Annotated in this window: 45 protein-coding genes and 2 pseudogenes (1 of these 47 only partly in view); 13 read left to right on the forward strand and 34 right to left on the reverse strand. The window is 73.5% G+C overall.

Going from position 1 to position 57,291, the window contains the following annotated elements; all coding sequences use genetic code 11:
* The 5 genes and pseudogenes from ACIP5W_RS32760 to tkt all read right to left on the reverse strand — a co-directional run.
* Positions 1-299, reverse strand: a pseudogene (locus ACIP5W_RS32760) (glucose-6-phosphate isomerase); the annotation flags it as partial.
* Positions 292-1,227, reverse strand: coding sequence for a glucose-6-phosphate dehydrogenase assembly protein OpcA (gene opcA / locus ACIP5W_RS32765; RefSeq protein WP_401481197.1), 936 nt, complete (start codon positions 1,225-1,227; stop codon positions 292-294). The gene opcA and the pseudogene ACIP5W_RS32760, both read right to left, overlap by 8 nt.
* A complete protein-coding gene (gene zwf / locus ACIP5W_RS32770) occupies positions 1,224-2,768 on the reverse strand; it encodes a glucose-6-phosphate dehydrogenase (protein ID WP_401481199.1) in 1,545 nt (514 codons plus the stop codon). The genes opcA and zwf overlap by 4 nt, the downstream gene beginning before the upstream one ends.
* The gene (tal, locus tag ACIP5W_RS32775; protein ID WP_401481201.1) at positions 2,765-3,928 is read right to left on the reverse strand and encodes a transaldolase; all 1,164 of its coding nucleotides are present in this window, start codon (positions 3,926-3,928) and stop codon (positions 2,765-2,767) included. The genes zwf and tal overlap by 4 nt, the downstream gene beginning before the upstream one ends.
* A gap of 19 nt (positions 3,929-3,947) precedes the next feature.
* The gene (tkt, locus tag ACIP5W_RS32780) at positions 3,948-6,041 is read right to left on the reverse strand and encodes a transketolase (RefSeq protein WP_401481203.1); all 2,094 of its coding nucleotides are present in this window, start codon (positions 6,039-6,041) and stop codon (positions 3,948-3,950) included.
* Between the two features lie 155 nt (positions 6,042-6,196).
* Between tkt and ACIP5W_RS32785 the strand changes: the two genes are divergently transcribed.
* Positions 6,197-7,084: a helix-turn-helix domain-containing protein gene (locus tag ACIP5W_RS32785; RefSeq protein ID WP_401481205.1), complete on the forward strand. Its 888-nt coding sequence runs from the start codon at positions 6,197-6,199 to the stop codon at positions 7,082-7,084.
* Positions 7,085-7,129: 45 nt separating this feature from the next.
* Here the strand turns inward: ACIP5W_RS32785 and ACIP5W_RS32790 are convergent, their stop codons facing one another.
* Complete coding sequence (locus ACIP5W_RS32790; RefSeq protein WP_401481207.1) at positions 7,130-8,533, reverse strand: glycoside hydrolase family 16 protein; 1,404 nt, start codon at positions 8,531-8,533, stop codon at positions 7,130-7,132.
* Between the two features lie 786 nt (positions 8,534-9,319).
* On the opposite strand from ACIP5W_RS32790, the gene ACIP5W_RS32795 reads away from it, so the two are divergent.
* Entirely contained in the window at positions 9,320-9,586 is a 267-nt protein-coding gene (locus ACIP5W_RS32795) for a metal-sensitive transcriptional regulator (protein WP_401481294.1), read from the forward strand.
* Between the two features lie 466 nt (positions 9,587-10,052).
* Here ACIP5W_RS32795 and ACIP5W_RS32800 read toward each other — a convergent pair whose 3' ends face one another.
* Positions 10,053-10,388, reverse strand: coding sequence for a YnfA family protein (locus ACIP5W_RS32800; RefSeq protein ID WP_401481209.1), 336 nt, complete (start codon positions 10,386-10,388; stop codon positions 10,053-10,055).
* A 103-nt stretch (positions 10,389-10,491) separates the two neighbouring features.
* Positions 10,492-10,643: pseudogene (locus ACIP5W_RS32805) on the reverse strand (IS5/IS1182 family transposase); the annotation flags it as partial.
* A gap of 151 nt (positions 10,644-10,794) precedes the next feature.
* Between ACIP5W_RS32805 and ACIP5W_RS32810 the strand changes: the two are divergent.
* Both ACIP5W_RS32810 and ACIP5W_RS32815 read left to right on the forward strand, forming a co-directional pair.
* Entirely contained in the window at positions 10,795-12,132 is a 1,338-nt protein-coding gene (locus tag ACIP5W_RS32810; protein ID WP_401481211.1) for a 6-phospho-beta-glucosidase, read from the forward strand.
* A 216-nt stretch (positions 12,133-12,348) separates the two neighbouring features.
* Entirely contained in the window at positions 12,349-15,411 is a 3,063-nt protein-coding gene (locus ACIP5W_RS32815; protein ID WP_401481213.1) for an alpha-mannosidase, read from the forward strand.
* Positions 15,412-15,970: 559 nt separating this feature from the next.
* On the opposite strand, the gene ACIP5W_RS32820 is transcribed toward ACIP5W_RS32815, so the two are convergent.
* Positions 15,971-17,101, reverse strand: coding sequence for an ATP-grasp domain-containing protein (locus tag ACIP5W_RS32820; protein ID WP_401481215.1), 1,131 nt, complete (start codon positions 17,099-17,101; stop codon positions 15,971-15,973).
* 271 nt (positions 17,102-17,372) lie between these two features.
* Here ACIP5W_RS32820 and ACIP5W_RS32825 point away from each other — a divergent pair, with 271 nt between their 5' ends.
* Together ACIP5W_RS32825 and ACIP5W_RS32830 are read left to right on the forward strand one after the other, a co-directional pair.
* Complete coding sequence (locus tag ACIP5W_RS32825; protein WP_401481217.1) at positions 17,373-18,233, forward strand: metallophosphoesterase family protein; 861 nt, start codon at positions 17,373-17,375, stop codon at positions 18,231-18,233.
* Complete coding sequence (locus tag ACIP5W_RS32830) at positions 18,230-18,919, forward strand: 4'-phosphopantetheinyl transferase (RefSeq protein ID WP_401481219.1); 690 nt, start codon at positions 18,230-18,232, stop codon at positions 18,917-18,919. The genes ACIP5W_RS32825 and ACIP5W_RS32830 overlap by 4 nt, the downstream gene beginning before the upstream one ends.
* Positions 18,920-18,960: 41 nt before the next feature.
* Here the strand turns inward: ACIP5W_RS32830 and ACIP5W_RS32835 are convergent, their stop codons facing one another.
* The 3 genes from ACIP5W_RS32835 to ACIP5W_RS32845 form a co-directional block, all read right to left on the reverse strand.
* Positions 18,961-19,200: a hypothetical protein gene (locus ACIP5W_RS32835; RefSeq protein ID WP_401481221.1), complete on the reverse strand. Its 240-nt coding sequence runs from the start codon at positions 19,198-19,200 to the stop codon at positions 18,961-18,963.
* A gap of 447 nt (positions 19,201-19,647) precedes the next feature.
* Positions 19,648-20,190 (reverse strand): toxin-antitoxin system, toxin component, encoded by a 543-nt coding sequence (locus ACIP5W_RS32840; RefSeq protein ID WP_401481296.1) that lies wholly within the window; start codon positions 20,188-20,190, stop codon positions 19,648-19,650.
* 41 nt (positions 20,191-20,231) lie between these two features.
* Positions 20,232-20,882, reverse strand: a complete 651-nt coding sequence (locus ACIP5W_RS32845; protein WP_382788671.1) for a helix-turn-helix domain-containing protein — start codon at positions 20,880-20,882, stop codon at positions 20,232-20,234.
* Positions 20,883-21,110: 228 nt separating this feature from the next.
* Here ACIP5W_RS32845 and ACIP5W_RS32850 point away from each other — a divergent pair, with 228 nt between their 5' ends.
* A complete protein-coding gene (locus tag ACIP5W_RS32850) occupies positions 21,111-21,776 on the forward strand; it encodes a hypothetical protein (RefSeq protein WP_401481223.1) in 666 nt (221 codons plus the stop codon).
* Positions 21,777-21,996: 220 nt separating this feature from the next.
* On the opposite strand, the gene ACIP5W_RS32855 is transcribed toward ACIP5W_RS32850, so the two are convergent.
* The 10 genes from ACIP5W_RS32855 to ACIP5W_RS32900 form a co-directional block, all read right to left on the reverse strand.
* Complete coding sequence (locus tag ACIP5W_RS32855) at positions 21,997-23,508, reverse strand: MFS transporter (protein ID WP_401481225.1); 1,512 nt, start codon at positions 23,506-23,508, stop codon at positions 21,997-21,999.
* Positions 23,509-23,730: 222 nt separating this feature from the next.
* Positions 23,731-24,537, reverse strand: coding sequence for an endo alpha-1,4 polygalactosaminidase (locus tag ACIP5W_RS32860; RefSeq protein ID WP_401481227.1), 807 nt, complete (start codon positions 24,535-24,537; stop codon positions 23,731-23,733).
* Positions 24,534-25,196: a spherulation-specific family 4 protein gene (locus ACIP5W_RS32865; protein ID WP_401481229.1), complete on the reverse strand. Its 663-nt coding sequence runs from the start codon at positions 25,194-25,196 to the stop codon at positions 24,534-24,536. Before ACIP5W_RS32865 ends, ACIP5W_RS32860 begins: the two co-directional genes overlap by 4 nt.
* A complete protein-coding gene (locus ACIP5W_RS32870) occupies positions 25,193-26,086 on the reverse strand; it encodes an NAD-dependent epimerase/dehydratase family protein (protein ID WP_401481231.1) in 894 nt (297 codons plus the stop codon). The genes ACIP5W_RS32865 and ACIP5W_RS32870 overlap by 4 nt, the downstream gene beginning before the upstream one ends.
* 7 nt (positions 26,087-26,093) lie before the next feature.
* The gene (locus ACIP5W_RS32875; protein ID WP_401481233.1) at positions 26,094-26,807 is read right to left on the reverse strand and encodes an NDP-sugar synthase; all 714 of its coding nucleotides are present in this window, start codon (positions 26,805-26,807) and stop codon (positions 26,094-26,096) included.
* 42 nt (positions 26,808-26,849) lie between these two features.
* Positions 26,850-27,851, reverse strand: coding sequence for a GDP-mannose 4,6-dehydratase (locus ACIP5W_RS32880; RefSeq protein ID WP_401481235.1), 1,002 nt, complete (start codon positions 27,849-27,851; stop codon positions 26,850-26,852).
* Between the two features lie 103 nt (positions 27,852-27,954).
* Entirely contained in the window at positions 27,955-29,370 is a 1,416-nt protein-coding gene (locus ACIP5W_RS32885; protein WP_401481237.1) for a hypothetical protein, read from the reverse strand.
* The gene (gene pelF / locus ACIP5W_RS32890) at positions 29,367-30,878 is read right to left on the reverse strand and encodes a GT4 family glycosyltransferase PelF (protein ID WP_401481239.1); all 1,512 of its coding nucleotides are present in this window, start codon (positions 30,876-30,878) and stop codon (positions 29,367-29,369) included. Before pelF ends, ACIP5W_RS32885 begins: the two co-directional genes overlap by 4 nt.
* A gap of 133 nt (positions 30,879-31,011) precedes the next feature.
* Positions 31,012-33,147, reverse strand: a complete 2,136-nt coding sequence (locus tag ACIP5W_RS32895; protein WP_401481241.1) for a hypothetical protein — start codon at positions 33,145-33,147, stop codon at positions 31,012-31,014.
* 425 nt (positions 33,148-33,572) lie between these two features.
* Positions 33,573-34,097, reverse strand: coding sequence for a hypothetical protein (locus ACIP5W_RS32900; protein WP_401481243.1), 525 nt, complete (start codon positions 34,095-34,097; stop codon positions 33,573-33,575).
* 551 nt (positions 34,098-34,648) lie between these two features.
* Here ACIP5W_RS32900 and ACIP5W_RS32905 point away from each other — a divergent pair.
* A complete protein-coding gene (locus ACIP5W_RS32905; RefSeq protein ID WP_401481245.1) occupies positions 34,649-36,700 on the forward strand; it encodes a phosphocholine-specific phospholipase C in 2,052 nt (683 codons plus the stop codon).
* Between the two features lie 93 nt (positions 36,701-36,793).
* Complete coding sequence (locus tag ACIP5W_RS32910; protein ID WP_401481247.1) at positions 36,794-37,666, forward strand: phospholipid scramblase-related protein; 873 nt, start codon at positions 36,794-36,796, stop codon at positions 37,664-37,666.
* 6 nt (positions 37,667-37,672) lie between these two features.
* Here the strand turns inward: ACIP5W_RS32910 and ACIP5W_RS32915 are convergent, their stop codons facing one another.
* Together ACIP5W_RS32915 and ACIP5W_RS32920 are read right to left on the reverse strand one after the other, a co-directional pair.
* Positions 37,673-38,770 (reverse strand): hypothetical protein, encoded by a 1,098-nt coding sequence (locus ACIP5W_RS32915; RefSeq protein ID WP_401481249.1) that lies wholly within the window; start codon positions 38,768-38,770, stop codon positions 37,673-37,675.
* Positions 38,767-39,582: a phosphatase PAP2 family protein gene (locus tag ACIP5W_RS32920; RefSeq protein WP_401481251.1), complete on the reverse strand. Its 816-nt coding sequence runs from the start codon at positions 39,580-39,582 to the stop codon at positions 38,767-38,769. Before ACIP5W_RS32920 ends, ACIP5W_RS32915 begins: the two co-directional genes overlap by 4 nt.
* Before the next feature lie 280 nt (positions 39,583-39,862).
* Here ACIP5W_RS32920 and ACIP5W_RS32925 point away from each other — a divergent pair, with 280 nt between their 5' ends.
* Positions 39,863-40,507 (forward strand): TetR/AcrR family transcriptional regulator C-terminal ligand-binding domain-containing protein, encoded by a 645-nt coding sequence (locus ACIP5W_RS32925; RefSeq protein WP_401481253.1) that lies wholly within the window; start codon positions 39,863-39,865, stop codon positions 40,505-40,507.
* Positions 40,508-41,238: 731 nt separating this feature from the next.
* Here the strand turns inward: ACIP5W_RS32925 and ACIP5W_RS32930 are convergent.
* Positions 41,239-42,222 (reverse strand): DUF2510 domain-containing protein, encoded by a 984-nt coding sequence (locus ACIP5W_RS32930; protein ID WP_401481255.1) that lies wholly within the window; start codon positions 42,220-42,222, stop codon positions 41,239-41,241.
* Between the two features lie 299 nt (positions 42,223-42,521).
* Here ACIP5W_RS32930 and ACIP5W_RS32935 point away from each other — a divergent pair, with 299 nt between their 5' ends.
* Complete coding sequence (locus ACIP5W_RS32935; RefSeq protein WP_401481257.1) at positions 42,522-45,236, forward strand: ATP-binding protein; 2,715 nt, start codon at positions 42,522-42,524, stop codon at positions 45,234-45,236.
* Between the two features lie 323 nt (positions 45,237-45,559).
* Here the strand turns inward: ACIP5W_RS32935 and pcaD are convergent, their stop codons facing one another.
* Genes pcaD through ACIP5W_RS32970 form a run of 7 tightly spaced genes read right to left on the reverse strand, consistent with a single transcriptional unit; the run spans position 45,560 to position 52,036 of the window.
* On the reverse strand, positions 45,560-46,684 hold the full coding sequence (gene pcaD / locus ACIP5W_RS32940) for a 3-oxoadipate enol-lactonase (RefSeq protein ID WP_401481259.1): 1,125 nt from the start codon (positions 46,682-46,684) through the stop codon (positions 45,560-45,562).
* Complete coding sequence (gene pcaB, locus ACIP5W_RS32945) at positions 46,681-48,009, reverse strand: 3-carboxy-cis,cis-muconate cycloisomerase (protein WP_401481261.1); 1,329 nt, start codon at positions 48,007-48,009, stop codon at positions 46,681-46,683. The genes pcaD and pcaB overlap by 4 nt, the downstream gene beginning before the upstream one ends.
* Positions 48,006-48,611, reverse strand: a complete 606-nt coding sequence (pcaG, locus tag ACIP5W_RS32950; RefSeq protein WP_401481263.1) for a protocatechuate 3,4-dioxygenase subunit alpha — start codon at positions 48,609-48,611, stop codon at positions 48,006-48,008. Before pcaG ends, pcaB begins: the two co-directional genes overlap by 4 nt.
* A 6-nt stretch (positions 48,612-48,617) precedes the next feature.
* Entirely contained in the window at positions 48,618-49,391 is a 774-nt protein-coding gene (gene pcaH, locus ACIP5W_RS32955; protein ID WP_401481265.1) for a protocatechuate 3,4-dioxygenase subunit beta, read from the reverse strand.
* Positions 49,392-49,404: 13 nt separating this feature from the next.
* Positions 49,405-50,610: a thiolase family protein gene (locus ACIP5W_RS32960; RefSeq protein ID WP_401481267.1), complete on the reverse strand. Its 1,206-nt coding sequence runs from the start codon at positions 50,608-50,610 to the stop codon at positions 49,405-49,407.
* The gene (locus tag ACIP5W_RS32965; protein WP_401481269.1) at positions 50,607-51,254 is read right to left on the reverse strand and encodes a CoA transferase subunit B; all 648 of its coding nucleotides are present in this window, start codon (positions 51,252-51,254) and stop codon (positions 50,607-50,609) included. The genes ACIP5W_RS32960 and ACIP5W_RS32965 overlap by 4 nt, the downstream gene beginning before the upstream one ends.
* The gene (locus ACIP5W_RS32970) at positions 51,254-52,036 is read right to left on the reverse strand and encodes a CoA transferase subunit A (protein ID WP_401481271.1); all 783 of its coding nucleotides are present in this window, start codon (positions 52,034-52,036) and stop codon (positions 51,254-51,256) included. Before ACIP5W_RS32970 ends, ACIP5W_RS32965 begins: the two co-directional genes overlap by 1 nt.
* A gap of 211 nt (positions 52,037-52,247) precedes the next feature.
* On the opposite strand from ACIP5W_RS32970, the gene ACIP5W_RS32975 reads away from it, so the two are divergent.
* Entirely contained in the window at positions 52,248-52,745 is a 498-nt protein-coding gene (locus tag ACIP5W_RS32975) for a MarR family winged helix-turn-helix transcriptional regulator (RefSeq protein WP_401481273.1), read from the forward strand.
* A gap of 15 nt (positions 52,746-52,760) precedes the next feature.
* Here the strand turns inward: ACIP5W_RS32975 and ACIP5W_RS32980 are convergent, their stop codons facing one another.
* Positions 52,761-53,870: a DUF3048 domain-containing protein gene (locus tag ACIP5W_RS32980; RefSeq protein ID WP_401481275.1), complete on the reverse strand. Its 1,110-nt coding sequence runs from the start codon at positions 53,868-53,870 to the stop codon at positions 52,761-52,763.
* Between the two features lie 170 nt (positions 53,871-54,040).
* Here ACIP5W_RS32980 and ACIP5W_RS32985 point away from each other — a divergent pair, with 170 nt between their 5' ends.
* Positions 54,041-55,231: a zinc-dependent alcohol dehydrogenase gene (locus ACIP5W_RS32985; RefSeq protein WP_401481277.1), complete on the forward strand. Its 1,191-nt coding sequence runs from the start codon at positions 54,041-54,043 to the stop codon at positions 55,229-55,231.
* A 68-nt stretch (positions 55,232-55,299) separates the two neighbouring features.
* On the opposite strand, the gene ACIP5W_RS32990 is transcribed toward ACIP5W_RS32985, so the two are convergent.
* Positions 55,300-57,291, reverse strand: the 3' portion of a protein-coding gene (locus tag ACIP5W_RS32990) for an OmpL47-type beta-barrel domain-containing protein (RefSeq protein WP_401481298.1). The gene runs 213 nt beyond the window's last position; 1,992 of the gene's 2,205 nt are visible here — the last part of the coding sequence; its start codon lies off the right edge, out of view; it ends in the stop codon at positions 55,300-55,302.

Genomic DNA, 57,291 nt, shown 5'->3' on the forward strand with positions numbered 1-57,291 from the left:
AACGCGGTGTGCAGCACGGCCCGGTCCTCGGTGATGTTGATCCGCTCACCACGGAACATCGCGTCCCGCAGCCGGAACACACCGGTCGCAGCGGCGAGTTCCTGCAGCAGCGCGAGCGTCTCGTCGGTGATCAGGTGCTTGGAGTAGTCGATGTGCAGGTCACCGACGCGCACGACGTACCGTTCGGCGCGCCCGGGGTCGGCGGCGAACAGTTCGCGCAGCTGCGCGGGCCGGCGGACGCGGTGGTCCTCCAGCGCGGTCCACTCGGGCCGCCGGGTGAGCACGGGGGTGTCAGACATGGGAGGGGGTCTCCTTGGTGGCCTCGCCCCGCAGGGCGATGGCGTACATCTCGTCCGCGTCGAGGCGCCGCAGCTCCTCGGCGATCAGTTCGGAGGTGGGGCGGACCTTCAGCGCGAGGGTCCGCGAGGGCTGGCCGGGCAGGGACATCGTGGCCAGCGGGCCCTCGGGACGGTCGATGACGATCTCGCCGTCGCCGGTGCCGAGCCGGACGGCCGTGACGACCGGACCCGCGGTCTCCACCCGGTCCACGGACACCTTCAGCCGGGCCTCCAGCCAGCGCGCGAGCAGTTCGGCGCTCGGGTTGTCCGCCTCGCTCTCCACGGCCGCCGAGACGATCGGCACCCGCGCCTGGTCCAGCGCCGCCGCCAGCATCGAACGCCACGGCGTCAGCCGGGTCCACGCCAGGTCGGTGTCGCCGGGCGCGTACGACCGCACGCGCATCTCCAGTGCCTGCAGGGGCCGCTCGACGGCGTACATGTCGGTGATCCGGCGCTGGGCCAGCGCGCCCAGCGGGTCCTTGACCGGGTTCTGCGGCGCGTTCACCGGCCACCACACGACGACCGGGGCGTCCGGCAGCAGCAGCGGCAGCACGACGGAGTCGGCGTGCTCGGACACCTCGCCGTAGGTCCGCAGGATCACCGTCTCCCCGGTGCCGGCCTCGGAACCCACCCGCACCTCGGCGTCGAGCCGCGACTGCGTGCGCTCGCGGGGGGTGCGGGCGTGCCGCTTGATGACGACCAGGGTGCGCGAGGGATGCTCGTGCGAGGCCTCCTCGGCCGCCTTGATCGAGTCGTAGGCGTTCTCCTCGTCCGTGACGATCACCATCGTCAGGACCATGCCCACGGCCGGTGTGCCGATGGCGCGGCGGCCCTTCACCAGCGCCTTGTTGATCTTGCTTGCCGTGGTGTCGGTCAGGTCGATCTTCATGGCCTGCGCCAGCTCCGTCCGTCTTGTGCGAGCATCTCGTCGGCTTCCTCGGGTCCCCAGCTGCCCGAGGCGTACTGCGCGGGCCTGCCGTGCCGTGCCCAGTGCTCCTCGATCGGGTCGAGGATCCTCCAGGACTCTTCCACTTCCTGGTGGCGCGGGAACAGGTTGGCGTCGCCGAGCAGCACGTCCAGGATGAGGCGCTCGTACGCCTCCGGGCTGGACTCCGTGAAGGACTCGCCGTACGCGAAGTCCATCGTGACGTCCCGGATCTCCATCGACGTGCCCGGCACCTTGGAGCCGAAGCGGACGGTGACGCCCTCGTCGGGCTGGACCCGGATGACGATCGCGTTGGCGCCGAGTTCCTCGGTGGCGCTGGAGTCGAAGGGGGAGTGCGGCGCCCGCTGGAAGACCACCGCGATCTCGGTGACGCGGCGGCCCAGGCGCTTTCCGGTGCGCAGGTAGAACGGGACGCCCGCCCAGCGGCGGTTGTCGACGTTCAGCCGGACGGCGGCGTAGGTGTCCGTGGTGGACGACGGGTCGATGCCGTCCTCCTCCAGGTAGCCGCGCACCTTCTCGCCGCCCTGCCAGGCGCCCGCGTACTGCGCCCGCACCGTGTGCCGGCCGAGGTCCTCCGGCAGCTTCACGGCGTGGAGGACCTTCAGCTTCTCGGTCAGCAGCGAGGCCGCGTCGAAGGAGGCGGGCTCCTCCATCGCGGTCAGCGCCATCAGCTGCAGGAGGTGGTTCTGGATGACGTCACGCGCCGAGCCGATGCCGTCGTAGTAGCCCGCCCGGCCGCCGATGCCGATGTCCTCGGCCATCGTGATCTGGACGTGGTCGACGTACGACCGGTTCCAGATCGGCTCGAACATCTGGTTGGCGAAGCGCAGCGCCAGGATGTTCTGGACGGTCTCCTTGCCCAGGTAGTGGTCGATGCGGAACACCTGGTCCGGCTCGAACACGTCGTGCACGATCGCGTTCAGCTCCCGCGCGCTCGCCAGGTCGTGCCCGAACGGCTTCTCGATGACCGCCCGCCGCCACGACCCGTCCGGCGCGTTCGCCAGCCCGTGCTTCTTGAGCTGCTCGACGACCTTGGGGAAGAACTTCGGCGGGACCGACAGGTAGAAGGCGAAGTTGCCGCCGGTGCCGCGGGACCGGTCCAGCTCCTCGACGGCGTCGCGCAGCTGCTTGAACGCCGCGTCGTCGTCGAAGTCGCCCGGGATGAACCGCATGCCCTCGGCGAGCTGCTGCCAGACCTCCTCGCGGAACGGCGTCCGCGCGTGCTCGCGCACCGCGTCGTGGACGACCTGCGCGAAGTCCTGGTCCTCCCAGTCGCGGCGCGCGAAGCCGACGAGCGAGAAGCCCGGCGGGAGCAGGCCGCGGTTGGCGAGGTCGTAGACGGCGGGCATCAGCTTCTTGCGGGACAGGTCGCCGGTCACGCCGAAGATGACGAGCCCGGACGGGCCGGCGATACGGGGCAGGCGCCGGTCGCGGGGATCCCGCAGCGGGTTGTCCCAGACGGCGTCGGTGCCGGCGGTGCTCATTCCGCGTCAACTCCTTCGGTGTCGAGTGCCTCGGTGTCCAGCGACTTCGTGACCGCGTCCAGCAGGTCCTGCCACGCCACCGCGAACTTGGCGACGCCCTCCTCCTCCAGCCGGGTGACGACCTCGTCGTAGGAGATGCCGAGCGCCGCCACGGCGGCGAGGTCCGCACGGGCCTGTGCGTAGCCGCCGGTGACCGTGTCGCCGGTGACGGCGCCGTGGTCGGCGGTGGCGTTCAGCGTGGCCTCCGGCATGGTGTTGACGGTGCCGGGCGCCACGAGTTCGTCGACGTACAGCGTGTCCTTGTACGCAGGATCCTTCACACCGGTGGATGCCCACAGCGGACGCTGCTTGTTCGCCCTCGCCCCGGCGAGGGCGGTCCAGCGGTCTCCCGCGAAGACCTCCTCGTACGCCTGGTAGGCCAGCCGCGCGTTGGCGAGCGCCGCCCGTCCCCGCAGCGCGAGGGCCTCGTCGGTGCCGAGGACGGTGAGGCGCTTGTCGATCTCGGCGTCGACGCGGGAGACGAAGAAGGAGGCGACGGAGTGGATCGTGGAGAGGTCGACGCCCCGGGCGGCGGCCTTCTCCAGGCCGGCCAGGTAGGCGTCCATGACCTCGCGGTAGCGCTCCAGGGAGAAGATCAGCGTGACGTTGACGCTGATGCCGAGGCCGATGACCTCGGTGATCGCGGGGAGACCGGCCTTCGTCGCCGGAATCTTGATCATGACGTTGGGGCGGTCCACGAGCCAGGCCAGCTGCTTCGCCTCGGCGATCGTGGCCGCGGTCTCGTGGGCGAGACGCGGGTCGACCTCGATGGAGACCCGGCCGTCACGGCCCCCCGTGGCCGTGTACACGGAACGCAGGACGTCCGCGGCCGCGCGCACGTCCGCGGTCGTCATCATCCGTACCGCCTCGTCGACCGTGACACCCCGTACGGCGAGGTCGGCGAGCTGCTCCTGGTAGCCCTCGCCGGAGCCGATGGCGGCCTGGAAGATCGACGGGTTGGTGGTGACGCCGACGACGTGCCGAGTGGCGACGAGTTCGGCCAGGTTGCCGGACGTGATCCGCTTGCGGGACAGGTCGTCCAGCCAGATCGAGACGCCTTCGTCGGAGAGGCGCCGCAGGGCACCACCCGCGGTGGCGGTTGCTTCGGTCATTGTGATCATCTTCTTTCTGGCGTTCGGATCAACCGCGGGCGGAGGCAAGGCCCGTGATCGAATTCAACGAGGCCCGGGCCGCGGCGGCGACGTTCTCGGGGGTGAAGCCGAACTCGGCGAACAGGGTCGCGGCGTCGGCGGAGGCACCGAAGTGCTCCAGGGAGACGATGCGTCCCGCGTCCCCCACGAAGCGGTGCCAGGTCAGGCCGATGCCCGCCTCGACGGCGACCCGGGCCCGCACCGACGGCGGCAGGACGCTGTCGCGGTACTCGCGCGACTGCTCCTCGAACCACTCCACGGACGGCATCGACACCACCCGGGCGCCGGTCCCCTCGGCCTCCAGCGCCTCCCGCGCGGCGACGGCCAGGTGCACCTCGGAACCGGTGGCGATCAGGATCACGTCCGGGGTGTCCTTCGAGGACTCCCGCAGGACGTAACCGCCCTTCGCCGCGTCCGGGTTCGGCGCGTACACGGGCACGCCCTGCCGGGTGAGGGCCAGTCCGTGCGGCGCCGGGCGGGTGCCGTGCCGGCGCATGATTTCCGCCCAGGCGATCGCGGTCTCGTTGGCGTCGGCGGGGCGGACCACGTTCAGGCCGGGGATCGCGCGCAGCGAGGCCAGGTGCTCGACCGGCTGGTGGGTGGGACCGTCCTCGCCGAGACCGACGGAGTCGTGCGTCCACACGTACGTCACCGGCAGCTGCATCAGCGCCGACATGCGCACGGCGTTGCGCATGTAGTCGGAGAAGACGAGGAACGTGCCGCCGTAGACGCGGGTGTTGCCGTGCAGCGCGATGCCGTTCATCTCCGCGGCCATCGAGAACTCGCGGATGCCGAAGTGGACGGTGCGGCCGTACGGATCGGCCTCGGGCAGCGGGTTGCCCTCGGGCAGGAACGACGACGTCTTGTCGATCGTCGTGTTGTTCGAGCCGGCCAGGTCGGCCGAGCCGCCCCACAGCTCGGGGACGACCGCGCCGAGCGCCTGGAGCACCCTGCCGGAGGCCGCGCGGGTGGCGACCGCCCCGCCCTCCTCGAAGACGGGCAGGTGGTCCTCCCAGCCCTCGGGGAGCCGGCCGGCCAGGACCCGGTCGAGCAGCTTCGCCCGCTCCGGCTGCGCGCCGCGCCACACGTCGAGCCGCTTGTTCCAGGCGGCGTGCGCCTCGGCGCCCCGGTCCAGGGCGGCGCGGGTGTGGGCGAGCACGTCGCCCGGGACCTCGAAGGAGCGCTCCGGGTCGAAGCCCAGGACCCGCTTGGTGGCGGCCACCTCGTCGTCGCCGAGGGCGGAGCCGTGGGAGGCCTCGGTGTTCCGCGCGTTCGGGGCGGGCCAGGCGATGACCGTGCGCATCGCGATGATCGAGGGGCGTGCTGTCTCGGCCCGCGCCGCGGTCAGGGCCGCGTACAGGGCGCGCACGTCGATGTCGCCGTCCTCCTGCGGCTCGATCCGCTGCACGTGCCAGCCGTAGGCCTCGTACCGCTTCAGGACGTCCTCGGAGAAGGCGGTCGCGGTGTCGCCCTCGATGGAGATGTGGTTGTCGTCGTAGAGGAAGACCAGGTTGCCGAGCTTCTGGTGGCCGGCGAGCGAGGAGGCCTCGGCCGAGACGCCCTCCTGGAGGTCGCCGTCGGAGACGATCGCCCAGACGGTGTGGTCGAACGGCGAGTCGCCCTCGGGCGCCCCGGGGTCGAACAGGCCGCGCTCGTAGCGGGCGGCCATGGCCATGCCGACCGCGTTGGCGGCGCCCTGGCCGAGCGGCCCGGTGGTGGTCTCCACGCCGGCGGTGTGCCCGTACTCGGGGTGGCCCGGCGTCTTCGAACCGTGTGTGCGGAACGCCTCGAGGTCGTCCAGTCCCAGCTCGTAGCCGGCCAGGAACAGCTGGGTGTACAGGGTCAGCGAGGTGTGGCCGGGGGAGAGCACGAAGCGGTCACGCCCGGTCCACTCCGGGTCCGCCGGGTCGTGCCGCATCACCTTCTGAAAGATCGTGTACGCGGCCGGTGCGAGACTCATCGCGGTGCCGGGGTGCCCGTTGCCCACCTTCTGCACGGCATCCGCCGCCAGCAGGCGTGCGGTGTCGACGGCACGCCGGTCGAGTTCGGTCCATTCGAAACTGTCCGGTGACTGCGTGCTCATCTTCAAGAAATCCTCGATCCGAGCGGAGTGGCTGGTCTGACGCGTTCAAAAGTAAAAGTCTGACTTTTTCGAGGGAAGGTCGGTGTGTGTCACGCTGTGGTGAAAGTGGGACACCCCGGCGGTGCCGGGCGGGCACGAGGCGGCACGAGACGGACATGGCGGACACCACCGTCGGAGACGGCGACGCGATCAGGACGTTCCCCTTCCCGGCGGGCCTCAGCGTCGGCGGCGTCGGCATGCAGGTCGGCCCCATGGGCGTCGGCCGCACCTGGCACGCCGACGCGCCGCTGGAGCGCGTCCACCGGATCGACTTCCACACCGTCCTGCTGTTCACCGGCGGCCCCGTCCGTCACATGGTCGACTTCGCCGAGTACGAGGCCACGGCCGGCGACGTCCTGTGGATCCGTCCGGGCCAGGTCCACCGCTTCTCGAAGACCAGCGAGTACCGCGGAACCGTCCTGACCATGCAGCCCGGCTTCCTGCCCCGCGCCACCGTCGAGGCCACCGGCCTGTACCGCTACGACCTGCCGCCGCTGCTCCACCCCGACGAGGCCCGGTCGGCCGGCCTGCGCGCCGCCCTGGAGCATCTGCAACGGGAGTACGAGGACACCGAGACCCTGCCCCCCAGCCTGCACACCTCGGTGCTGCGGCACTGCCTGACGGCGTTTCTGCTGCGCCTCGCGCACCTCGCCGCCAGCTCGGCGGAGGCGGCCGGCCGTCAGGCCGACACCACCTTCACCCTCTTCCGGGAGGCCGTGGAGAGGGACTTCGCCACCAACCACAGCGTCAGCGCGTACGCCGACGCGCTCGGTTACTCCCGCCGCACCCTCGTGCGCGCGGTGCGCGCCGCGACCGGCCAGACGCCCAAGGGCTTCATCGACCGGCGGGTCGTCCTGGAGGCGAAGCGGCTCCTGGCCCACACGGAACTGCCGATCGGCCGGGTCGGCGCGGCGGTGGGCTTCCCCGACCCGGCGAACTTCTCCAAGTTCTTCCACCAGCACACGGACATGACACCGGCGGCGTTCCGCGCGGAACTGCGCTGAAACGCCGCCGGGTCGACGGTCCCGCCCCGCGGGCCCTCGGTGGCCTCAGTGGCCGAAGCTGAACCAGTTCACGTTCACGAAGTCGGCGGGCTGCCCGCTGGTGAAGGTCAGGTAGACGTCGTGGGTTCCGGTGACGGAGGCGATGTTCGCCGGGACCGTCCGCCACGACTGCCAGCCGCCCGTGTTGGCCAGCGCGAAACTCCCGATCGGCGCGGCGGTACGGCTGTCCAGGCGCACCTCGACCAGACCGCTGACGCCTCCGGCCGCGCCGCTCGCCACCCGGGCGGTGAACTGCCGGGCCGCCGTGGAGCCGAAGTTCACGCCGCGGAAGAGCGCCCAGTCGCCGTTTGCGAGGGCGCCGATGTTCTGTCCGCCGCCGCTGTCGGTGGTGGTCTCGGTGATCGTGCCGGACTGGGCGTCGTACGACTCGGCCTGGACGGCGGCGTAGGCGTCGCGGTTGCCGGTCGGGGGAGGCGTGGTGCCGCCCCCGCCGCCCGCGGCCTGGAGGACCTGCACGTAGTCGACGACCATCGGCACGCCCGGGCGCGTGTCACCGTCCAGCCCGCCGCCGAACGCGTCCGGGAAGCCGCCGCCCATCGCCACGTTGAGGATGACGAAGAAGCCGTGGTTCGTCGCGTTGTTCCAGGTGGTGGCATCCATCTGGGCGGCCGTCACCGTGTGGTAGTTGACGCCGTCGACGAAGAAGCGGATCGCCTCGGGGGTCACCGAGCGGTCCCACTCCATCGTGTAGGTGTGGAAGCCCGACTGGCACGTGGTGTTGGGACACGCGGTGGAGTTGCCGATACCGGTGGTCTCGTTGCACGGGCCGCCCGGACTGGTCCCGCAGTGCATCGTCGACCAGACCCGGTTCAGCCCCTGGACGTTCTCCATGATGTCCAGCTCGCCGACCGAGGGCCAGTTCTGGTAGTTGCCCCGGTAGGGGGCGCCCAGCGTCCAGAACGCCGGCCAGTAGCCCTCGGCGGCGGTCCCCGTCACGTTCGGCATCTGCAGCCGGGCCTCGACCCGCAGCCTGCCGCCGGACGGCGGCTGGAAGTCGGTGCGCCTGGTCTCGATGCGGCCCGAGGTCCAGCGGCCCGCCGCGTCCCGGAGCGGGGTGATGCGCAGGTTGCCGTTGCCGTCGAGCGAGACGTTGCTCGTGCTGTTCGTCATCGTCTCGACCTCGCCGGTGCCCCAGTTCGCGGGACCGCCCGGATACGAGGTGCCGGTGGCGTACTGCCAGTTGGAGGTGTTCACGCCGGTGCCGGCGGCGCCGTTGAAGTCGTCGAGGAAGACCTGCGACCAGCCCGACGGGGGAGTGGGCGCGGAGGCGTTCGCGGACGGGGAGGCCACCGCGGCGGCCGCCGCGAGGCCGAGGGTGCCGACGGCGGCGACGAGTGCCCGCCGCAGGGAGCGGCGTCTGCGCGCAGGTGTGCCGGAGGGTTCGCTCATGGTGGGGGTGCCTCTCGGGGACGGAGTGGTCGTGCGCGGGTGCCGTCGGCAGCGCCCGATGCATGAGAGCGCTCTCACGGCGTCGCCAATGTGCCCCTCGGCACCCCGGCCGTCAAGAGTCAAAGCAGGGAAAGTCCTTGCCTCCCGGGTGAGTTCACCCTGTGAACGGCGCCACCCCGGACGGCGTCCGCCTCTGCACGGGCCGGCCCCGCGGACGGCGTCCGCCCCCGGACGGGTCGGTCCTGAGGACGGCGTCCGCCTCTGCACGGCCCGGCCCCGCGGACGGCGCCTCACCCGAGGGCGCTGCCGGCCTTCCGCTCCTGCCACGACAGGTTCCACCCGTTGGGGCCGTTGGGTGCGGTGCCGGCCCGCTCGCCCGAGTTCTTCACGACCGGCCACGTCCCCGGGCACCGAACCCTCGTGGAACCGGTGGCCCGCCACCGGGCCACCGGGCCGCCGGCCGCGCCCCCGGCGCCGTGCGGTCCGGTGCGGCCGTGGCCGGTGTCGCGGCCGCCGCACACCGGGGCCGCCGCCCAGTGGTGCGACCCGTGGCCGGAGGGATCCTGCGAACCGGAGGGTGGCGGCTGAGGTTTTCGTGGAGAAGGGGACTGTGGGGGCTGGGAAGCGGTGGATGAGAGGGGCGGCGGCCGGTGCGCCGGGATGCGGGAGGCCACGGGGCCGGTGCCGCCGGGCCTGACGGGGAACAGAAACTCTTCCCGAGGCGTTCTTCCCCATTGGGTACGATACCCGCGGGGGTATATACGAGGAGGAAGCGTGCAACTCGACATGTCGGCCGACGAGCTGAAGTCGGCGCTCAACCGCCTGCGGCGGGCGCAGGGCCAGCTCGCGGGAGTGATCCGGATGATCGAGGAGGGCCGGGACTGCGAGGACGTGGTCACCCAGCTCGCGGCGGTCTCCCGGGCCCTGGACCGGGCCGGCTTCTCGATCATCGCGACCGGGCTGGAACAGTGCATGACCAGCGAGGATCCCGAGGTGCGCGACTCCGCACAGATGCGGGCCCGGCTGGAGAAGCTCTTCCTGTCCCTGGCCTGACCGGGTCGTCCGGCACGGCCGGGACGTTCACCTCCGGCAGCACGAGGGCCGGCAGCGGCGTGCCGCCGGTACCGGGGCGGTCACCGTGGCAGCGTCTGGGTGACGCGCCACAGCCGGCGGGGCAGGGCGCCCTCCTCGAAGGCGTGGACCTCCCGCAGTCGCCAGCCGTCGGCGAGGGAGTCGACCAGGTCGCGGGGGGGGAAAAGAAGTGCACCGCGAAGCCGCCGTGCTCCCAGATGTCGTCACCGTGTCCGGTGCCCGTGCCGTAGTGCGCGTCGCCGGTGTGCCGCACGGCGCGGACGAGGACCCCGCCCGGCCGGTGCCGGGACCCTCTGCGGGCCGGCCTGGATCCACACCGTGCAGCCGCGGCGCGCGCACCTCACCGTCGGCACCGCCGGCCGCGGTCCGCGCGGAGCGGAGGCGGGTCGCGCGGCTCCGCGCGGAGCGGAGGCGGGTCGTACGGTGGTCAGCGGCCGCGGGGCGCGTACATGATCACGGCCATGCCCGCGAGGCACACCAGGGCGCCGACGATGTCGAAGCGGTCGGGGCGGTAGCCGTCTGCGACCACGCCCCAGGCGATCGACCCGGCCACGAAGATCCCGCCGTACGCGGCCAGGATGCGCCCGAAGTCGTCGTCGGACTGGAACGTGGCCACCACGCCGTACAGGCCGAGGGCGACGACACCGGCGCCGATCCAGGTCCAGCCCCTGTGCTCGCGGATGCCCTGCCAGACCAGCCAGGCGCCACCGATCTCGAAGAGGGCGGCGACGACGAACAGGGCGACGGAACGAGCGACGGTCATACCGGCCGACCCTACCGGCGGCCCGCACCGGCGATCTTCCGCGGGTTCCCGGAGGCGCGGCAGCCGCACCCACCCCCACCGGCGCGCTCTCCGGCGCCCGGGAGCCGCCGTCGGCGATCGTGGTGTCGTGCCGACGGCGGCTCCGGCTCCGGATTCCTCCCGGCCCCGGCAGTCGTTACGGTTACCGGGCAGGGGCCGGCCGGCAACGGCGATCAGGCGCGTGCCCGCGTCGACGACCTGGTGGCCGGTTCGATGGCCGGTCCGGTGGTCGGTCCGGTGGTCGGCGGACCTGAGGTCCGCCGGAACCGGATGCGGTGGTGACCAACGCGCCGGGGGATCCGACGGCCCGTTCTCTCTGGAGGAGACCGGCGTCGAGGTGGCCCTGGCCGGCAGGAGAGGTGCGAGCGTGAAACTGACGATTCTGGGCGGCGGCGGATTCCGGGTGCCGCTGGTGTACGGGGCGCTGCTGACGGACCACGCCGAGGGGCGGGTCACGCAGGTCGTACTGCACGACCTGGACGGCAGCCGACTGCGTGCGGTCGCCCGTGTACTGGCCGAACAGGCTTCGACGGTGGCCGACGCCCCCACCGTGACCACGACCACCGACCTCGACGAGGCCCTGCGCGGCGCCGACTTCGTCTTCTCCGCGATCCGCGTCGGCGGCCTGGAGGGCCGGGCGAACGACGAACGGGTGGCCCTGGCGGAGGGCGTCCTCGGCCAGGAGACGGTCGGCGCGGGCGGCATCGCCTACGGTCTGCGCACGCTGCCCGTCGCGTCCGGCATCGCCCGGCGGGTGGCCCGCCTCGCCCCCGACGCCTGGGTCATCAACTTCACCAACCCGGCCGGCCTGGTCACCGAGGCCATGTCCCACCACCTCGGCGACCGCGTCATCGGCATCTGCGACTCGCCGGTCGGCCTCGGCCGTCGTATCGCGCGCGTCCTCGGCGCGGACCCGGGCGAGGCGTTCATCGACTACGTCGGCCTCAACCACCTCGGCTGGGTACGGGGCCTGCGGATCGCCGGCCGCGACGAACTCCCGCGCCTGCTCGCCGACTCCGGCCTGCTCGGCTCCTTCGAGGAGGGCAAGCTGTTCGGCGTCGACTGGCTCCGGTCGCTCGGCGCGATCCCGAACGAGTACCTGCACTACTACTACTTCAACCGCGAGGCCGTGCGCGCCTACCAGCAGGCGGAGAAGACCCGCGGCGCCTTCCTGCGCGACCAGCAGGCCCGGTTCTACGAGGAGGCGCGCCGGCCCGACGCGTCGGCGCTGAGCCTCTGGGAACGCACCCGCGCCGAGCGCGAGGCGACCTACATGGCCGAGAACCGCGAGACGGCCGGCGCCGGCGAACGCGACGCCGACGACCTCTCCGGCGGCTACGAGAAGGTGGCCCTCGCCCTGATGCGGGCCATCGCCCGCGACGAACGCACCACCCTGATCCTCAACGTCCGCAACCAGGGCACGCTCTCGGTGCTCGACAGGGACGCGGTCATCGAGGTGCCCTGCCTCGTCGACGCCAACGGAGCCCATCCGGTGGCGGTGGCCCCGCTGCCGGAGCACGCGACCGGCCTGGTCTGCGCGGTGAAGGGGGTCGAGCGCGAGGTGCTGGCCGCCGCCGAGTCCGGTTCGCGCGCCGGCGCGGTGAAGGCCTTCGCCCTGCACCCGCTGGTCGACTCCGTGAACGTGGCCCGCCGGCTGGTCGAGGGCTACACCGCCGTCCACCCCGGCCTGGCGTACCTCACGTAGGGCACCGCGGGCAGGCCGGCCTCGCGTTGCGCGCGTCGGGCATGCGTACCTCGGGAACGCGCACGCCGGGAACGCGCACGCCGGGAACGCGCACGCCGGGAACGCGCGCCCACCTGCGCGTACCTCCGGCGAGCCACCCTGGGTAAGCGCTTTCCCTCTTCCTCTCCTTGCCGTAGGTTCCAGCCATCCGCCTTCCCGGCTCCCTGGAGACTTCCCATGCACGACGAACGCCGCCGGATCGAGGAGCGCGTCGAACGCGTCCACACCCAGCGCATCAAGCCCGCCGTCTACGCGGCCACCGTGCCCCTCGACGTCGAGGCCTGGCAGGCGCCGGGCGAGCCCGTCCCGTTCGCGGAGGCCGCGGCCGCCCCCTACGAGCCCTTCGTGATGGGCACACCCTGGGGCCCGCCCTGGGGGACCACCTGGTTCCGGATGCGCGGCCGGGTGCCCGCCGAATGGGCCGGGCGGCGGGTCGAGGCGGTCGTCGACCTCGGCTTCACCGAGGACTGGCCCGGCAACCAGGCCGAGGCCCTGGTCCACCTGACCGACGGCACCCCGCTGAAGGCGGTCAACCCGCTCAACCAGTACGTGCCGATCGGCAACCCGGCGACCGGCGGCGAGGTGATCGACTACCTGGTCGAGGCGGCCTCCAACCCCGACATCCTGGCGAACGGCTTCGCGGCCCCGACGCCGCTCGGCGACGTACTGACGGCAGGCGACCGTCCCCTGTACACATTCCGCAGCGCCGACATCGCCGTCCTCGACGAGCAGGTCTGGCACCTCGACCTCGACCTCCAGGTCCTGCGCGAACTCATGGTCCACCTCGGTGAGCACGAGCCACGCCGGCACGAGATCCTGCACGCCCTCGACCGGGCCATGGACGCCCTCGACCTGGACGACGTCTCCGGCAGCGCCGCCGCCGTCCGCGAGGTCCTCGCCCCCGTCCTGGCCAGGCCCGCCCACGCCAGCGCGCACACCGTCTCCGGCGTCGGCCACGCGCACATCGACTCCGCCTGGCTGTGGCCCATCCGCGAGACCAAGCGCAAGACGTCCCGCACCTTCTCCAACGTCACCGCGCTCGCCGACGAGTACGACGACTTCATCTTCGCCTGCTCGCAGGCCCAGCAGTACGAGTGGGTGCGCGACCACTACCCCAAGGTCTGGGCGCGCATCCAGGAGTCGGTGCGCAAGGGGCAGTGGGCGCCGGTCGGCGGCATGTGGGTCGAGTCCGACGGCAACCTGCCCGGCGGCGAGGCCATCGCCCGCCAACTGGTCCACGGCAAGCGGTTCTTCATCGAGCACTTCGGGATCGAGACCAAGGGGGTCTGGCTGCCGGACTCCTTCGGCTACAACGCGGCCTACCCGCAGCTCGCCAAGCTCGCCGGCAACGAGTGGTTCCTCACCCAGAAGATCTCCTGGAACCAGACGAACACCTTCCCCCACCACACCTTCTGGTGGGAGGGCATCGACGGCACCCGCATCTTCACCCACTTCCCCCCGATCGACACCTACAACGCCCGCTTCAGCGGCGTGGAGATGGACCGCGCCGTCCGCAACTACGCGGAGAAGGGCGTCGGCACCCGCTCCCTGGCCCCCTTCGGCTGGGGCGACGGCGGTGGCGGTCCCACCCGCGAGATCATGGAACGCGCCCGCCGGCTCGCCGACCTGGAGGGCTCGCCCAAGGTCGTCGTCGAGCACCCCGACGACTTCTTCGCCAAGGCCCGCGCCGAGTACCCGGACGCCCCGGTGTGGAACGGCGAGCTGTACCTGGAGCTGCACCGCGCCACCTACACCTCCCAGGCCCGCACCAAGCAGGGCAATCGCCGCTCCGAACACCGTCTGCGCGAGGCCGAGTTGTGGGCGACGACGGCCGCGCTGCACGCGCCGGGCTACGCCTACCCCCACGAGAAGCTCGACCGGCTGTGGAAGACGGTCCTGCTCCACCAGTTCCACGACATCCTGCCGGGCTCGTCGATCGCCTGGGTCCACCGCGAGGCGGAGGCCGAGTACGCCCGTGTGGCGGGGGAGCTGGAGGAGCTGACGACGGAGGCCGTCGGCGCGCTGGGCGGCGGCGGGCCCCGGGTGTTCAACACCAGCCCCTACGACCGTGCCGAGGTGGTCCGCACCGGCACGGGCACGCCGGTCTTCGTGAAGGTCCCGGCGGGCGGCAGCGCGCCCCTCACGGACGCCGGACCCCCGCAGCCGGTCCGGGTCCGCGGGCGCGTCCTCGACAACGGGCTGGTGCGGGTGGAGGTCGCCGAGGACGGCACGCTGTCCTCGGTGTTCGACCTGCGGGCGAACCGTGAGGTCCTCGCCGATGCCGGCAACCTGCTGCGCCTGCACACCGACCTCCCGAACAACTGGGACGCCTGGGACATCGACAAGCACTACCGGAACCGGTACACCGACCTCCTGGCGGCGGACTCCGTCGAGGTCGTGGAGGAGGACCCGCTCGTCGGCGCCGTCCGGGTCACCCGTTCCTTCGGCAAGGGCTCGACGATCACCCAGACCGTCACCCTGCGCGCCGGCAGCCCTCGCGTCGACTTCGAGACCGACATCGACTGGCACGAGGCCGAGAAGATCCTCAAGGCCGCGTTCCCGGTGGACGTGCGCGCCCCGCACTCCTGCGCCGAGATCCAGTTCGGCCACGTCCAGCGCCCCACCCACACCAACACCACGTGGGAGGCGGCGAAGTTCGAGGTGTCCTGCCACCGCTGGGTGCACATCGGCGAGCCGGGCTACGGCGTGGCCGTCCTCAACGACTCCACCTACGGCCACGACGTCTCCCGCACGGTCCGCGAGGACGGCGGCACGACCACCACCGTCCGGCTCAGCCTGGTGCGCGCCCCGCGCGTCCCGGACCCCGAGGCCGACCAGGGCAGGCACCGCTTCATCTACGCGCTGCTGCCCGGCGCGAGCGTCGAGGACGCGGTCGCCGAGGGTTACGCCCTCAACCTCCCGCTGCGGGTGGCCGACGCGGCGGGTGCGCCCGCCCCGGTCGTCTCCGTCGACGGCGAGGGCATCACCGTCGAGGCGGTGAAGCTCGCCGACGACGCGTCCGGCGATGTCGTCGTCCGGCTCTACGAGTCGCGCGGCGGCCGGGCCACCGGCACCCTGCGCACCGGTTTCCCGCTCGCCGGCGCGCAGGTCACGGACCTGCTGGAGCGACCGCTGGAGCCGGCCGTCACCGACGGCGGGAACGGCGTCCCCGTGCGGCTGCGGCCCTTCCAGATCCTGACGCTCCGGCTGAGCCGCACCGCCACCGGTCGCCGGCCCTGACCGTCCGGCGGGCCCGGAATCCGACGGGCCCGCCTCTCGCGGCGAAGCCCCTTGCACAGCAGGGGTGTCCGACCGTGGTGCTGCTGACGTGCTCGGGCCGGCCGGTCGCTCCCCGTGACAGCGGCCGGCCGGCCCGATCCCCCGTTTCCCCGGGGATCCCCCGTCGATCCCCGGTTCCCCCGTGGCCCCCCGTGCGGTGGTGCTCGTCGTGCCTTCCTGCTCCCACGAAGGTCCCCCGTGACCCCCGTCGTCCCCCGTCGTTCCTCCGTGGGCCTTCGGTGTTACACCGTCAAGAGCGCGCACTCCGGGCCCTGATACACCCCGGGAGGAAAAAATCCCCCGGACTTTTCGTCCGGGGGACTTCGGCGGATCACGTCGATGACGCTCCGGCCGTTGCCGCCGGTGGGCGTCCGCTGCCGGTCTGCCCGTCCCGGGCCGGATCACAGCCGCCGGAGGACGCCGGATTACAGCCGCCGGAGGACAGGGCGAACGCCAGTGCGTACCGCGCGGCCCCGGTCGCGTTCGTCACCGGGGCCGCGCTCGGCGGTGCGCCCGAGGTCTACAGCGGCAGCGCCTGCGCCGCCTGGCCGACCTCGACCGAGCCGACCGGTGCGGGCACGGCCGGCAGCAGGGGCTCCGTCTCCTCCGTCCGCTGCGGGGCGAGCGGCACGGCGCCCAGCTGACGCGGCCCCGACACCACCGCGTAGTCCTGCCCGAGGAACGGCGGCACGATCTCGCCCGGGTCCTCGCCGAGCGCCAGCTGCACGGCCGCCCACGGCGCGTTGACCCCGCACAGGGACAGCTGGTGCAGACCGCCGGCCGGACGGGTGTTGACGTCCATCAGGACCGGGACGTCACCGAACATCCGGAACTGGATGTTGGACAGGTAGTGCAGCCCGAAGCCCTCGGCGATCCGCCGGGCCGGCTCCAGCCACTGCTCCTGGAGGGTGAAGCCGCGGCGGCGGCCGTTCTTGGTGCGGCCGATCGACAGCCGGATCAGGTTGTCCGGGCCGGTCAGGCAGTCCACCGACACCTCCGGCTGCTCCAGCCGCGGCATCACCAGCCAGTCCACCTGCTCCTCGGCCTGCTCCAGCGCCTCGACGACCATGTCCAGCTGGACGTACGGCGACGGGAAACCGCTGAGCTGCGCCAGCGAGAAGGGGGCACGGGTGATCACCCGGAAGCCCACTCCGCCCGCGCCGGACGCCGGCTTGAAGCACGCCTTGTGGCCGTCGGCCTCCAACGCCTCGACGGCGGCGACGAGTTCGGATGCCGTCCGGACCCGCCACCACGGCGGCACGGGCACGCCGATGGCCTGGACCGCCTCGTAGGCGATCACCTTGTCGTGGAAGACCGCGACGGCCTCCGGCGGCGGGGCGAGCAGCGCCGTCCCGGCCGCGGCGAAGTCCGCGCGGTGCGCCACGATCGCCGCCTGGTGCAGCCGGGGCACGAACACGTCGATGCCGCGGCGCCTGCACTGGTCGAGCGCGTACTCGACGTACGCGGCGGGGGACAGGCCCTCCGGCTCCAGGTCGGCGGTGTCGGCGGCGGCCAGCACGGGCGAGTCGACGTCACCGTGCGTGGCGTGGATGTCCACGGCCCGGTCGCTCGGATTTCGCCGCAGCTGATCCATGAAGAACACGTTCTCCGCGTACGTGCGGTTGAGCCAGACGCGTACGCGAGAGACCATGCAGGCCGCCTTTCACGGTTCGCGGGCAGGGCGAAGCAGGCCCGGCCCGGGCAGGGGGATTGGAGGGACACCAAACCGCCCTGCGCGAAGGCAGGTCGGGGCGGTGGTGTTGGGGCGATCATACGGCTTCCCGGAGGTGCCGCGTGCAACGCGCGTGTTACGGATTTTCCGATCATGTTCGTACGGGGCGCGAGCGCGGGTAAGGATGGGACGGCCGCGGTGCCTTTCGTGCGCGCGGTGACGGGTGAGAGCCGGGGAACGGGAGCACAGCGTGACGTCGACGGCCGGTGGAGCCGGGCAACTGCTGGCCATCAGCGATCTGCACATCGGCTATCCCGAGAACCGGGCCCTGGTCGAGCGCATGGCCCCGGAGACCGACGAGGACTGGCTGCTGGTCGCCGGGGACGTCTCGGAGAGCGTGGCCGACATCCGCTGGACGCTGAAGACCCTCGCGAGCCGTTTCCGCAAGGTCGTCTGGGCCCCCGGCAACCACGAACTGTGGACCCACCCCAAGGACACCGTCACCCTGCGCGGCGTCGCCCGCTACGAGCACCTCGTCGAGATGTGCCGCGAGCTGGGCGTGACCACCCCCGAGGACCCCTACCCCGTCTGGGAGGGCCCCGGCGGCCCCGTCGCCGTCGCCCCGCTGTTCCTGCTGTACGACTACTCGTTCCTCCCGGCCGGCTGCGCCACCAAGGAGGAAGGTCTGGAGTACGCGCACGGGACCGGCGTCGTGTGCAACGACGAGTACCTGCTGCACCCCGACCCCTACCCGACCCGCGAGGACTGGTGCCGGGCCCGCGTCGCCGAGACCGGGCGCCGGCTCGCCGCCCTCCCGGAGGACCTCCCCACGGTCCTCGTCAACCACTATCCGCTGGACCGGCACCCCACCGACGTCCTGTGGTATCCCGAGTTCGCCATGTGGTGCGGCACCCGGCTGACCGCCGACTGGCACCGCCGCTTCCGGGTCGCCGCCATGGTCTACGGCCATCTGCACATCCCGCGGACCACCTGGCACGAGGGCGTCCGCTTCGAGGAGGTGTCGGTGGGCTACCCCCGCGAGTGGCGCAAACGCCCGCAGCCGCCGGGCCGGCTGCGCCGCATCCTGCCCTGGGAGGGTGAGAACGCGTGATCGAGGAACTGCTGCCGGAGACGGTCGTCGCCGTGGAGGCGCACGGCGAGGACGGCGTCCGCGAGTTCGGCGACGGGCCCCTCCACCCGGAGGAGGAGGCACTGGTGGCACGGGCCGTCGCCAAACGCCGCCGGGAGTTCACCCTCGTGCGCTCCTGCGCCCGCCGCGCCATGGACAAGCTCGGCGTGCCCCCGCAGGCCGTGCTGCCCGGCGAACGCGGAGCCCCCCGGTGGCCGGCCGGACTGGCCGGCAGCATGACCCACTGCGACGGCTACGCGGCGGCCGCCCTGGTCCGGGCCGCCGACCTGGCCTCGCTCGGCATCGACGCCGAACCGCACCAGCCGCTCCCCGACGGCGTCCTGTCCGCCGTCGCCCTGCCCGCGGAGCAGGAACGGCTGCGCCGACTGGCCGCGGACCGGCCCGAGGTGCACTGGGACCGGCTGCTGTTCAGCGCCAAGGAATCCGTCTACAAGGCGTGGTTCCCCCTCACCCGGAAGTGGCTGGACTTCGCCGAGGCCGACATCGAGATCGACGCCGGACCCGCGGGCGGCTCGCAGGGCACCCTCAGGGCCCGGCTCCTCGTCCCCGGACCGGTGGTCGGCGGCCACCGCCTCGGACACTTCGAGGGCGGCTGGACCGTCGGCCGCGGACTGGTGGCGACGGCGATCACCGTCCCGCACGGCTGAACCCCGCGGGCCCGCGGCCCCACCGCCCGCTCGTCCCGCCGTCACCGCTCCGGGAACCAGCTGCGCAGCAGCCGGAAGAACTCCTCCTCGCCGCCGGTGAGACCGGCGGCCGCCAGGGCCTGCTCCGCCTCGGCGAGAACGACGGGCGGGACCACCGGCGGCAGCCGGTCGTACGGCGGACCGCCGGCGTCGTCCCCGAACGCCGCCCGGACGGTGTGGAGCAGCCGCAGGTAGGCCTGCACGGCGGTGCGCTCGCGGTCGGTCAGTACGGCAGTGGGCATCGGTCGGCTCTCCCCGTGTCGGCGTCGTCTCCCACGCGCCGGTCACGGCGCGTGCGCCCCCGTACGGCGGCGCACCCTCAAGCTTGCCGCCCACCACTGACAGTCCGGCTCTCCCGGACAGCGGTTCGCCCGCTCGGCCGAGGCCGGACGTCACCGAAAGCCCCCGCGGTAAAGCCGACGGCCGGTGACGGCCCCGCGCCGGCCCTTGTCCACGGCATCGGGGCCGGGCCGATTCGCCCCGGCAGATCCGCCCGGCCGGAACGTCGCGCCGGACCGTGCGACCCCTCTCAGCCGCCAGGCCCGACCCCGCGGCCCGGACTGCCCCTCTCAGCCGCCAGGCCCGACCCCGCGGCCCGGACTGCCCCTCTCAGCCGCCAGGCCCGACCCCGCGGCCCGGACTGCCCCTCTCAGTCGCCAGGCCGACCCGTGGCCCGGGGGCGGCCCGCCTCAGCCGCCAGGCCGGTCCTGTGGCCCGAGGTACCCGAGCGCCGCCTCGATCCGGCCCGCCAGGTGATCACGCCGCCCGCGGCCGCGCGGCGACGAACCGGGCAGCCAGGTACGGCACTTGCTGGCGAGGAGCAGGCCGAAGCTCTCGGCGTCCCGCTCCTCCGCCTGGTCGAACCGGGTGCGCGCGGCGACGCTGCGGACCGTCGCCTGGAGGTCCGCCCCGTCGTGGAGCAGCCGGGCCGCGACCGCGGCGCCCTCCACGTGGTGACCGCAGTGGCCCGCCTTCATGTGCCACAGCTCATGGCCCAGGATCACCAACTGGTGGTCGGGAGCGGTGCGTTCCTCGATCACGACGAGGTCCTGGTCGGCCATGTCGAGCCACAGGCCGCTCGCGGTGCCCGGCGGGAACGCGGCCGTACGGAAGACGACCGGACGGCCGCGGCGGCGGCTCATGCCCTCGCACAGGGCCGCGTACAGGTCGGCGGGGGCGGCGGGGGCGCGGAGGGTCAGTTCCGCGACCAACTCGCCGCACAGCCGGCGCATGTCCTTGGCGATGCCCACAGTTCTCCCAGTTCTCCCCCGGATCACGACTCCGGCCGCTTCACGCTCTCCAGGAGCATGTCCAGCCACTCGGCGACCTTGTCGCGGTGCTGATCGGTGGGCAGTTGGGCGGCCCGCCAAGCGATCCCGCGCACTCCGTGGTCCTGGAGCAGCCGCTCCAGCGGGTCCTCGGCGGCCGCGGCCGCCTCCCGGGCGGCGAGCTTCTGGAGCAACTCCTGCTCGATGTGCTGGAGGGCGCCCGCCAGGGCCTCGGGGTCCTCGGCCGTGAGGAAGCCGGCGTGCACGCGGAAGAAACGCTGGAGGGCGTCGCAGTGCTCCATGGTGGGGCGGCGGTCGCCGTTGATGAGGGCACCCGCCTGCTGCCGCGACATACCGGCGCCGTCGGCGATCTCCTGCTGGGTGTACTTGCGGCCGTTGGGCTTGAGCCGGGTGCGGCGCAACAGGTCCAGCCGCTGCAGGAACCTGGCCTGCACGTCCGGTTCCCCCGCCGGACGGCCGCTCAGCAGGGCCTTGACCACGGACTCGGGAACGCCGGAGGCGATGGACAGCCGTCCGGTGCCGAAAACCTCCGCGTGCGGCACGCCGAGCCGGTCGGCGAGAGCGGTGACGCGGGCGACGACGGCCGACAACAGCACCGTCGCCGTGGCGCCCGGAACCTCGAAGCCATCCGTCACCGACAGGTCTCCTACGTCTCTCACGAGCCTCTCACGGGCACACGCGATCGCCGTGAACTGCCCGGAGAGTAACCGGTCTTTCGAACTCACATCCAGGTCTCGCCACAACTGTGGCCAATTTCAGCCGTCAACCAGCGCCGAATGCCACGATAGTTGACACGCCGCGCGTCGGGCAGCAGGATCGGCACGCCGCGTGAAGGCCGCAGAGGCAAGAGGGGTGACCTCCCGATGGCGTATCAGGCAGGTGGGCAGCGGTCGGTACCGCGGCCCGTCCCCGCAAGTCCCGAGGCCCAGTCCTACCTACGGGACTACGCCGCGTATTTGGAGGCCGTGCCCTTTCCTTCCGTCGTTCTCGACCACCGCTGGGACGTCGTTCTCGCCAACGCCGCTTTCGCGTCACTTTTCCGCGACGTGGGCCCGCATCCGACCGCGCTGCCGGACGACAACTTCCTGCGGTTCGTCCTCTTCCACCCGGACGCGGCGTCGGTGCTCGGCGACCACGAGGCCGGCTGGTGCCTCCCCGTGCTCGCCCGGTTCGCCGCGACCCTCGAGCGGCACGGCCACGACCCCGTCCTGCAGGCGATCCGCCGCGAGATCGCCCAGGACCCCCTGATGGAGGCCGCCTACCGGCAGGGACTGCCGCACTGGGTGCGCGCCATGGGCGAGGACGCCGTCGAGCACGACGGGGCGGTCCGCACCCTGCTGCACCCCGACCCGCGCCGGCCCGCCACCGAGTGCCGTATCGTCGGTGAGACTCCGCGGACGCTGCGTGAGATGGGGTACACGCGGCTGACGATGGTGCTGCGCGAGGAACCCGCGCCGGCGTCCCGTGGGAGACGGCGTCCGCGCCGCACCGCGGGACACCTCAGCGTGGTCCCCGCCCCCGAGGCCTGACCGGGCACCGTCGGCGTTCAGGTCGCCGACGGCGCCCGGGTCAGCGGGACGCACCGCACGTTCCCGCCGAGGGCGGTCGGGTACGCACGGCGTCGCCGTCCCGGCCGGTGCCGCGGGAGAAGCAGTGCGACATGCCGACGGGCCCGGTGCTCGAAAGCACCGGGCCCGTCGGCCGCGCCGTCCCCGTCCCCACGGGCCGGCGCGGATCACCACATGCCGCTCACATGTGGACGGTGGGGGCGGCGTCCGCGTCGACCGCCGGGACGCCGCGCCGGTAGAGCAGCGCCGTGACCAGCGCGCCGACCGCGAAGAAGCCGGCCGACCACCAGTAGGCGGCGGAGTAGGACTCCAGCGCGGCCCGGGCCTGGGTCAGCTTGTCGGAGGGGTCCTTGCCCGCCAGGTACGAGGTGGCGGCGCCGGCCGCGAGGGTGTTGAGCAGGGCCGTGCCGATGGAGCCGCCGATCTGCTGCATCGTGTTGACGGAGGCCGAGGCGACTCCGGCGTCCTCGGTGGCCACACCGCTGGTGGCGACGCTCATGGCGGGGGCCATGATCAGGCCGATGCCGAGGCCGGTGACCAGCAGCGGGGGCAGGACGTCGGCCGCGTAGGTGCTGTCCAGGCCGAGGGCGGTCAGCCAGACCATGCCGGCGGCTCCGAGGATCATGCCGAGCGGGACCACGGTCTTCGGTCCGACGCGCGGCAGCAGGACGCTGGTGGACAGCGTGGCGCTCACCATGAGGGCACCGACCATCGGGAGGAAGGCCAGGCCCGTCCGGACGGCGGAGAAGCCGAGGCTGAGCTGGAGGTAGTAGGTCAGGAAGAGGAACACGCCGAACATTCCGGCGCTGGAGATCAGCATGGCGGTGAAGGACGCGCCGCGGTTGCGGTCCAGGAGCACCCGCAGCGGCAGCAGCGGATGCGGCGCCCTGGTCTGCCACCAGGTGAAGAGCGCCAGCAGCACGGTGCCGGCGGCGAGGAAGCCCCAGGACAGCGGCGAGCTCCAGTCGTGGGACTCGGCGTTGGAGAAGCCGTAGACGATGCCGAACAGGCCGGTGGTGACGAGGACCGTGCCGGGGATGTCGAGCTTGGCGCCGGGGTCGCGAGCCGTGCGCCGCAGCAGCAGCGAGCCGCCGACGATGGCGAAGGCCGCGATGAAGAGGTTGACGTAGAGGGTCCAGCGCCAGTCCAGGTACTCGGTGAGGACACCGCCGAGCAGCAGGCCGACGGCCGCGCCGGAGCCGGCGATCGCGCCGAAGATGCCGAAGGCCTTGGCGCGTTCCTTCGGGTCGGTGAAGGTGGTGGTCAGCAGGGAGAGCGCGGCGGGAGCGAGCAGCGCGCCGAACAGGCCCTGGAGGGCGCGGCCCGCGACGAGCATCTCGAAGCCGGTGGCCGCGCCTGCCACGGCGGAGGCGGCCGCGAAGCCGCTCACGCCGATGAGGAAGGCGGGCTTGCGGCCGAAGAGGTCGGCGATCCGGCCGCCGAGCAGCAGCAGGCTGCCGAAGGCCAGCGAGTAGGCGGTGACGATCCAGGTCCGGTTGCCGTCGGAGAAGCCGAGGTCGGCCTGGGCGGACGGCAGGGCGATGTTCACGATGGTCGCGTCCAGTACGACCATCAGCTGGGCGAGCCCGATGACGGCGAGGATCCACCACCGGTGGCGGGGCCCGGCGGCCTCGGCCGGTGAGCCGCTCCTGCCGGGCGACACCGTGTCCGGTGCTGCGGCTGTCTGAGCCATGGGGACGTACTCCAGTCGTGGTCGGTGACGACGTCGGTGGCGAAATCGGTGACGGCGTCGGTTACGAACATGTAAAACGAAACCGTTTCGTACAGCTAGCCTAGGTGTCCGACGAGCGAAACGCAAACGTTTCGCTCCGGTCCGCCCGTGAGGTGCCCGCCCTGCGCCCCGAACCCCCGGCCCGCGCCCTCGACGGTGCCCGTGGCCCGGCCCCCACCCCGCTCAGCAGGGCCTGCGCCACACCCCCAGCTCGGGCTTCTTCAGCATCGACGACAGGCGCAGCCTGCGGGACTCGGGGCAGAACTCCCCGGCCGGTTCCGTGTACTCCACGTGGAAGACCGCCTTGCCCGCCGCGACGAACGGGGTGAGACGGCCGCACTCGTCGTACTGGGCGCACTCCTCGTTCACCGCGAAGTCGAAGTCGGCGACCAGCTCGGGGATCTGGGGGAGGTCGTTCTTCAGCCCCACCGACAGGCCGCGCTCATGGGCGAGTTCGGCGATCATGCGGTTGTAGCGGAGCTGGTCGCGCGCGGTGAGCGGGAAGCCGGTCTCGTTGCCGTACCCCTCCACCAGGTCGGGTTCCACCGCGTCGAAACCCTTGTCGCGGCACATGTCGAAACGCTTCGCCATCAACGGCCGCAGGACGGAGACCCGCCGGATGTCCAGCCACCGTTCGCCCGCCCAGCCGTTGGGCTCACCGAGCACCGCGCGCGGGAAGGCGTCCTTGTCGGGCCGGAAGCTCTCCCACGCGCCGACGTTGACGTAGCAGATGACCTTGCGGCCGTCCCGGTGCAGCCGGGCCACGTCGGCCGCGGAGTTCTCGAAGCCGTCGATGTCGTACACGGGCACGTCGGCCGACGGGTCGACCCTGCCGTCGAGCTGCCACTGCCAGGCCAGGCCGGGGCGCGGCTGCCACCGGGGCCCCGCCGTCGGGTCCGGACCGCCGGTCCGGCCGTCCCCGGAACAGCCGCTCAGCGCCGTCACCAGCACGGCGGCCGACACCGCCAGGGCCGCCACCGCCCGCCTCACGACCGGACTCCGCTCAGCGCCGGACTCAACTCGGACCACGGGTTGGGAAGTTCACCGGTGACGGGACCGCAGACCGCCGCGCCGCGCTCGTGCGCGGTGCGCACGGCGAGCGGCACCAGCGCCTCCGGCACCCCGTAGACCAGGTGGCACAGCCGCTCGGGCGCCTGCCGGGCGGTCCACGCCGGTCTGCTGAACGCCGAGACGTACGTCGACCAGTGGCCCTCGAAGGTGACGGTCAGGTCGGCCAGCCGGGCGTACCCGACCGCCGGGTGGACCCCGGGATTCAGCACGACCGTCCCCGCCCCCTGCCGCCGCAGCGCCCGCACCAGCCGGCGGCAGGCGGACAGACCGTCCGCGGTCGCCGTCACCCGGTCCAGGAAACAGCCGTCGGCCGCGTACCACTCACGGTGCCGGCGCACCTCGTCGGCGATCTGTGCGTCGTCCCGGATCCCGTAGTCGGTGTCCACGTACCCCAGCAGCCGCGCCCCCGCCGCGCGCAGCGCCGAGGCCGCCGCCGCGAACGCCGGATCGGGCCCCTCGCCCGGCCCGTTCGCCGGATTGAGGACGACGCCGTAGGTGTCGGCGGCGGACCTGATCAGCCGGTGCCAGGCGCCCGGGTCCTCGGCCGGATGGACGTACAGCGGAATCAGCAGGCTCACACCGCACCGTCGCTTTCCCACAACGCGGCGAGGGCGTCGTCGAGGGTGTGGACCGGGCGCCAGCCGAGGGCCCGCGCGGCGGCGCCGATGTCCGAGCACTGCCAGGACACCCGGGCGGAACGGGCCGAGCCCGCCGCGTTCTCCTCCACCCGGCCCGCGAAACCCGCCTGCCGCACCATCCGCCGCACCAGCTCGCGCACCGGGACCGCCCGCCCGCCGCCGATGTTGAGGACGGGCGGCAGCGGACCGGGCGCCGTGACCGCCAGCGCCACGGCCCGCGCCACGTCGCGTACGTCCACGAAGTCGCGGTACGCCGACAGGTCGCCCAGCCGCAGCACCGCCTCCGCGTCCGGGCCCGCCGCCCGCAGCAGCCCGGCGATCCGGCCCGGCAGCCCCGAGGCGGGCGCCCCCGGCCCCACCGGGTTGCCCACCCGCAGCACCACCGCGTCCAGCCCGGACGCGGTCACCGCGACCGTCCCCGCGAGCTTGGTGGCGCCGTACGGGCCGGCCGGGCTGGTGGCCGCCGACTCCGTCACCCGGGTGTCCACGGCGCCGGGCCCGTACTCGGCGGCCGAGCCGAGGTGGACCAGGCGGGCCGCCGGGGCCGCCGCGCGCAGTGCCGCGCACAGGACGGCGGGGCCGCGGGCGTTGACCTCCGCGAGGGTCACGGCGTCGCCGCCGGTCGCGCCCGCGCAGTTGACGACGGTGTCGGGCGCGGCCGAGGCCAGGGTCTTCGCCAGCTGTTCCGGGCGGCCGGCGGCGAGGTCGACGGGGAACTCGGCGGCGGGCGAACGTCCGCCGCCGAGGACCCGCGTGCCCGGCAGGGCCCGCAGCCGCTCGGCGACGTGGGCGCCCAGGTAGCCGGTGTGGCCGAGGACGAGAATACGCATGTGGTGCTCAGGCTCCCTTGAGCAGCAGCGACCGGCGGCTGGTGAACTCGGCGTTGGCCCGGTCGTAGTCGTCCGGGCGGCCGATGTCGAGCCAGTACCCGTCGAAGTCGTAGGCGTGCGGCGCGTTGCCGGCCTTCAGCAGGTCGAGGACCAACTCGTCGAATCCCAGCGGCAGTCCGGCCGTGTACCCGTCCAGCGTCGAGCGCGTCAGACCGTAGACGCCCATCGACACCCGGTAGTCCATGCTCGGCTTCTCGGTGAACGCCACGACCTTGCTGTCGGTGGTGGTCAGCACCCCGAAGTCGATGTGCACCCTGCGGGCGTACGTCGCTATGGTCAGCGGCGCGCCCGACTCGCGGTGCCGGAGCAGGACGTCGGCGTAGTCGAGGTCGGTCAGGACGTCGCCGTTCATCACCAGGAACGTCTCCGGGAGCCGGTCGCGCAGTTTCAGCAGCGGCCCCATGGTGCCCAGCGGGCTCTCCTCGGTGGCGTAGTCGACGGCCAGGCCCCACTGGGTGCCGTCGCCGACGTAGGCGCGGATGATCTCGCCGAGGTGGCCGATGGCGATGGTGCAGCTGGTGAAGCCGGCCGTGGCGAGCTGGCGCAGCACGATCTCCAGGATGGCGTGCTGGTCACCGATGGGGACGAGCGGCTTGGGCAGCGCGGTGGTGTACGGCCGCAGCCGGACGCCCTTGCCTCCGGCCAGGATCACTGCGTGCATGGGGCTCCTCCTTCATGCCTGTTCGGGGACGTGCCGGACGGGTCAGATGTTGTAGATGCCGGTCTTGTAGCGCGCCAGGTTGCCCGGGTCGCGGAAGAACTCCACGGTGTGCGCGAGGCCTTCCTCCAGGGTGTGGGCGGGCTGCCAGCCGGTGGCGGCGGCCAGCCGGCTCGCGTCGGCGACCAGCCGCAGCACCTCGGAGCCGGCCGGCCGGATGCGGGCGGGGTCCTCGCGCACGTCGAGCGCGGTGTCCATCACCTTGCCGATCAGCGCGACCAGGTCCCCGACCGAGATCTCGCCGCCGGTGCCGGCGTTGAAGGTGCGGCCCACGACCCGCTCGGCGGGGGCCGAGCCCACGGCGAGGAACGCCTGCGCGGTGTCCTCGACGAACGTGAAGTCCCGCGTGGGACGCAGGTCGCCGAGGGTGATCGTCCGCTCCCCGGCGGCCACCTGCCCGATGACGGTGGGGATGACCGCGCGCATCGACTGGCGGGGCCCGAAGGTGTTGAACGGCCGCAGCGTGACCACGGGGGTGCCGAAGCTCGCGTGGTAGCTGTCGGCGAGCCGGTCCCCGCCCGCCTTCGAAGCGGCGTACGGCGACTGGGTGTTGATGGGATGGTCCTCGGTGATCGGCACGGTCCGCGCGGTGCCGTACGTCTCGCTGGTGGAGGTGTGCACGAGCCGGGGCGTGCCCAGCGCGCGGGCCGCCTCCAGCACGTTGAGGGTGCCGGTGACGTTGGTGTCCACGTAACTGTGGGGTGCCCGGTAGGAGTACGGGATCGCGATCAGCGCGGCCAGGTGGTAGGCCACGTCGGCGCCGTCGAGGAGGCCGCGGACCGAGCCGGGGTCCCGGACGTCGCCGAGGACGATCTCCACCTGGTCCAGGACGTCCGGGTGCAGTGTCTCCAGCCAGCCGTAGGAGGAGAAGGAGTTGTACTGGGCCATGGCTCTCACCCGGTGGCCGGAGGCGACCAGCGCCTCGGTGAGGTGCGAGCCGATGAAACCCTCGGCTCCGGTGACGGCGGCGAGCGGTGCGGAGGTCAACTCGGTTCTTCCTTTCGGTCGTTGACGGTCATGAGTGGTGTTGCCGGTGGTCGACGGTGTTGCCGGTTGTCGTCGGGGCGTGGGCGGCGGAGCGGGCGTGCCGTCAGGCGTGCGGGGCCGGACGCCCGAGCAGCCACAGCGCGCACCCGGCCAGACAGAGCGCGGCGGCCCCGCAGCACAGGGGCAGGGCGGCCGGGCCGGGTGGCAGCCGGAACAGGGCGGCCGCCGAGGCGCCGGCCGCGGCCGTGAGACAGATCGCGGCGGACGGCCAGGCCGCCCCGAACGCCTGGAGCAGCAGCCCGGTCCACAGGGCGGCGGCGAGCGGCAGCAGGACGGCCGGATCGGCGCCGGTGAGCAGGGCCGCGGGCAGCAGCGGCAGGACGTACGCGAGCAGGCAGAGGGCGAGGATGCCGGCCGAGCGCAGCAGGAAGCCGGCGGGCGTCGCGGCGGCGCGCAGCGCGGCGACGGACAGCCCGCGGTAGCGGTACAGCAGCCACTCCGCCGGTCCCATGCTGACGGTCAGCGCGATCACGGCGTACGGCTCCTCGTGGCCCTCCAGCAGCACCAGCACACCCGCGGCCAGCCCGAACAGCCCGTACGGCAGCGACCGCAGCAGCCGCGGCCTGGCCGCGGCCGCCGCCGGCGGGACGGCGAGGACGGTACGCAGCACGTGGCCGGTGACGGCGAGCACGGCGAGCAGCGCCAGCAGCGGCAGCCCGGCCCGCAGCGACGGCGCGAGGTCCCACCGGGGCAGCACGGCGGCACCGGCGATCAGCGGAGTGAGCGCGGCCAGCAGCAGCCGCTCCCGGCCCAGCACCAGCAGCACGCCGGCCGCCGCCAGGTACACCGACTGCGCGGCCGCCACCAGCGTCACCGGCCCGCCCCCGGCGGGCAGCGCGGCGGCGGCCGTGGCGACCGCCGCCCCGAGGGGCGCGCCGACGAGGAGGGTACGGCCGGCTTCCCGCCGCCCGGCCGTCATCCGCAGGTGGGCCCGGTGCCCCAGCGCCTGCCCCCAGGCCCAGGAGAGCAGTCCGGCCACCACCAGCACGGCGGTGTGACGGCCGGCGTCCCAGAGGGGTGCGGTCATCGGATAGGCCAGGCCCGGCAGGGCGAACAGGGCGCCCCGCAGCAGACAGCGCACGGTGTCCGGGCGCCAGGGGTCGGGCGCGGGCGCGGGTTCGGGGAAGGTCCGCGGCACCCTCTCGTACAGTGCGGCGGCGAGCGAGAACAGGTTCGGGTGACCGTACCGCTCCTTGATCACGGAGGCCGACAGGCCCTCCGCCTCCAGCAGCGCGGCCACCTCGTAGGGGTGGACGGCGGGGCCGACGCGGTCGGCGAGTTCGGCGGCGAGGGCGCTGACCGCCTCCTCGTCGGGGCCCCGCCGGGGCAGCCGGACGGCGAGGGTGGCCTCGTCCAGGGCCCAGCGCGGGCGGCGACGCGGCGGCCGGGGCGTTGCCAGCCGCAGCGCCAGCGTGTCCTGTTCGGCGCCGCCGGGTTCGAGGAACATCGGCCCGCTCATCCGGCGAGACTCCCCGTGCCGGTGACCGCCGGAGCGGGCAGGACGATCCGAGCGGGCAACTCCTCGTTCAGAGTGGGCAGTTCCCGGTAGATGGCGCGGAACGTGTCGATGGTCTGCCGCAGGGTGAACTGCTCGATCACCCGCAGCCGCGCCGCCTCGCCCATCGCCCGGCGCCGCGCCGGGTCGCCCAGCAGCTCCAGTGCGGCGGCGGCCATCGCGGCCGGATCGCGCGGCGGCACCACCAGACCGGTCTCGCCGACCGCCTCCCGGACCCCGCCCACATCGGTGGAGACGGTGGCCCGCCCGCACGACATGGCCTCGATCAGCGTGAACGGGAAACCCTCGCTGATGCTCGACAGCATCACGACGCTGCCGGCCGCGTAGGCGTCCTTGATGTCGTCGACGCGGCCCTCGAAGGTGACGGCGTCCGCATGCCCCAGCCCGGCGGCCAGCGCCTCGCACCGCTCCCGGTACGCCTCCCCGCCCCGCGGTGTCCCGCCGAACAACCGCAGCCGTACGTCCGGCAGTCGGGCCCGCACCAGGGAGAAGGCCCGGATCAGGGTCTCCAGGTCCTTGATCGGGTCGACCCGGCCCGCCCAGCTGAGGGTGAGGGTCTGCGGCTCGGGCCCGGCCGGCGGGAACGCGGCGGGGTCCACCCCGTTGTAGACGGTGCGGATCGACTCCGGGGCGGCGCCGCCCTGCTCCTCCCACAACCGGTTGTACCGGTTTCCCGGGGTGATCAGCGCGGCCCGGCGGTAGGTCTCCTCCGCCAGCAGCCGGAAGAAGCCGAGGACGACCGCCTTCACCGGCCAGCGGTAGGGGGCGGTGCGGTAACCGAGGTACCGCTCCCGCAGGTAGACGCCGTGCTCGGTCAACAGCAGCGGCACACCGTGCCGTTCGAGCGCGGCCAGACCGGGCAGGGCCGCGACGCCGCCGCTCACCGCGTGCGCGACCCCGCTCTCCGGCGGCGCCGCGGCCAGCGGACGCAGGGCGTGCTCCAGCAGGGACGTCGCGGTCAGCGCGTCGTGGACGGTCGGCCGGGCCTCGCGGACGGCCAGACCGGGACGGTTCCACACCGAGGACAGCAGGGCGATCGCCCGGTCGCCCCGCAGGAACGCGCTCAGCCCGCCGTCCGCAGCCGCCCCCGCCATGGCGTACAGGGCGGGCGCGAACCCGTCCTCGGCGCACGGGTCGAGGAGCGCGGTGAGGAACCGCTCGTAGGCGGCGGCGAGCCGGTCGCGGGACCGGCCGCGCGGCGGGCGTCCCTCGGGCGGGGCGCCCCACATGGGGACGGACCGTACCCGTGTGACGTGCGCGGGCAGCTCCCAGACCAGGGGTTCGCGTCCCGTGCCGGTGACGGCGAGGACGTCGAAGTCGAGGTCGGGCATGCCCTGGACGAGTTGGTCGCACCAGACGCTCACGCCGCCATGGCTGTGCGGGTAGGTGCCTTCGGTGAGCAGGGTGACGCGCGTCGCGCCGGGGCGTCGCGCGCCGTGGGGAACGTGCATCGAGGTGCTCCACGGCCGAGGTGTGGGGTGGTCGTGCCCGGCGGCAGGCCCCTTTGGGGAACCGGTTCGCCAGTGGCGGTCCCGGCCGCGGGCGGCGGCCGGGACCTTCGGTGGATGCGGGTCGGTGCGCCGTTCAGTCCCCGGCGGGGGACGCGACCGGCTCGGTGACGCCTGCCGGGACGCGGGTGTCCGGGGCCGGCCCGGTGACCGCAGCGGCGGGAGCGCCGGTGACCGGGGCGGGGGCGGTGGGGGCGGAGGCCGGCAGGGTGAGGGCGAGCGGGGTGCCGTCGGAGGGCGTCCAGCCGGACACCAGGCCCGCGTACGGCGCGCCGAACGAGGAGCCGTTCAGCGTGGAGCCGGTGGGCAGGGTCGCGGGGACCGGGAGCCCGGCCGGGGCCTCGACGGTGACCGTGTCGCCGATGCGGTGGGCCGCCACCTGGCCGGCCTCCAGCGCGTTCCGCCAGGCGGCCCGGCGGCCCAGCTCGGTGCCGATCTCGCTCATCCGCGGATTCACCACGGGGGTGTCGTCCGCGAACAGGGCCGCGTAGCCGTCGAGGACGCCGCTCAGCACCGGGTAGGCGATGCGGTCCTCGGCGAGGTTCGACTGGTGGATGAAGTGCGGCCTGGGGTCGTTGGACAGCACGTGCCCGAGGGCGATCCGCGTCTCCAGCGGCACGATGTGCCCGGTGTAGCCGGTGGCCGGGTCCAGCGGCGCCGCGAGGCAGGTGGTGGTGGCCGGGTTGTCCTCGCAGATGCCGCTGCCGCCCTGGGCGCGGCTCGTGTAGATCCAGTTGTACTCGTCGACCTGCTCGGCGGCGCGGCCCGCGTTGTAGAAGACGTTCATCGGGTAGCGCGGGACGGTGGTCGCCGGGCCGACCGAACGCTGTTCGGGCTCACGGGAGTTGTCCGAACCGAGCCAGGCGATGTCGTTGTCGTCGAGGGCGAGCGCCAGGTTGGGGTTGTCCACCGGCTGCTGCGGCAGCACCTTCATGCCCGAGTGCTCTCCGGTGACCAGCTCGTCGTTCTCCAGGGGGAGTCCCGCCGTTTCGCCCCACACCCGGTTGGTCGCGATCTCGTCCGCGATCTCGTTGCGGCTCACCCACCGCGTGGTGCCGCCGGTGTCGGTGGCGCACTTCCACGGCACCACCGAGGTGTCCTGCACACAGCCGAGGAAGGCGTGCGTGTAGGTGTGGTTGATCCAGCGGAACGCGTCGCGTTCGGCGATCAGCTTGTCGGCGAGCGGGTCGGCGCCGCCGTTGTCCTCGCGGTGGTCGACGCTGCCCGCGCCGTTGTAGGCGAAGTCGAGGGTGACGCCGTGCTCCTGCTGCCAGGAGACGGCGTGGTCGACGTCGGCGGGCGTCATCCGGATCGGGTCCGGGACGGCGTTCGGGTCCGTGCAGTCCACGTCGCCCGGGGTGCAGTTCAGGGCGGTGTTCCAGCGGTCGTCGGCGGCGAACACGTCGTCCACGTGCACGGCGAAGTAGTTCCGGGAGACGCCCAGGTGCACACCGCCGGTCATCCACTCCACGATGCCGCGGGCCAGCAGCCGGAACTGCTGCTGGTACCGGTTGTAGACGAACGTGACGACCAGCTCGCGCCGCCCGTCGTGCCGGTACTCGCCCACCAGGGAACCGCGCGTCGCCCGGCCGGGGACCGGCGCGTCGACGTAGGAGGTGAAGTCGGCGCCCGCGACGGGGGTCGACAGGTAGGCGTAACTCTCCCCGACGGCGGGGTCGTTGTCCTCGAACGGCACGGAGCCGTCCAGGTAGCCGAAGGGGCCCGCCAGGCCGGCGGTGGTGACCGAGGCCCGCACGCCGTCGAGGCTGCCGGAGTAGCCGCCGTACACCGGGTACTGCAGTCCGGCTTCCGGGCGCGCGTAGGTGTAGGCGTCGACCTGCGGCACCGCGTATGTCTGCTCGTAGGCCACGAGGGCCGCCATCTCGGTGGAACCGGCCGGGAACGGGTTGTCGTTCGGCAGCACCACGGCCTGGTACCTGGCGCGTGGCCGGCCGTCCACGGTGTCGGCCAGGAAACCGCCGTCGATCACGGGCCGGCCCGCCTGCGTCAGGTCGATCTCGGTGTACGGCGTGCCGGCCGCGTCGAGTTCGGCCGCGATGGCGTCGGTGGCCGGGCCGCCGTCGCTGACCACCAGCACCCGCAGGTCGACGCGGGGCGCGGTGGTGTCGGCGTGTGCCGTGCCGGCCGGCAGGCCGAGCGCGGCGATGAGCGCGCCGACCGTGAGCACGGTGGTGCGTATGGTCCGCTTCATGCGGTGAAGTCCCCTCCCCGGGCAGGGGCGAGCACGGCTCCCATGGAGCGGACGCACCCCCTGGCGCGGCGCCGGCATCCCCCTCAGAAGCCGGTCGTCGACGCATCCGTCGCGTCACATGGTGATGTCTCTGTGTGGCTTTCGTGATGGTGTTGCGAAACATGACGGAAAAGTGCAGGTGGCCGATGAGGTGCCGGTGGAACCGGAAGTGATGCGGGCTCGTCCGCCGGTGCGCCGTGGAACCGGGTGGCACGGGGGAGGCGCCTGCTGGTCCGGGGCCCGGAGGGCGTCCCGGCGGACCGGTCCGGCCCGCCGGACCCGGGCCCGCGATCCCGGCCGTGAGGTGGGTCCGCTCACAGGCCGGTTCCGGATCGCGGGCCGATTTCAGGTCAACCTGACTGTTTCCGAATCATTTTGACGGCCCGTCAGGCACACAGGACGCGGGTCTCGGGCGTGTACACCGGCCCGCCGCTGATGTTCGTGGTGTCGCTGAACTCGGCGTAGAAGTACGAGTAGAAGCCGATGTTGCCGTTGCAGCCCGAGTCGGCGGCGATCCGGAGCGTCAGCGTGACGGTACGGCTCTGGCCGGGCGGGACGGTGGTGCCGTAGTTGGCGCCGAGGTCGGCCGGTCCGGTCCCGGAGCAGGGGGTGGTGCCGGCGGCCGTCGCCAGGGAGCAGCCGGTGAAGCCGTACTTCAGGTCGGGGCGCTGGGTGGTCAGCCAGGTCGGGTCGATCGTCTGGTACACGAACCAGATGTCGTAGGACTTGTTGTTGGTGATCGTCATCGACAGGTTCACCGTGCCGCCGGGCGTGGTGGTCGCGCTGTCGGTGGCGAACGTCAGCGTGGCCGGAGCCGGGTCCGCGCTCGCGACGGGCGTCAGGCCGAACACGGCCAGGACGACGGCGAGAACGGTGCTGAGTCCGAGGCGTCTCATCAGTGGTGATCGCATGAGCCGGGAGGCTAGGCGGGCGCGGTCGCCGTCGTCTGCCCCGCCGGCCGGCCGGGGACCCCGATCGGCCGGAAGTGTGCCCCGCGTGAAGACGGTGTGGCGAACCCGTGTCCGCGCCGGAGGGACGGTAAACGCGCACGGTAGCCGGTCCGTGACGCAGGGGAGCGGAGGTGCCGGCGGGGACGTCCGGACCCCGGTCCCGTCCAAAGGGTTTGGCGCGTACGGCTGCGCCCGGCCCGTGCCCGACGCGCGGGCGGGCGGCGGCTTCCCGGCCATCCGCCGGTTTCCGGCCGCCCCGCGTGCGGGCGGCGGGTGCGTCGCCGGAAGCGGCCGAGCCCGTCCACGAGGCGCGGGGAATCAGGGTGTTCCGTCCCGTTCCTGCCCGCACCGCCGGCGGTGTCCCGTTCCGCACCCCCCGTACCGTCGGCCTTCACGTGGGCGCCATCCGTGCCTTCCCCCGCGTTGCGTGCCCTTGGAACACTCCTTGCGCGCGCACTTCCCCGGCGAACGACCGGCCGCCGAACCCGCCCCGCACGAGAGGCCCTTCACCCATGTCCGAAGTCAACCGGCGCAGATTCCTCCAGATCGCGGGTGCCACCACGGCGTTCAGCGCGCTGTCGAGCAGCATCGAGCGCGCCGCCGCACTGCCGGCCCACCACCGCAGCGGGACGATCGAGGACGTCGAGCACATCGTCGTCCTGATGCAGGAGAACCGGTCCTTCGACCACTACTTCGGCAAGCTGCGGGGCGTGCGCGGCTTCGGCGACCCGCATCCCGTGACGCTCCCCGGCGGCAGGTCCGTGTGGCACCAGTCGGACGGCACCAGGGACCTCCTGCCCTTCCACCCGACCGCCGACGACCTCGGCATGCAGTTCCTCGAAGGCCTCCCGCACAGCTGGCCCGACGGACAGGCGGCCTACAACGGCGGCAAATACGACAGGTGGGTGCCCGCGAAGGGCACCACGACCATGGCGTACCTCACCCGCGAGGACATCCCCTTCCACTACGCGCTCGCCGACAGGTTCACCGTCTGCGACGCCTACCACTGCTCCTTCATCGGCTCCACCGACCCCAACCGCTACTACCTGTGGACGGGGCACACCGGCAACGACGGCCGGGGCGGCGGCCCCGTCCTGGGCAACGAGGAGCTGGGCTACGACTGGACGACCTACCCCGAGCGCCTGGAGGAGGCGGGTGTCTCCTGGAAGATCTACCAGGACATCGGCGACGGCCTCGACGCGCAGGGCTCCTGGGGCTGGATCCAGGACGCCTACCGCGGCAACTACGGCGACAACTCGCTGCTCTACTTCGACAAGTACCGCAACGCCGCCCCCGGCGACCCGCTGTACGACAAGGCCCGCACCGGCACCGACGTCAAGAACGGCGACGGCTACTTCGACCGGCTCCGCGCCGACGTGAAGGCCGGCAAGCTGCCGCAGATCTCCTGGATCGCCGCCCCGGAGGCCTTCTCCGAGCACTCCAACTGGCCCTCCAACTACGGCGCCTGGTACATCGCCCAGGTCCTCGACGCGCTCACCTCCAACCCGGCGGTGTGGGCGAGGACGGCGCTGTTCATCACCTACGACGAGAACGACGGCTTCTTCGACCACCTGGTGCCGCCGCTCCCGCCGACGTCGGACGAGCGGGGCAGGTCCACCGTCGACGTCTCCCTGGACCTGTACCCGGGCGGCGGCAACCGCGTCGCCGGTCCGTACGGCCTCGGCCCGCGGGTGCCGATGCTCGTCGTCTCGCCCTGGAGCAAGGGCGGCTACGTCTGCTCCGAGACCCTCGACCACACCTCGGTCATCCGTTTCATGGAGCGCCGCTTCGGAGTGCGCGAGCCGAACATCTCGCCCTGGCGGCGGGCCGTCTGCGGCGATCTGACGGCGGCCTTCGACTTCTCCCGCAGGGACACCGGGCCGGTCGTGCTCCCCGACACCGACGGGTACGAGCCGCAGGACCGCGAGCGCCACCCCGACTACCGCCCCACCCCGCCCGCCGAGGGCACCCTGCCCCGGCAGGAACGCGGCCTGCGGCCCACCCGCCCCCTCAAGTACGCGCCCGCCGTGGACGGTTCGGTGGACCCGGCCACCGGGAAGCTCACGCTCACCTTCGCCTCCGGCGCCAAGGCCGGCGCCGCCTTCCTGGTCACCTCCGGCAACCGCGCCGACGGCCCGTGGACGTACACCACCGAGGCCGGCAAGAAGATCTCCGACACCTGGAACTCCGCGTACTCGGGCGGCTCCCACGACCTCACCGTGCACGGACCGAACGGCTTCCTGCGCGTCTTCAAGGGGACGGGGAAGACCGCGGGGCCCGAGGTCGTCGCCCGGCACGTGGGCGACGACGTGGAGCTGACCTTCACCAACCGGGGCTCCGGCACGGTGGAGCTGACGGTGGCCGACGGCTACCGCGGCCGCACCACGACCGTACGGGTGCGGGTGGGCGCCGTCCTCAAGCGCACCGTCGACCTGAGCGCCGGCCGGCGCTGGTACGACCTCACCGTCACCTCCGCCGCGGACCCGTCGTTCCGGCGCCGGTTCGCCGGGCACGTCGAGAACGGACGCCCCGGTGTGAGCGACCCGGCCATCGTCACGGAATGAGCACACCGCGCGGGTAAAAGCGGGTAAAAGCACGGTGAGCACCGCATCGTGGGGGCTGGTCAGGTCCGGGTGGGCTCGGGGTAGTGTGCCCCGGTGACCACGCATTCGAACACACCTTCAGGCTGGTACCCGGACCCGCACGGGGCCGACCGGACCCTGCGGTACTGGGACGGCTCCCGGTGGACCGAGCACACCCACGCCGAGCAGCAGCCGGCGCAGGGCCTGCCGCAGACGCCGGACCGGCAGCCGGTACCGGCACAGCCCGCCCGGCCGCAGGTGCCCGCGCAGCCGGCCGCCGGACCCGACCCCCGTGTGCAGCGCCAGGTGCAGCAGCAGGCGGGGGTCGCGGCGGGCGGCCCCGGCGGCGGCACGCTGTTCAGCGAGCCGGTGCTGGTGGTCAACCAGAAGGCCAAGCTGATCGAGCTGACCAACGAGTACAAGGTCATGGACCAGCAGGGCAACCAGCTCGGTTCGGTCGTACAGGTCGGGCAGAACGCGCTGCGGAAGGTCCTGCGGTTCGTCGCCAGCATCGACCAGTTCCTGACGCACAAGCTGGAGATCCGCGACGCCCACGGGCAGCCGGTCCTGCTGCTGACCCGCCCGCGCAAGTTCCTCAAGTCCCGCGTGATCGTCACGCGTCCCGACGGGCAGCCGGTCGGCGAGATCGTCCAGCAGAACGTCTTCGGAAAGATCAACTTCGCCATCAACGCCGGTGGCGGGCAGGTCGGCGCGATCAAGGCAGAGAACTGGCGGGCCTGGAACTTCGCGATCGTCGACCACGCGGACAACGAGGTCGCCCGGATCACCAAGACCTGGGAAGGCCTGGCGAAGACCCTCTTCACCACCGCGGACAACTACGTCCTGCAGATCCACTACCAACTGCCCGAACCCCTGCTGAGCCTGGTCGTCGCCACCGCCCTGACGGTGGACACGGCCCTGAAGCAGGACTCCCGCGGCCTCGGCTGACACCGGTCACAGCGCGGTGAGGTGCCCCGGTCCCGTGGCCGGCCTGGGCAGCAGCGCGGGTTCGGCTGAGGCCGTCTCCGGCTTCAGCGCGAGCACCGCGGCCACCGGATGCCCGTCGTGCCCGTCGTCGTGCCCGTGGTGTCCGTCGACGTGGTCCCCGGCATGCCTCCCCGCGTACCGCGCACCGTGCCGCGACGGGCGTCCCGAGGCCTGTGCGGTGGGGTGTCCCGGGGTTCGGCCTGCCGTGGGAGCCGCGGCCGGGACCGGTGCCGGCCCCGTCGCCGGTTCCGGCGTCGCGCGGGACAGCAGCACCACGCCCCACGCGGAGAGTCCCGCTCCGGCGACCGCGAGGAGCGCGCCCGCCGCCCCGCCCTGGAGCCGTTCGCCCAGCAGCGTGAGACCGATCACCGCGGCGGCCACCGGGTTCGCCAGTGTCACCACCGCCAGCGGGGCGCCCAGTCCGCCCCGGTAGGCGGTCTGCGACAGCAGCAGCCCGCCCGTGGCGAAGGCGGCCACCAGCAGCGCCACCCCGATCACCTGCACGCCGAGCAGCGGACCCGACCGGTCGGTCGCGGCCACCGTCACGGTCTGGGTGAGCGCGGAGGCCACCCCGGAGGCGAAGCCGGACCCGCTCGCGTGCCGCAGGCCGGGCCGGGTGCCGGGCCGGGCCAGCAGCCCGATCAGCGCCGCCGTCACCCCCGCCACCGCGACCGCCTCGGACCCGCTCAGTACGTCGTCGGGTGCCGGACCGGACGCCGTGACCAGGATCGCGGCCAGTCCGAGCAGGGTCAGGGCGGTGCCCCGCCACTCGGCCGCGCCGACCCGCCGGCCGGCGATGCGCGCGCCCAGCGGCACCGCCGCCACCAGGGTGAGCGCCCCGAGCGGCTGCACCACGGTCAGCGGACCGTACGTGAGGGCCACGACGTGCAGCAGGGCGGCCCCGCCGTTGAGTCCCACCGAGGCCCACCAGGCGCCGCTGCCCAGCAGCCGTACGAATCCGGCGCCGGGGGAGCGGGCGGCCAGCCGTTCCTGGGCGACCGCCGCGGCGGCGTAGGCGACCGCGGAGAACAGCGACAGGACGACGGCGACGAGGGCGGCGCTCACCGGCCGGCCCCCACGAGCGCCTTCTCCGCGGCCGGTCCGGCCGGTCCGGCCGGTTCGCCGGCGGGTGCACCGCGTCCGGCCGTCGTCACCGTGCGCCGCGGCGCACGGATCACCGCGAGGGCGACCCCGAGCAGCGCCGAGGCGATGAGCGCGTCCAGCCAGTAGTGGTTCGCCGTGCCCACGATCACCAGCAGGGTGACCAGCGGGTGCAGCAGCCACAGCCACCGCCGGCGCGACCGGGTCGCGGCGATCAGCCCGACGGCGACTGCCAGGGCCCAGCCGAAGTGCAGCGAGGGCATCGCCGCGAACTGGTTCGACAGGGTGTCCGTCTGCGGGGGCCCGTACACCGACGGCCCGTACACCCGTGCGGTGTCGATCAGTCCCGTCGCCGCGAGCATCCGGGGCGGTGCGAGGGGGAACGTGAGATGGACCACCAGGGCGGCGGCCGTGACGGCGGCCAGCACCCGGCGGGCCCAGACGTAGTGCGCGGGGCGCCGCAGGTAGAGCCAGACCAGGAAGGCCGCGGTGGCGGGGAAGTGGACGGTCGCGTAGTAGGTGTTCGCGACCTGGACCAGGCCGTCGCCGTGCAGCAGCAGGGACTGCGCCGCGTCCTCGTGCGGCAGCCGCAGCCACCGTTCCGCGTCCCACACGCGGTGCGCGTTGCGGAAGGCCTCGGCGGTGTGTCCCGTGGCCAGCTGCCGGCCGACCTTGTAGACGAGGAAGAGTCCGGCGACGAGCAGGAGCTCCCGGATTATCGGCGGCCGTGCCGGTGTGGCCGGCTCCGCTTCTTCAGGCTCGGTGCGGGCATTCATCCCCCGGCCCCTTCGCTGACGTGGTGCGTGTGAGTGGTGCGTGTGCTGCGCGAGTGCCGTGTCCGTGCCCATGTCCGTGTCCGTGTGTGACGTGCACGTGTGTGTGCCGGTGCGCCGGTGTGCGGGCCCGTGACCCGCGCGCAGCATCGATACGGCATCGTACCGATACGCCAGTGTACCGATACGCTTGAGTACCGGTACACTGGCGTATCGATGGACATGCGACACACTGGAAGCGGCCCCTCCAAGGGCCGCCGGACAGCAGTGAGGAGAAGGGCCGATGACGTCGCAGGCCGCGGACGGACCGGAATCGGTCGCCGCCTCGCGCCGCTCCAAGCTCACGCCCGAGCGTGAGCAGGAGTTCTTCGACGCCGTCCTGGAACAGATCCGCGAGTGCGGGTACGAGGCCGTCACCATGGAGGGCGTCGCCACCAGCACCCGGTGCAGCAAGTCCACGCTGTACCGGCAGTGGAAGACCAAACCCCAGTTCGTGGTGGCGGCCCTGCGCTCCCGCCGCCGGTCGCGGCTCGCCGGGATCGACACCGGATCACTCGCCGACGACCTGCGCGAGGCCGCGCGGGGAGCCGCCCGCTGGTCCATGACCGACACCAAACTCCTCCAGGCGCTCGGACACGCCGTCACCCAGGACGGGGAGCTGGCGGGCGCGCTGCGCGAGGCCATCGTCGAACCCGAGATCGCCGCCCTGCGGGAGATCCTGCGGCGGGGTGTCGAGCGCGGCGAGGTGGCGGCCGGCCACCCGGCGCTGGAGTACATCCCGGCCCAGATGTTCGGCGTCGTCCGCGCCCGCCCCGTGGTGGACGGGGAGTACGCCGACGAGGAGTACCTGCTGCGCTTCGTGGAGGCCGCCGTGCTGCCGGCACTCGGCCTCGGAGCGGAAAGACCCAGGCCGCCGTCCGTGGGATGACCGGACGGTGACCTGCTCGCGCCGCACCGTGGGGACGGGGGCGGCGCGCACCCCCGGCCGGGTGGGACGCCTCTTGAGCGGAGGGGCGTCCCACCCGGCCGCTCGTGTGTCGGGCGGCGGCCGGGACACGGCGGCGGGGCCGAGACCGGCCCTGCGGATCAGCACGGTTTTGTGGATGACGACGATTCGGCGGGCGAAGCCGGTTGGTGCGGACGGCTTGGCGTGTCCGGACGGCTCGACCGGCGCCGCCGAGTCGAGCCGCCTCCTGTGCGGGCCGGGGAGCCGGTCCGCGTGGGGGATCCGGCCGACCCCACGGCCCAGCGCGCCGCCCCGGTCCCGGCCGACTCCGCCCGGCCGACCCGAGCAGGCCGAGGCGGATCCGGGCCGCCCGGACCCGCCCGGACCCGGCCGGCCGACGTACGCCCGCCCGGACGGTCAACCCGACCGTGCCGGTTCGAACCGCCCCGGAGCGGCCGAGCCCGCCCGGCCGGACGAAGCCGGGCCGGGCCGAGCCGTCCCGAACCGGCGGCGGCCGGTCGGCGCCGGTCCCGGCCGGCCGAGCCGCTCAGCCGGGCGAGGCCCGGCCGGCGCCCGGCCGGGCCGGTCCCGCCCGCGCCGTCGCGGTCGGACCCGCGCCCACGCGACCCGGTCCGGTACAACCCGGCACGCCCCGGCCCGGTCCGCCACGCCCCGGCCCTGGCCGGCCCTGTCCGGCCCGGCCGGGTCCGTGCTCAGACCCCCTGTCCGCTGCCGCTCCCCTTCGACACCTTGATGCCCTTGGTGATCTCGTCGATGACGGACACCTCCTGGTCGGCGTCGACGCCGAAGCGCAGGACCACGATCCGCCCGCTGTCCGCGGGGGCGGGGAAGGCCAGGGACTCGACGTAGCCGTCGGCGCCCTTGCTCGTGACCGCCTTCCAGCGCACCAAGTAGCCCTTCTGGCCGGCCACGGTCACCGCCCGCGAGGCGAGGACCTGGTGCGAGGTGATCTCGCCGTACGTGGTGCCGCCGTACGACTCCTCGGCGTTGGCCTCGATGTCCGCCTTGGCGACCGCCTCCGCGGTGGAGCCGGGCACCTGGGCCGGAGCCGAGTACACGCCGCCCTTGGTGCAGGTCTTCGACGTGTCGCCGGGGCACTTGTAGGACGACTCGGACGTTATCTGGGCGCCCACGCTCAGCTCCTGCCCGCTCCAGCCGTCGGGGATGGGGATGCTGATGCCGTTGAGCGCGTCGGTCACCGCGCCGCTCTCGATCTTCGGCGCCTCCGACCCTTCGGGGGCCGGCGAGGTGCCCCCCGAGCCCCCGGAGCCACCCGGGCCCCCCGAGTCGCCGAAGGGGTCCTGCCCGCCGGAGCCACCCGGACCGCCCCGGCCGCCGGGCCCCTGCGCCGTACCGGGTCCGGTGGAGCCGCCGTCGTCCTTGGTCAGCGCGTACACGCCGACCCCGATACTGGCCAGGACCGCCACGGCCGCCACCACGGCCGCCCCGGTGCGCAGCCCGCGCCGCGAACCGGTGGGCGGTGCGGACGGGTATGCCGGGTATGCCGGGAAGGCTCCGACCGTCGGGGCCTGCGCCGGCGCACCCCACGCGGCGGCCGAGCCCGCCGGACGGGTCTGGTCCGTCCATGCCCCGCCGTCCCACCAGCGCTCGGTGGGCGGGGCGTCATTCGTCTGCCCGGGGTCGGGGTACCACCCGGGGGGAGTCACCTGCGTCATGCCCCCACCGTATGAGGCATCGGTGAAAGTCGTATGAGAGGGATCGCCTCTTCTCCCGATCCCTTCTCCGGAGGCCGGTCCGGCACTCCGTGCCGCGCTGGCGTAAAATCGACGTCAATTCGCCGCGAGTCCCGCCTCGTTGACGTTCGGGGGCTCTCCCGCAGGCCCGCGGGGTCCCGGCGGGGCGCCACCCGTCACCCGCCGGGGCAACAGCTGGACCGACCATCCTCCGCGCGGACCGCCGGACGGCTACGCTCGAGGTCCGGTACGTCGTTCGGGCGACTTGGGGAGGTAGCGGGATGACGGAGGTACGGCCGGCGGTGGCCGCCTCGGCCTCCCTGTGGGAGCGCGACGAGGAAGTGGCCGCCATCGAGCGGGTGGTGGACCAGCTGTGCGCCGACCGCTCCTCGTCGGGCCGGGTGCACCTGCTGCGCGGCGACGCGGGGTTCGGCAAGACGGCACTGCTGGCCGAGACACGGCGCATCGCAGAGGCCCGCGGCTGCACGGTGTGGTCGGCCCGCGGCGGCGAGACCCTCAGATCCGTCCCCTTCAACGTGGTACGGCAGCTGCTCCAGCCCGCTCTGCTCTCGCTGCACCCGGAGGAGGCCCGCGAATACCTCGGTGACTGGTACGACATCGCGGGCCCGGCCCTCGGCATCGCCGAACCCGGCGAGGGCCACGCCGACCCGCAGGGCGTGTGCGACGGCCTCGTCGCCGCCGTGACCCGGCTGGCCCGGCGGGACTGGCCGCTCGTCCTGCTGGTGGACGACGCGCACTGGGCCGACCAGGAGACCCTGCGCTGGCTCGCCGCCTTCGTGGAGCACCTCGACGACCTGTCCGTCCTGGTCGTCGTGGCCCGCAGGACCAGCGAGGTCAAGGGCGACGCCGCCCAGTACCTCGACGCGGTCGCCGCGGCCGCCGGACAGTCCGTCACCAGCCTGAGCGCCCTGACCCCGGAGGCGGTCGCCGGCCTCACCCGCGCCACCCTCGGCGAGCACGCCGACGACCCGTTCTGCCGCGAGGTGTGGGCCGTCACCGGCGGCAACCCCTACGACACCGTCGAACTCCTGGCCAAGGTGCAGGACCGGGCCCTCGTACCCGCCGAGTCCTCCGCCACCGAACTGCGCCCGCTGAACCGCTCCGCGCGCGGCGGCGGCCTCGTCGACCGCCTGGAACAACTGGGCGTCGACGCCACCCGGTTCGCCATGGCGGCCGCCATCCTCGGCGCCGGGATCACCGTCGACCAGGCGGCCCGGCTCGCCGGCATGCGCCACGAGGTCGCGGTCCGCTGCGCCGAACTGCTGCGCGCCGCCCGCATACTGACCGCACCCGACGCGGCGGCCGCCCCCGCCGGCGTCGGCGACCTGGAGTTCGTCCACCCGCTGATCGCCACCGCCGTCTACGACTCCATCCCCGAGGGCCTGCGCAAGGCGATGCACGGCATCGCCGCCCAGGTCGTCATCGACGCCGGCAAGGGCCTCGCGGCGGCCTCCCGGCACCTGCTCCAGGTCCACGCCGACGACGACGAGGAACTCGTGGAGCAACTGCGCGAGGCCGCCCGCGAGCACCTCGCCGTCGGCGCCCCGGACGCGGCCCGCCGCTGCCTGGAACGCGCCCTGGCGGAACCGCCCGCGCCCGACGTGCACCCGCACGTCCTCTACGAACTCGGCTGCGCCACCCTCCTCAGCTCGCCCGCCAGGACCATCGAGCACCTGCGGACCGCGCTCGCCGTGCCCGGCCTCGACAACGCCGAGCGGGTCGACGCCGTCTACCGCCTCTCCCAGGCCCTCACGCACAACGACCAGCTGGAGGAGGCCGTCCGCACCGTCGAGGCGGAGGCCGCCCGGCAGCCCACCGGACCGGCCCGGATGCGGCTCCAGGCGGTGCAGTTCATGTGGGAGGGCATCCACGCCGGCCAGGCCGCCTCGCCCGGCCGCTCCGCGGAACTCAGCAGGCTCGCCGCCACCTGCACCGGCCGTGACAACGCCGAGCGGGCCCTGCTCATCCTGCGCGGCTTCGACGCCATGACCCACGGCGAGAACGCGGAAGTGGTCGTCGAACTGTGCGACCGCGCACTCGTCAACGGCCGCCTCGCACCCGGCCTCGGCTGGACCGACCCGGAGTGGGGCCTCGAACTGCTGATGATGCTGGCCAGTTCGTACGCCTACACCGACCGGCTCGACCGCGCCGAAGCACTCTTCAACGAGGCCCTGCGCGCCTACGTCACCGCCGGCTGGAGCGGCGGCCACCTCGCCCTGGCCCACGCCTACCTCGGACTCGGCCTGCGCCGCCGGGGCCGGCTGAGGGAGGCGGAGGAGTCCCTGCGGGAGTCACTGCGCATCGCCGAACGCGTCGGGCGCGGCCTGCCCCTGTACTGGTCGGCCACCTGCAACCTCGTCGACACGCTGCTCGCCCGCGGACACGTCCAGGATGCCTGGGGCATCGCCGAGCAGTACGGCTTCGCCCCGCCCTACCCGTCCACGATCGTGCTGCCCGACCCGCGGTCGGTGCGCGGCCGGCTGCTGCTGGCCGTCGGCCGCACCCAGGACGGCGTCAACGAGCTCGAGGAGGCCGAGAAGGCGGCGGCCGCCCGCGGTCACCTCAATCCGGTGATGGTGCCCTGGGCCGCGGACCTGGCCAAGGCGCTCGCCACCGTGGACCCCGCCCGCGCGGCCCGGCTGGCCTCCGACGCCCGCCGCCAGGCCGAACGCTTCGGCACGGACACCGCCATCGGCGAGGCCCTGCGCTGCGCCGCCGCCCTGGAGACCGGGCAGCGCGCGGTCCGCCTCGCCGCCCAGGCGGTCACCTACCTGGAGGCCTCGCCCTGCCAGTACGAACACGCCGCCGCCCGCGTCGAGTACGGCATCGCCTCCCGCTCGGCCTCCGAACTCCAGCGGGGCCTCACACTCGCCCGCTCCTGCGACGCGGACGGCCTCGCCCTCCAGGCCCAGACCGCCCTGGACGCCCTCGGCGCTCCGGCGGTCGGCCTGGTACCGGGCCAGACCCGCAGGTAGGCACCCGGGGCGGGGGTACGGCGTCCGGTCCGGGGCCGGCCAGGGCCCCGGCGAGGTCGGCTCCCCGGCAGGCCCGGAAGTGCCGGGCCCGGCAGGTCGGCCCCCTTCCGGCCGTGGCTGTGCCGGGCTCCGGGCCGTCGCCGTGCCGGGCTCCCCGGCCGTGGCCCGACGGAGCCCGGGCGGCCGCCCCCGTAGCACAGGGGGCGAGGCCCCTGGCGGGGCGGCGTCCGGCTCCAGCCGCCCCGGGGCCCCGCGGGGCCGGCTCCGGGCCGGGCCCGCAACGCCGGGTCGCCGGCCGGGCCGGGGCGCGGGGCCCCGCACGGTCACCCCTCGCCGGTCTCCTCCGCGAGGACGCGCTGGGCCGTCGCGAAGGCGGAGTTCGCCGCGGGGACCCCGCAGTAGACGGCCGTCTGGAGGAGGACCGCGCCGATCTCCTCCGGGGTGAGCCCGTTGCGCCGGGCCGCCCGGACGTGCATGGCCAGCTCGTCGTGGTGACCGTGGGCGACCAGCGCCGTCAGGGTGATCATGCTGCGCTCACGGCGGCTGAGCGTCGGGTCGGTCCAGATCTCGCCCCAGGCGTAGCGGGAGATGAAGTCCTGGAAGCGGGCGGTGAACGGCGTCTGGCGGGCCTGCGCCCGGTCCACGTGCGCGTCCCCGAGCACCTCACGCCGTACCCGCATGCCCCGCCCGGCGCCCTCGCCGAAGTGGGCGCGCAGCGCGGTCAGTACCGCCTGCGGACACTGCGCGGGGGCCAGGTGGGAGGCGCCCGGGATCTCCACGAGCGCGGCGCCCGGCACCGCGTCCGCGATCTCCCGCAGGTGTGCCGGCGGCGTCGCCGGATCCTCGCGCCCGGCGATCAGCAGCGTGGGTACGGTGATCTCCGCCAGCCGCTCGCGCAGGTCGAACGCGGCCAGCGCGTCGCAGCAGGCGGCGTAGGCCGCCGGGTCGGCGCGGCGATGGTCGGCGACCAGAGCGGGCACCGTGAAACCGCCCGTGAACCAGCGGGCGTTCGCACTCTCCGCGACCGGGGCCAGCCCTTCGCGCCGTACCAGCGCGGCCCGTTCCCGCCAGGGCCGGGCGCCGTCGAAGTGGGCCGACGAGCAGATCACCGCGAGGGACGACACCCGCTCCGGACGGTGCAGCGCCAGGTGCAGTCCGACCGCCCCGCCCAGCGACACGCCGGCGTAGGCGAACCGCTCCAGACCGAGGGAGTCGGCCAGTGCCAGCACGAGGGCGGCCAGGTCGCCGACGGTGGCGCCGGGACCGATCAGATCGGCCGCCGAGCCGCCGTGCCCCGGCAGGTCCCAGCGGATCACCCGGTGCGTGACGGACAGTTCGGGCGCGATCTCGTCCCACAGCGCGTACGAGGTGCCGAGGGAGGGCCCGAGGATCAGCGGGGGAGCGGAAGCCGGTCCCTCGGCCCGGTGGTTGAGCAGCTTCTCGGTCAACGTCGCTCCAGCGCACGGTCGGTGAGGGCTCCGGCGGAGCCGGTGTAGCGGGCGGGGTCGGTGAGGCCGTCGAGGTCGACGTCCTTCAACGCCGCTTCTTCGGAGAGGAGTTCGCCCAGCGGGCGGCCTTCGGTGAAGGTGCGGGGCGCGAGCCGGGTCAGCAGCTCCTTGGCGCGGGTCCGGCCGAGCACCGCGGACAGCTCGGCGGAGAGCCGCTCGGAGACGATCAGTCCGTGGGTGAGCCCGAGATGGTCGCGCATGACGTCCGCGCGCACCCGCAGCCCCTCGGCCAGCTCCGCCGCGTCCCGGGCGGCCCCGCCGACCAGCCGCAGCAGGTCCCGCAGCGGCTCCCACTCCGCGTGCCAGGCCCCGGCCGGCCGCTCGTCCCCCGCCACCAGGGCGCCGTACAGCGTCGCCGCGAGCTGGGGGGCCCGCAGGGCGGCGGCGGCGATCAGCGTGGACCGCACGGGGTTCGCCTTGTGCGGCATGGCCGAGGAACCGCCGCCGCTGCCCTCCGCGACCTCCGCGACCTCGGTGCGGGAGAGGGTGAGCACGTCGGCCGCCGTCTTTCCCAGGGCCCCCGCCGCGAAGGCCAGGCACCCGGCCAGGTCGGCGACCGGGGTGCGCAGCGTGTGCCACGGCAACAGCGGTGCGCGCAGGCCCAGTTCCCGTGCGTAGGCGGCGGGCAGCTCGGTCGCGTCCGCGGCGCCGTACGCCGTGAAGGCCGCCAGCGTCCCGGCCGCGCCGCCGAGCTGGGCGGGCAGGGAGTCCCGTACGGCCGACATCCGGTCGCGCGCGTCCAGCACCAGCGACCGCCACCCGGCGGCCTTCAGCCCGAACGTCGTCGGTACGGCGTGCTGGGTGAGCGTGCGGCCCGGCAGGGGAGTGTCCCGGTGCTCGGCCGCCAGCCGCGCCAGCGCCCGCTGCGTACGGTCCAGGTCGGCGAGGACCGCCTCCAGCGCCCGCACCGCGACCAGCATGGTCGCCGTGTCCATGATGTCCTGGCTGGTGGCCCCCCGGTGGACGTACGGCCCGTGCTCCGTGCCGACCGCCGCCGTGAGGTCCGCGACCAGCGGGATCACCGGGTTCCCGCCGCTCCTCGCGCGCGCGGCGAGGGACCGTACGTCGAAGGCGCCCGCGGCGGCCTCGGTGACGGCCCTCCCGGCCGCGGCCGGGGCCAGGCCGAGCGCGGCCTGCGCACGGGTCAGCGCGGCCTCCGCGTCGAGCAGCGCCCGCAGGTGGGCGGCGTCGCTCGTCGCGGCGGCGGCCGGGGAGCCGGTCCACCCGGGGGCGAGCAGACCGGCGTCCGACTGATCAGCTGTCACTGGAACTCCAGGAAGACCGTCTCGCCCTCGCCCTGAAGGCGGATGTCGAAACGGTAGGTGCCCCTGCCGTCGTCGGCCGCGACCAGCGTGCCGCGGCGCGCCGGGTCGAGCCCGGCCAGCAGCGGGTCGGTGGCGTGCGCGGCCGTGTCCTCGGGCAGGTAGATCCGGGTGAACAGGTGGACGAGGAGTCCGCGCGCGAACACGCACACACTGAGGTACGGGGCACTGCGCCCGCGCGCGCCGGGCCGCAGGGTCCGCGCGTACCAGTGGCCGTTCGCGTCCGTCTGGACACGGCCCCAGCCGGTGAACTCCACGCCGTTGCGCCCCAGATAGCCGCCGGTCGAGGGGTCCCGCCGGATCGAGCCGTCGACGGCGGGCACCCGGCCGTCCGGGTCCGGGCCCCACAGCTCGACGAAGGCGTCCGGCAGCGGCCGGCCCTCGCCGTCGTACACGTGTCCCTGGAGGGTGATGGTGTCGGGGTGGCCGACGGGCGCGATGTCACCGCCGCCCGGGAAGGGCAGCGCGTACCCGTAGAAGGGGCCGACCGTGTGCGACGGGGTGGGCGGCACGCTCTCCGGGCCGCTGGTGTCGATCTTCGTCATGGCGGGTCAGCGTCCTTCTTCGATCCAGGTGGCGTTCGGGCCGTCCAGCACGATGTCCCAGTGGTAGCCGAGCGAGAACTCGGGCACGGACAGGCTGTGGTCGTAGGTGGCGACCAGCCGCTGCCGCGCCGCGTCGTCCGTCACCGACTGCAGGATCGGGTCGTGGGGGAACAGCGGGTCGTTCGGGAAGTACATCTGCGTCACCAGCCGCTGGGTGAACGCCGAACCGAACAGCGAGAAGTGGATGTGCGCGGGCCGCCAGGCGTTGACGTGGTTGCGCCACGGGTAGGGGCCCGGCTGGATCGTGGTGAAGCGGTAGAGACCGTCGTCGTCGGTGAGTGTGCGGCCCACCCCGGTGAAGTTCGGGTCCAGCGGGGCGTCGTGCTGCTCGCGCCGGTGGGCGTACCGGCCGGCCGAGTTGGCCTGCCAGATCTCCACCAGCTGGCCGCGGACCGGCCGCCCGGAGCGGTCGAGGAGCCGGCCGGAGACGGTGATGCGCTCGCCGACCGGCTCGCCCCGGTGGTGCCGGGTCAGGTCGTTGTCGATCTCGGTGATGTCCCGCTCGCCGAAGGCCGGCGAGGCCAGTTCCACCAGCTCCGGGTCCTTGCTGACGTCGATGGCGACCGGCGGCTGCCGCGGATGGCGCAGGACGGAGGAACGGTAGGGCGCGTAGTCGCGGCGCGGATGGTGCTCGACGGGGGCGCCGTCGGCGAGCCGCTTCTCGTACGCGGCGTGCTCGGCCGCGATCTCCTGGTCGATGTCGGCTTGCGTGAGAGTCATGAGGAGTCCCGGGTCACTGGCGTTCGAGGACGAGGGCCAGACCTTGGCCCACGCCGATGCAGAGGGTGGCGACACCGACACCGGACCCGCGGCGGGCGAGCTGGTGGGCGACGGTGCCGGCGAGGCGGGCGCCGGAGGCGCCGAGCGGATGGCCGAGGGCGATGGCACCGCCCTGCGGGTTGAGGATCGCCGGATCGAACTCGGGCCACTCGGCCACGCAGCCCAGCACCTGGGCGGCGAAGGCCTCGTTCAGTTCGAGCACGGACAGGTCGTCGAATTCCTTGCCCGCCTTGGCGAGGGCCCGGCCGACCGCCTCCACGGGGGCGAGTCCGAAGTACTGCGGGTCGAGGGCCGACACCCCGGTGGCGCTCACCCGGGCGAGGGGGTCACGGCCGACGGCCTTCAGGCCCTCCTCGTCGACGAGGAGCAGGGCCGCCGCACCGTCGTTGAGCGGGGACGCGTTCCCGGCGGTGACCGTGCCGTCCTCGGTGCGGAACGAGGGCCTGAGCTTCGCCATCGCCTCCAGGGAGGCGTCCGGCCGCACCGACTCGTCGGCCGCGAACACCAGCGGGTCGCCCTTGCGGCGGGGGATCGTGACGGGGGCCAGCTCGGCGTCGAACAGTCCCAGCTCCTGGGCCCGCGCCGCCTTGCGGTGGCTGTGCAGCGCGAACTCGTCCTGCTGCGCACGGCTGATCCCGTGCTTGTCGGCGATCAGCTCCGCGCTCTCGCCGAGCGGGATCGTCCACTGCGGGTCCATCCGCGGGTTGACCATCCGCCAGCCCAGCGTGGTCGAGTACAGCTCCGCGTGGCCCGCCGGGAACGCCCGGTCGCTCTTGGGCAGCACGTAGGGCGCGCGGGTCATCGACTCGACACCGCCGGCCACGGCGATCGAGGCGTCCCCGACGGCGATCGCGCGGGCCGCCTGGATCACCGCCTCCAGGCCGGAGGCGCACAGCCGGTTGACGGTCACGCCCGGCACGGAGGTCGGCAGGCCCGCCAGCAGGGCGGCCATCCGGCCCACGTTGCGGTTCTCCTCACCGGCGCCGTTGGCGTTGCCGAAGTACACGTCCTCGATCCGGGACGGGTCCAACGCGGGCGTACGGGAAAGGAGTTCACGGATCACGTGGGCGGCGAGGTCGTCGGGGCGCAACGAGGCCAGGGCGCCGTCGTAGCGGCCGACCGGGGTGCGGACGGCGTCGACGATGTAGACGCTCTTCACTGCTGGACCTCCTCGGGCACGCGGACCTCGGCGCCCGTCTTCGCGACGATCTCGTCCGCGCCCACCCCGGGCGCGGTCTCGACGAGCACCAGGCCGTCCCCGGTGACGTCGAGGACGCCGAGGTCGGTCACGATGCGGTCGACGCAGCCCCTGCCGGTCAGGGGCAGCGCGCACTCGGCGAGGATCTTCGGGCTGCCGTCCTTCGCGGTGTGCGTCATGACGACGATGACGGTACGGGCGCCGTGGACCAGGTCCATCGCCCCGCCGATGCCGGTGATCATCTTGCCGGGGATCGCCCAGTTGGCGAGGTCGCCCCGCTCGGACACCTGCATCGCGCCGAGCACGGCGACGTCGATGTGGCCGCCGCGGATCATGCCGAAGGAGAGCGCCGAGTCGAAGAAGGAGGCGCCGGGCAGGACCGTGACGGTCTCCTTGCCAGCGTTGATCAGATCCGGGTCGACCTGGTCCTCGGTGGGGTAGGGGCCGGTTCCCAGGATGCCGTTCTCGCTCTCCAGGACCACCTCGACGTCCGCGGGGAGGTGGTTGGGGATCAGGGTCGGCAGGCCGATGCCGAGGTTGACGTACTGCCCGTCCTTCAGCTCGCGCGCGGCGCGGGCCGCCATCTGCTCGCGTGTCCAGGCCATCAGCCGTTCACCCGTTCCTTCGTCGCGGGCGCCGAGACGGTCCGCTGCTCGATCCTCTTGTCGGCGGCCTGCTCGGGCGTCAGGGCCACCACCCGCTGCACGAAGATGCCCGGCAGGTGCACGGCGTCCGGGTCCAGCTCGCCCGGTTCGACCAGTTCCTCGACCTCGGCGATCGTGATCCGCCCCGCCATCGCCGCGAGCGGGTTGAAGTTGCGGGCGGACCTGTTGAAGACGAGGTTGCCGTGCCGGTCCCCCTTCGCCGCCCTGACCAGGGCGTAGTCGGTGCGGATACCGTGTTCCAGGACGTACTCGGTGCCGTCGAACTCCCGCACCTCCTTCGGCGGCGAGGCGAGCGCGACGCCGCCCTCGCCGTCGTAGCGCCACGGCAGCCCGCCCTCGGCGACCTGGGTGCCGACCCCGGCCGGGGTGTAGAAGGCGGGGATGCCGGCACCGCCGGCCCGCAGGCGCTCGGCGAGCGTCCCCTGCGGGATCATCTCGACCTCCAGTTCCCCGGACAGGTACTGGCGCGCGAACTCCTTGTTCGCCCCGATGTACGACCCGGTCACCCGGGCGATCCGCCCGGCGGCCAGCAGGACGGCGAGACCCGACTCCATCGCCCCGCAGTTGTTGGAGACGACCGAGATCCCGGTGACGCCCCGCTCGTACAGGGCCTGGACGAGGACGCCCGGTACGCCGCTCAGCCCGAAACCGCCCACTGCCAGCGACGCGCCGTCCGGCACGTCGGCCACCGCCTCCAGGGCCGTGGCGACCACCTTGTCCATGTGTGCAGCCCCCTCTCTCTCCGTGCGCCTCAGCCCTCAATTAATCAGGGCACTGACTATTTTGGCGAGGTGTCCTTCACGCTGCCATCGGCGGGCCGGGCCGTCAAGACTTCGGGGAAAGGTCAGGTCAACCGCTCTTTCCCGCGGGCAGACAGCCGCCTGCTCTCCGGGTATCGTTCAGTACACGTACGATCCGACTTCGGGAGCGCGCATGGCTGCGGTGGACCTCGACACCCATCCCGGGCACCTCGCCCGACGGCTCCAGCAGGCGCACTACCTGCTGTGGAACGCGATGGTGTCCGAGGAGACCACCTCCCCGCAGTTCGCCGTCCTCAACGCACTCGTCGCCGAGCCGGGCCTCGACCAGCGCACGGTCGGGGAGCGGGTGGGCCTGGACCGCTCCACCGTCGCCGAGGTGATCAGCCGGCTGATCCGGCGCGGACTCCTCGACAAGGTCCGCGACCCGCAGGACGGCCGCCGCTTCCTGCTGCGCCTGACCGCCGAGGGCCTGCGCGTCCACCGCAGGCTCGCCGTGCGCGCGGCCCGGATGAGCCAGGTCTTCCTCGCCCCGCTGTCCGGCGAGGAGCAGACGGTGTTCTTCGACCTGATCCGCCGGGTCGCGGACGCGGCGGAGGGGCTGCGCAACCCGGCGGAGCCCCCGGCCGGGCGGGGCCCGAGCGGCCAGGAGCCTCGCCGCACCCTCACCTGAGCCGGTCCCCTGGCGTCACGGCGCCGGCGCGAACACCACCCACACCTGGCCCCCGGTGAAGGCGACCGGCTTGCCGTCCCGCGTCGTGAACCGGGTTCCGTCCGCCGCCCGCGGGCGCTGCCACCGCACGTCGTGGGCGCGCCCGTCGCGCAGCACCTGGGCCGTCCCCGAGCCGACCGTCTGCGTGTACGGCGTGCGGCTGCCGAGGAAGTCGTGGTAGCCGGACCCGCGCACGTTCACGTACTGCACGACCACCGTCGCCGGGGCGAGCCGCCGGCCGTCGGCGGTCACCGCCGGGGTGCCGTCGGTGGTGACCTCCCAGCGCCGTCGTTCCCCGGACCAGGTGAAGGTGAAGCGGGCCGCGGGATAGCGCACGGTGCGCGAGGCGGTGGGCGTGCCCCCCTCGGGTGCGGGACCGTGGCGGAACCCGGTGGTCAGTGCGGCCTCGCCCGGCGCGGACGGCAGCACGCGGCCGGGGCGCAGATAGAGGTTGTGCGGGGCGGCCCTGTCGGTGCCGCGGTAGTAGGCGTCCTCGTCGTCCTCCGGGGTGACGGCCTCCAGCGGCTCCCTGCCGATCAGCGGCAGCAGCTTGCTCTGCGCGCCGGAGAAGGCCAGCACCGGCCGGTCGAACTGGCGCAGCAGCTCCAGGTCGGACTCACGGGCGCTGCGCACCGGCCCGACCGTCTCCGGCAACCGCGTCGCGTAGACCGCCATCAGCCGGCTCAGACCGCCCTCGACCTGTTCGACGTAGACGATGTCCGCGGCGTCGAGACCGGTCTGCGGGCGGGCCGCCGGGGCGTTGTCGATCTTCACGGCCAGGACCTGGCCGTGAGCGGCCGTGTCCGTGCCGCTCGGCGACCGGCCGGTGTCCCGGCCGTCGTCGGCCGGACCGTCGCCGCTCGTGCAGCCCGCCGCGAGGGACAGCGCGAGCGCCGCGGCGAGCGCGGCCGCCGTCGCCGCACCGCGCCCGGAGCGCCTGCCCCGCCGCTTCCTCCTCCGCTCCCACGGGGGTCGGAGCCGCCTGCCGTGTCTCGGGCCCGTCGTGCCGTCCACCGTCGCCTTGTCCACCGTCGTCACCCCGCTTCCGTGACCCGATTGTGCGCTCGCCGACTCGTCGGTGGCCATACCGGGCCGTCCCTGACCGGGTGCGCCCGGTGGGTCGACCGGCCCGCCCGGCGCTGTGCGGCCGGCCGGGGCGGCGCGGTTCGGATCCGGGGCGCCGGGTACCCGGCCCGCACTCCGGGACCCGCCCCGGCACGGCGGGCCCCCGAATCCGGCGGAGGGAGCGCGGCACGATGAAGGCAGTGACCTGGCAGGGAAAGCGGGACGTACGGGTGGACACCGTGCCCGACCCCGTGATCCAGGAACCGACGGACGCCGTCATCCGCGTCACCTCCACCGGACTGTGCGGCTCCGACCTGCACCTCTACGAGGTGCTCACCCCGTTCATGACTCCCGGCGACATCCTCGGCCACGAACCCATGGGCATCGTCGAGGAGGTCGGCGCCGGCGTCGTCGACCTCAGCGTCGGCGACCGGGTCGTCGTGCCCTTCCAGATCGCCTGCGGCGACTGCTGGATGTGCCTCAACTCCCTGCCCACCCAGTGCGAGACCACCCAGGTCACCGCCGAGGGCATGGGCGCGGCGCTGTTCGGTTACACCCGCCTGTACGGCGCGGTGCCCGGCGGCCAGGCCGAGTACCTGCGCGTCCCGCAGGCCCAGTACGGCCCGATCAAGGTGCCCGAGGGCCCGCCCGACGACCGCTTCGTCTACCTGTCCGACGTCCTGCCCACCGCCTGGCAGGCGGTCGAGTACGCCGACATCCCCGAAGGCGGCAGCGTCGCCGTGCTGGGCCTCGGACCCATCGGCGACATGGCCTGCCGCGTCGCCCGGGTGCGCGGCGCCGGGCGGGTGTTCGGCGTGGACCTCGTCGGCGACCGGCTGCGCCGGGCCCGCGCGCGGGGCGTGGAGACGTACGACCTCCGGGGCTTCGACAGTGAGAAGGAACTGGTCGCCGCGATCCGCGACGAGACCGACGGGCGCGGCCCGGACGCCGTGATCGACGCGGTCGGGACCGAGGCGCACGGCAGTGCGGCCGCCCGTCTGATCCAGAACGCGTCCGCCCTGCTGCCGCGCAAACTGAGCGGCCCCCTCGCCGAACGGTTCAGCGTCGACCGGCTCGCCGCCCTCCACACCGCCATCGAGCTGGTCCGCCGCGGCGGCACGCTCTCCCTGACCGGCGTCTACGGAGGCATGGCCGACCCGCTGCCCATGCTCACCATGTTCGACAAGCAGATCCAGATCCGGATGGGCCAGGCCAACGTGCGGCGCTGGGTCGACGACATCCTCCCCCACCTCACCGAGGAGGACCCGCTCGGCGTAGACGACTTCGCCACCCACCGCGTCCCGCTGGCGGACGCCCCCGAGGCGTACGAGATGTTCCAGCAGAAGCGGGACGGGGCCGTGAAGATCCTGATGACGCCGTGAGGCCGGTGACCTGAGTCCGGTGCCGGGGCGCCGCCTCGAAAGGCGGCGCCTTGGCACCCGCCGGACGCCTACAGGTCCTTGATCCGGATGTCCCGGTACGACACCACGTCCGTCGTGCCGTGCACCTGGAGGCCCAGGTAGCCGGAGGCGAACCGCCGCCCGTCCGTGCCCGGATCGTCCGCCCGCGGCGGGGAGAACTCCTGCCCGCCGGTGTTGTCGAACTCGTTGATCAGCACACCGTTGCGGAACACCGAGTAGTGCTGGCCGACCACCCGGATCTCGTAGTCGTTCCAGGTGCCCTTCTGGGTCACGCCGGCCCCGGCCAGGCCCACCCGGTCGAAGCCGTAGACCGAGCCGGTCTTGTACAGGTCGCCGTCGGGCCGGTCCAGCACCTGCACCTCGTGCCCGTACTTGATGGCCGCCCACTCCGGACGCGGCTCCTCGGCCTGGCCGTGGACCCACGGGAAGCGCACGAACACGCCGGAGTTGGCGTTCCCGGTGCCCGGCGCGTCGTCCCGCCACTGCAACCGCAGCGAGAAGTCGCCGTACTTGCGCTGCGGGAACCACAGCATCCCGAGACCGTCCCTCGTGGTGCCCGAGGTGATCGAGCCGTCGCCGTTCGGGGCGAAGGAGCCGCCGCCCACGTGCTCCCACCGGGCGAAGGACTCCGCGCTGCCGTCCATGATCGTGCGGTAGCCCCCGGTCTGCCCCGGCCTGCCGATCCCGGACGCGCGGGCCGCGTCGAGGACGGCGCCGTGCTCCCGCTCGTCGACGACCCCGCCTCGCAGCAGTCCGTCCAGGACGGTCCGCACGTGCTTGAGGAACAGGGCGTGCGACGTCCACTCCCGCTCGTCCTCGATCAACTCGTTGATCCGGCACCGGTTGTCGGTCACCCGGTTCGGCACCCCGGTGTCGACCGTCCCGACGATCACCGTCGACCGCTCGTCCCACTCGGGGCAGGCGGGCGCGGGCACTCCGCCGCCGGCCACCACCGCGAAGCTCACGCTGCGCGCCGCCGCGGTGTTGCCCGCCTTGTCGCTCGCCCGGTACGTCACCGTGCGGGTGCCGGCCCGGTCGACGATCACCGGTGCGGTGTACGCCAGGTAGGGCCCGCCGTCGAGCGAGTACTCGACGGCCGCGACCCCGGAACCGCCCTCGTCGCTCGCGGCGACGGTCACGCGGGCGTTGCCGACGTAGGCGCCCGCGGAGTTGCGCGTGCCCTCGACGGTCACGCCGGTCACCGGGGGAGTGGTGTCCCGCGGGGGAGCGGCGACCACCGTGAACGTGACGCTCCGCTCGGCCGACGCGTTGCCCGCCTTGTCGACGGCCCGGTAGCGGACGGTGTGGGTGCCGCTCTGGTGGACCATGACGGGTGCGGTGTACGGGGTCCAGTCGCCCGCCGTGCCGACCGCGTACTGGATGCGGTCGACACCCGACCCCGTATCGGATGCCGTGACCGTGACGGTCGCCATGTCGACGTAGGTCCCGTCGGCGTTCCGCTCCCCGCTCACCGTCGCCGAGGTCTCCGGCGGGGTGGTGTCGTCGGAGGGCGCCGGAGCCACGGTGAACGCCACGGTCCTCTCGGCGGAGACGTTGCCCGCCCTGTCGAAGGCGCGGTGGCGGATCGTGTGGCCGCCGACCCGGTCGACGACCACGGGCGCGGTGTACGGCAGCCAGTCGGCCGTGGCGTCGACGGCGTACTGGATCCTGTCGATCCCCGACCCGCCGGCGTCGTCGGCCGCCGAGACCGTCACGCTCGCCGACCCGACGTACTCGCCCTGGGCGTTCTGCACCCCGCTCACCGTCGCCGAGGTCTCCGGCGCGGTGGTGTCCTCGCCGCTGCCCCCGGTCACCACCAGGATGCCCTGCATCTGGCCGTGCCCGGGGATCGTGCAGTGGTAGAGGTAACGGCCCGGGGAGAGCGTGACCTCGGCGGTGTGCCGGCCGCCCGTGTCGTCGTTCGGGTTGGCCAGGATGTTCAGCCGCACGTCGTCGTTGAACTCGGGGTCACCCGTCACGAACGTCAGCGTGTGCGGCATTCCCGTGGTGTTGCCGGTCGC

Source organism: Streptomyces sp. NPDC088766 (assembly GCF_044750845.1).
GTDB lineage: Bacteria > Actinomycetota > Actinomycetes > Streptomycetales > Streptomycetaceae > Streptomyces.

Bases quoted from the DNA above. Each gene is read 5' to 3' on its own strand.
- ACIP5W_RS32985 (WP_401481277.1), top strand. From the start codon at position 54,041: ATGAAGGCAGTGACCTGGCAGGGAAAGCGGGACGTACGGGTGGACACC.
- pcaH (WP_401481265.1), bottom strand. From the start codon at position 49,391: ATGACTCTCACGCAAGCCGACATCGACCAGGAGATCGCGGCCGAGCAC.
- opcA (WP_401481197.1), bottom strand. From the start codon at position 1,227: ATGAAGATCGACCTGACCGACACCACGGCAAGCAAGATCAACAAGGCG.
- pelF (WP_401481239.1), bottom strand. From the start codon at position 30,878: ATGCACGTTCCCCACGGCGCGCGACGCCCCGGCGCGACGCGCGTCACC.
- tal (WP_401481201.1), bottom strand. From the start codon at position 3,928: ATGATCACAATGACCGAAGCAACCGCCACCGCGGGTGGTGCCCTGCGG.
- zwf (WP_401481199.1), bottom strand. From the start codon at position 2,768: ATGAGCACCGCCGGCACCGACGCCGTCTGGGACAACCCGCTGCGGGAT.
- ACIP5W_RS32930 (WP_401481255.1), bottom strand. From the start codon at position 42,222: ATGACGCAGGTGACTCCCCCCGGGTGGTACCCCGACCCCGGGCAGACG.
- pcaG (WP_401481263.1), bottom strand. From the start codon at position 48,611: ATGACGAAGATCGACACCAGCGGCCCGGAGAGCGTGCCGCCCACCCCG.
- ACIP5W_RS32785 (WP_401481205.1), top strand. From the start codon at position 6,197: ATGGCGGACACCACCGTCGGAGACGGCGACGCGATCAGGACGTTCCCC.
- ACIP5W_RS32935 (WP_401481257.1), top strand. From the start codon at position 42,522: ATGACGGAGGTACGGCCGGCGGTGGCCGCCTCGGCCTCCCTGTGGGAG.
- tkt (WP_401481203.1), bottom strand. From the start codon at position 6,041: ATGAGCACGCAGTCACCGGACAGTTTCGAATGGACCGAACTCGACCGG.
- ACIP5W_RS32840 (WP_401481296.1), bottom strand. From the start codon at position 20,190: ATGCGCCGGCTGTGCGGCGAGTTGGTCGCGGAACTGACCCTCCGCGCC.
- ACIP5W_RS32815 (WP_401481213.1), top strand. From the start codon at position 12,349: ATGCACGACGAACGCCGCCGGATCGAGGAGCGCGTCGAACGCGTCCAC.
- ACIP5W_RS32925 (WP_401481253.1), top strand. From the start codon at position 39,863: ATGACGTCGCAGGCCGCGGACGGACCGGAATCGGTCGCCGCCTCGCGC.
- ACIP5W_RS32900 (WP_401481243.1), bottom strand. From the start codon at position 34,097: ATGCGATCACCACTGATGAGACGCCTCGGACTCAGCACCGTTCTCGCC.
- ACIP5W_RS32975 (WP_401481273.1), top strand. From the start codon at position 52,248: ATGGCTGCGGTGGACCTCGACACCCATCCCGGGCACCTCGCCCGACGG.
- ACIP5W_RS32790 (WP_401481207.1), bottom strand. From the start codon at position 8,533: ATGAGCGAACCCTCCGGCACACCTGCGCGCAGACGCCGCTCCCTGCGG.
- ACIP5W_RS32980 (WP_401481275.1), bottom strand. From the start codon at position 53,870: ATGGCCACCGACGAGTCGGCGAGCGCACAATCGGGTCACGGAAGCGGG.
- ACIP5W_RS32850 (WP_401481223.1), top strand. From the start codon at position 21,111: ATGGCGTATCAGGCAGGTGGGCAGCGGTCGGTACCGCGGCCCGTCCCC.
- ACIP5W_RS32820 (WP_401481215.1), bottom strand. From the start codon at position 17,101: ATGGTCTCTCGCGTACGCGTCTGGCTCAACCGCACGTACGCGGAGAAC.
- ACIP5W_RS32875 (WP_401481233.1), bottom strand. From the start codon at position 26,807: ATGCACGCAGTGATCCTGGCCGGAGGCAAGGGCGTCCGGCTGCGGCCG.
- ACIP5W_RS32905 (WP_401481245.1), top strand. From the start codon at position 34,649: ATGTCCGAAGTCAACCGGCGCAGATTCCTCCAGATCGCGGGTGCCACC.
- ACIP5W_RS32870 (WP_401481231.1), bottom strand. From the start codon at position 26,086: ATGCGTATTCTCGTCCTCGGCCACACCGGCTACCTGGGCGCCCACGTC.
- ACIP5W_RS32920 (WP_401481251.1), bottom strand. From the start codon at position 39,582: ATGAATGCCCGCACCGAGCCTGAAGAAGCGGAGCCGGCCACACCGGCA.
- ACIP5W_RS32855 (WP_401481225.1), bottom strand. From the start codon at position 23,508: ATGGCTCAGACAGCCGCAGCACCGGACACGGTGTCGCCCGGCAGGAGC.
- ACIP5W_RS32970 (WP_401481271.1), bottom strand. From the start codon at position 52,036: ATGGACAAGGTGGTCGCCACGGCCCTGGAGGCGGTGGCCGACGTGCCG.
- ACIP5W_RS32835 (WP_401481221.1), bottom strand. From the start codon at position 19,200: ATGCCCACTGCCGTACTGACCGACCGCGAGCGCACCGCCGTGCAGGCC.
- ACIP5W_RS32965 (WP_401481269.1), bottom strand. From the start codon at position 51,254: ATGGCCTGGACACGCGAGCAGATGGCGGCCCGCGCCGCGCGCGAGCTG.
- ACIP5W_RS32795 (WP_401481294.1), top strand. From the start codon at position 9,320: ATGTCGGCCGACGAGCTGAAGTCGGCGCTCAACCGCCTGCGGCGGGCG.
- ACIP5W_RS32800 (WP_401481209.1), bottom strand. From the start codon at position 10,388: ATGACCGTCGCTCGTTCCGTCGCCCTGTTCGTCGTCGCCGCCCTCTTC.
- ACIP5W_RS32895 (WP_401481241.1), bottom strand. From the start codon at position 33,147: ATGAAGCGGACCATACGCACCACCGTGCTCACGGTCGGCGCGCTCATC.
- ACIP5W_RS32885 (WP_401481237.1), bottom strand. From the start codon at position 29,370: ATGAGCGGGCCGATGTTCCTCGAACCCGGCGGCGCCGAACAGGACACG.